This is a genomic window from Neorhizobium huautlense, from assembly GCF_030811685.1.
GTDB classification, from domain to species: Bacteria; Pseudomonadota; Alphaproteobacteria; order Rhizobiales; family Rhizobiaceae; genus Neorhizobium; species Neorhizobium huautlense_A.
In genome coordinates this window covers 56,992-114,662 of the sequence record NZ_JAUSRF010000002.1, presented here as the reverse complement: position 1 = coordinate 114,662, position 57,671 = coordinate 56,992, and the positions used below count along the sequence as shown (strand labels likewise).

Genomic DNA, 57,671 nt, shown 5'->3' with positions numbered 1-57,671 from the left:
GTGTCGTCATTTTCAAAAACTCCTCACTGTCTGCTTTGGGCCCGCTTGGCGGTCAACACGATAGGTTCGAAAAATTCCGTATTGCCAGCCCGATCATTATGTATATACATTATAGCCAACTTGGGAAGGTGAAAATGACGGACGCAACCGCAACCAACGTCGATTTCAACGCTAGCGCGGCAGCTACCGCAGCCGCGCCAACCCTGTGGCGCAATGCCCGTATCGCCACGCTCGATGAAAACCTGCCCGGCCTCGGCATCATCGAAAACGGCGTGATCGCCACGCAAGGTGGCCGCATCGCCTATGTCGGTCCCGAGGCCGACCTGCCCGCCTCCCTGAAAACCATCAAAACCGTGGTGGATTTGGAAAACCGCTGGGTCACCCCGGCGCTGGTCGATTGCCACACCCACCTCGTTTACGGCGGCAACCGCGCCCGTGAATTCGAGATGCGACTGGAGGGCGCGACCTATGAGGAAGTCGCCCGCGCCGGTGGCGGCATCGTCTCTTCGGTGAAGGCTACCAATGCGCTGACCGTCGAAGGCCTCGTGGCCGCCGCCCTGCCCCGGCTCGATACGCTGCTGTCGGAAGGTGTTTGCACCATCGAGATCAAGTCCGGTTACGGGCTGAATATCGAGGGCGAACTCAACATGCTGCGCGCCGCCCGTGCGCTCGAAAAAATCCGGCATGTCCGTATCGTCACGTCCTATCTGGCTGCCCACGCAACACCGGTGGACTACAAGGGCCGCAACGGCGACTACATTACCGATATCGTGTTGCCGGGCATGGACAAGGCACATGTGGAAGGCCTGATCGATGCCGTCGATGGTTTTTGCGAGGGCATCGCCTTTTCCGTCGAAGAGATGGCCCAAGTCTTCGATCACGCCCAAAAGCTTGGACTTCCCGTCAAACTGCATGCCGAACAATTGTCCGACCTCGGCGGCGCCAAGATGGCCGCCTCCTATGGCGCTCTTTCTGCCGACCATCTCGAATATCTCGATGCCGAGGGTGCCGCCGAGATGGCCGCCGCCGGCACGGTGGCGGTTCTCCTGCCCGGCGCCTTCTACGCCATCAACGAAACGCAAAAACCGCCGGTGCAGGCCCTGCGCGATGCCGGCACAAAAATCGCCATCGCCACCGACAGCAATCCCGGCACCTCTCCGCTGACATCGCTACTTTTGACCATGAACATGTCCGCCACCCTTTTTCGCCTAACCGTGGAAGAATGCCTTGCCGGAGCCACCCGCGAAGCTTCTCGCGCCCTCGGTCTTCTCCATGAAACCGGCACGCTGGAGGTCGGCAAGTCCGCCGACTTTGCCGTCTGGAACATCGATAGCCCCGCCGAGCTGGTTTACCGCATCGGCTTCAACCCCATCCACGCCCGCATTTTCAAAGGCGCTCACCTATGACCATCACGCTCCATCCCGGCTCCGTCTCGCTCTCCCAACTCGAAACCATTTACTGGACCGGCGAACCGGCCAAACTCGACGCATCCTTTGACGCAGGCATCCAGCGTGCAGCCACTCGCATTGCCGAAATCGCCGCCGGCAATGCGCCGGTCTACGGCATCAATACCGGGTTTGGAAAACTCGCCTCGATCAAGATCGATGCCGCCGATGTCGCCACCCTGCAGCGCAATCTCATCCTGTCGCATTGCTGCGGCATCGGTAACCCGCTGCCGGAAAATGTCGTGCGGCTAATCATGGCGCTGAAACTGGTATCGCTCGGGCGCGGCGCTTCCGGCGTGCGGCTGGAACTGGTGCGGCTGATCGAAGCGATGCTGGATAAGGGCGTCATCCCGGTCATTCCGGAAAAGGGTTCTGTCGGCGCATCGGGTGATCTGGCACCGCTCGCTCATATGGCGGCGGTGATGATGGGCGAGGCCGAAGCATTTTTTGACGGCGAACGCCTCTCCGGCGCGGATGCACTCAAAAAAGCCGGGCTGACGCCGGTCGTGCTGGCAGCAAAAGAAGGTCTGGCGCTGATCAACGGCACCCAGACCTCCACCGCCCTTGCCCTCGCCGGCCTGTTCCGCGCCCACCGGGCGGCGCAGGCAGCACTCATCACCGGCGCCATGTCCACCGATGCCGCCATGGGCTCGTCCGCTCCCTTCCACCCGGATATCCACACGCTGCGCGGCCACAAGGGCCAGATCGATACTGCCGCCGCCCTTCGCGCACTGCTCGCTAACTCGGTCATCCGCGAAAGCCATATCGAAGGTGATGAGCGTGTGCAGGACCCCTATTGCATCCGCTGCCAGCCGCAGGTGGATGGCGCCTGCCTCGACCTTTTGCGCTCCGTTGCCCGCACGCTGGAAATCGAGGCCAATGCCGTCACCGACAATCCGCTCGTGCTCTCCGACAATTCCGTCGTCTCCGGTGGCAATTTCCACGCCGAACCGGTCGCCTTTGCCGCCGACCAGATCGCCTTGGCCGTCTGCGAGATCGGCGCCATCGCCCAGCGCCGTATCGCGCTTCTGGTCGATCCGGCCTTGTCCTACGGCCTGCCTGCCTTCCTCGCCAAAAAGCCAGGCCTCAACTCCGGCCTGATGATCGCCGAAGTCACCTCCGCTGCGCTGATGAGCGAAAACAAGCAGATGTCGCACCCGGCTTCCGTGGATTCCACCCCGACCTCCGCCAATCAGGAGGACCATGTGTCGATGGCCTGCCACGGCGCCCGCCGCCTGCTGCAGATGACCGACAACCTGTTCGCCATCATCGGCATCGAGGCGCTGACGGCGGCGCAGGGCATCGAGTTTCGCGCGCCGCTTGCCACAAGCCCACAATTGCAGGCCGCGATCACCGCGATCCGCAACGTCGTGCCATCGCTGGAGGAGGATCGCTACATGGCGACCGACCTGCAGGCAGCCAGCGTTCTGGTGGCGACCGGAGCACTGAATGCATCGGTTTCGGCCGGACTTTTGCCGGTGCTGGAGGGGTGATGTCGGCGAGCGTGGCTCCCCCTCACCCGGCGCTTTGCGCCACCCTCTCCCCGTCGGGGAGAGGAGGGAAATTGCCGCACGCACAACGACCTGGCCACAATGTTTTTAGACACAGGAACGCCACATCCCCTCTTCTCCCCAGCGGGGAGAAGGTGGCCGAAGGCCGGATGAGGGGGCCTTTGCGACAAACGAAAACTATCAAGAGGGAAACACGATGACCAATCCGCGCCACAATATCCGCGATGTCCGCTCCCCGAGAGGCAGCGAACTCAACGCCAAAAGCTGGACCACCGAAGCGCCCCTGCGCATGCTGATGAACAACCTCGACCCCGACGTCGCGGAAAATCCGCATGAACTGGTCGTGTATGGCGGCATCGGCCGCGCCGCCCGCACCTGGGACGATTTTGACAAAATCGCCGCGACGCTGAAGACGCTGACGGAAGAAGAAACCCTGCTCGTCCAGTCCGGCAAGCCGGTCGGCGTGTTTCGCACCCACAAGGATGCACCGCGCGTGTTGATCGCCAACTCGAACCTCGTGCCGCACTGGGCCACTTGGGACCATTTCAACGAACTGGATAAGAAGGGTCTGGCCATGTACGGCCAGATGACCGCCGGTTCGTGGATCTATATCGGCACGCAGGGCATCGTTCAGGGCACATACGAAACCTTCGTCGAGGCCGGTCGCCAGCATTATAATGGCAGCCTCAAGGGCAAGTGGATTTTGACGGGCGGCCTCGGTGGCATGGGCGGCGCCCAGCCGCTGGCCGCCGTCATGGCCGGCGCCTGCTGCCTTGCGGTGGAATGCGACGAAACCCGCATCGACTTTCGCCTGCGCACCCGTTATGTCGATGCCAAGGCAAAAACGCTCGATGAAGCGCTGGCGATGATCGCCGAGTGGACCGCCAAGGGCGAAGCAAAATCCGTCGGCCTGCTCGGCAATGCCGCCGAAATCTTTCCCGAACTGGTCAAGCGCATGCAGGCTGGTGGCCCGCGCCCTGACATCGTCACCGACCAGACTTCGGCGCATGACCCGCGCAACGGTTATCTGCCGCTCGGCTGGACCGTCGAGGAAGCCAAGGCCAAACGCGAAAGCGATCCGAAATCGGTCGAGACCGCCGCCCGCGCCTCGATGAAAGCCCATGTCGAGGCCATGGTCGCCTTCTGGGATGCCGGTGTGCCGACGCTGGACTATGGCAACAATATCCGCCAGGTCGCCAAGGACGAAGGTTTTGAAAACGCCTTCGCCTTCCCCGGTTTCGTGCCGGCCTATATCCGCCCGCTGTTTTGCCGCGGCATCGGCCCGTTCCGCTGGGCAGCCCTCTCGGGCGACCCGGAGGACATCTACAAGACCGACGCCAAGGTGAAGGAACTGCTGCCGGACAACAAGCACCTGCACAACTGGCTGGACATGGCCCGCGAACGCATCGCCTTTCAGGGCCTGCCGGCACGCATTTGCTGGGTGGGTCTGGGCGATCGCCACAAGCTCGGCCTCGCCTTCAATGAAATGGTGCGCAACGGCGAGCTTTCCGCCCCGATCGTCATCGGCCGCGACCATCTCGACAGTGGTTCCGTCGCCTCGCCGAACCGCGAGACGGAGGCCATGCAGGACGGTTCGGATGCCGTCTCCGACTGGCCGCTTCTGAACGCGCTGCTCAACACCGCATCGGGCGCCACATGGGTGTCGCTGCATCACGGCGGCGGCGTCGGCATGGGTTATTCGCAGCATTCCGGCATGGTCATCTGCGCTGATGGCTCGGAAGATGCCGACCGTCGTCTGGAACGCGTGCTTTGGAACGACCCGGCCACCGGCGTCATGCGCCATGCCGATGCGGGTTATGACATCGCCGTCGATTACGCGAAGGAAAAAGGCCTGCGGCTGCCCGGCATTCTGGGCAACTGACATGCGCATCCTGCGGGCGGCTGAACACAGACGCATGCCATGGAAAAACGGGCGCGGCGAGACGGTGGAAATCGCCGTCTTCCCGCCCGATGCAACGGTCGATACGTTCGAATGGCGCATCAGCATGGCCACGGTGTCGGACGATGGTCCGTTTTCCATCTTTCCGGGCATAGACCGCACGCTGTCGATCCTCGAAGGTGCCGGTCTGGAATTGTTCGTCGAAAACCGCCCGCCGGTGATCCTGACGCAAGATTCCGCACCCTACCCGTTCCCCGCCGATGCGCAGACAACGGTGACACTGGTCGATGGCACGATCACCGATCTCAACGTGATGACCCGGCGTGGCCGGTTTTCGCATGGGGTGAAAACGGTGACGGCCGCAGCAGCGCTGGAGCCGACAGTCGGGCTGCTATTGATGCTGTGCCATCGCGGCGAAATGGAGGTCACGCATGGCGGAAACAGCGGGACATTGAAACAGCTCGATTGCGCCATGCTTGAAGGCGACCGGGCCATCTCGCTTTCCGGCAGTGGCACGGGTTTTATGGTTCGCCTGTCGTCGGATACGAAGATGTAGCCCGCACCATCAACGAAACGAGCGGGAACACCATCACCTGCGACGGGTCTCAGCTCTCGGCCACCAGATGGCCGGGAGAGACTTCGCGATATTCCATCGGCATGATCTTGTAATCCACCGGACGGATAGGGCTTTTCAATTCCTCCACCACGGCGGAATTCTTGATGCGCCGACGCTCCGGGTCCGGCACCGGCACCGCCGACATCAGCCGTTTCGTATAGGCATGCTGCGGATTGCCGAACACCGAGGCACGCGGCCCGATCTCGACAATTTCGCCAAGATACATCACCGCCACCCGGTGGCTGACCCGTTCGACCACCGCCATGTCGTGGGAAATGAACAGGAAGGCGAGATCGAGTTCCTGCTGCAGGTCGAGCATCAGGTTGATCACCTGCGCCTTGATCGACACGTCGAGTGCCGACACGCTTTCATCCGCGACAATCACCTTTGGCCGAAGCGCAAGCGCGCGTGCAATACAGACACGCTGGCGCTGGCCGCCGGAAAACTCGTGCGGGTAACGTTTGGCCATGTCAGGCGTCAGCCCGACCTTGACCAGCATGTCGGCCACGACCTCTTTCGCCTGTTTGGCATCGCCCATCTTGTGCTCGAGGAAAGGCTCGGCAATCGCCGCCCCCACCGTCATGCGCGGGTTGAGCGAGGCAAACGGATCCTGAAAGATCATCTGCACGCGCTTGCGCATCTCGCGCATATCCTTTTTGTCGAGCGCCAGCACCTCGCGGCCTTCGACCAGAACCGAACCGCTTTCCGGCTCGATCAGCCGCATGATGGCACGGCCGGTGGTGGATTTGCCGCAACCGCTTTCGCCCACCAGCGACAGGGTCTCGCCGGCCGCCAGATCGAAGGAGACGTTTTCGACCGCATGCACGCGGCCCGTCAGTTTTCCGAACAGGCCGGAATGGATGTCGAAGCGTTTGGTGAGGTTCTTGACCTGCAACACCGGCTCGCCCTTGGCCACCGTATCGGCGACTTCGACCGGCACATCGCTTTCACCGGTCGATGTGTTGACCACCGGAAACCGCAGCGGCCGCTGATAGGCCTGCATTGAGCCCAGCACCGGCACCGCCGAAAGCAGCGCCCGCGTATAAGGATGTTTTCCGCGGTGAAAGATGTCGGCCGTATCGCCGGTTTCCACCTGTTCGCCGCGATACATCACCACGGTACGATCGGCGATTTCCGCGACCACGCCCATGTCGTGGGTAATGAAGAGAACGGACGTCCCCTCCTCCTCCTGCAGCATTTTGATGAGATCGAGGATCTGGCCCTGAATGGTGACGTCCAGCGCCGTGGTCGGCTCATCCGCAATCAAAAGTTTCGGTTTGGTAGCAAGCGCCATGGCGATCATCACGCGCTGGCGCATGCCGCCGGAAAAGCGGTGCGGATATTCATCGAACCGCGAGGCGGCGGATGGAATGCGTACCTTTTCGAGAATGCGGATCGTCTCGGCTTTCGCCTCTGCCTTGCTCATCGACGAATGCGCCAGCAGCGCCTCGGAAATCTGGTCGCCGATGGTGAAGAGCGGATTGAGGCTCGTCATCGGCTCCTGAAAGATCATCGCCACGTCATTGCCGCGCACCTTGCGCATTTCGTTTTCCGGCAGGGCCAGCAGGTCGCGGCCACCAAGAAACACCTTGCCTTCGATACGGCTGCTATCGGCTTGCAACAGGCGCATGATCGACAGCGAGGTGACGGATTTCCCCGAACCTGATTCACCGACGATCGCAACGGTTTCGCCCGGCGCGACGGTGAAGGAAATATCGCGAACGACCGGCTTCCATTCCCCCTCGACCATGAAGGATGTCCGCAGCTTTTCGACGGACAGGACCGGATCGGCGGAGGGCATGATTTTTGCTGCGGTGTTCATCGGCGTTCCCTTGTTTAGTCTAAGCGGCATTTTTTTGAAGTGCCGTGTAGGTGCCCCTCACCCTAACCCTCTCCCCGCAAGCGGGGAGAGGGGACGTGCCCCGATTGGGACAAAGAGAGAGCGGCTTGCGCCCTTCTCCCCGTCAGAACGGGGAGAAGGTGCCGGCAGGCGGATGAGGGGCAAGCCCCATTCGCCAACCGCTCAATCCGGCCACTTCAAAGCACCATCGAAACGATGGCGAGACAGATCCTCGAACGGCGTGGCGATGATCTCATTGGAGGCGCGCGCCTTGTCGAGTTCCTCGGCCAGACGCGAGGCGACCACCGTCTCTTGGCCCGGATGCAGGTTGCACGGGTCGAGGTAGAAATAATTATGCTCGACCTCATGATCGCGCACGATGATCGGCTGCGCGCCGGTGCGAAGTGCTGCCGCCAGATCCCAGGCGGTAATATGCGCTTCCTCGGCCTTGATGATCACGCGCAGGCGGTCGAGCGGGTTGTTGGTCGGGTCCGGCTCGATCAGCGCGGTGACGCCCGGACGATCGTCCAGCGTCTGTTTCCAGAGGTTGAGATACCCCGTCTCGCGCTCGCGGATGCCGGCGTGATCGCGCTTCTCCCAGGCTTCCAGCGCCGCCATGACGCCGAAAATGCTTTCCTTGCCGACCTTCATGCCGCGGCCGATGCCCATGTTCTGCAGAAAGGCGTTGCGCACGAGGTCCTTGCGGCCGGCCACGATGCCCGAGGTCGGGCCGCCCAGAAACTTGTGGCCGGAATAGAGCGCGATATCCGCCCCCTGCTCCAGGAAGATGCGAAGGTCGTATTCAGAGGCAGCGTCCACGATGACCGGCACGCCCTTGGCATGGGCGATCTCGACAAATTCCTTGAGGTTCAGCAGGCCGTAATCGACCACATGATGCGACACGACATAAACGGCGGCGGCCGTCTTGTCGGTGATGGCGTTTTCCATGTGGTAGCGATGCGTCGAGGTGGACTGACCGATCATCACTACCTTGCCGCCAGCCAGACGAATAGCCTGATCGACCGGTGCGCCGTAAGACACGACATGGCCCATCTGCACGAGAACCTCGTTTTTGTCGGTCGTGGCTTCCGGCAGCTTTTCGATGGCCAGCAGGTCCGGCCCGGTGATGGCACCGGCAACGGCAAGGCTGATACCGGCCGAGCAGGAGGCGGTGACGAGGCCGGCCTCGCCGCCGGTCAGCCGCGCGATGATGGTGCTCGCCTTGCGTTGCAGGTCGTTGATCTCGACAAACTGCGGCAGGATCTGCGTCATCGCCGTGATCGCTTCCGGCACCACGATGGAGGCGCCGAGGCTGGTCATCGTGCCGGATACGTTGATGACCGGGCGAAGGCCGATCTGCGGACGGATATCTTCGGACATTGTCATTCTCCAGGTTGTATGCTGCGCATGGTGATGCGAATTTCGGTTGCTCTGCGCGCGCCTATGCCATAGTAATGAAATAGGTTCTTTAAGGCGCAGGAGCGTGGTTTTGGATAATAAGACATCAGCGGACACGCTTTCTGACGCCACGTCTGTTGACGGTGAAGCCAAGGCGAAACGTTCGCGCGTCAGCGGTATCGACCGTGCCTTGCAGGTGATCGATTATTTGTACGAGACCGGCGCGCCGGCCGGTGCTTACGCGATTGCCAAGGCCGTGAAGGCGCCGCTGTCGACGGTCTACGTGATCATCGACGATCTGGTGGACAAGAACATGCTGGCCCGCAATGCGGACGGCACCTTGTGGCTCGGGGCGCGGCTTTACCATTACGGTCTGGCTTACGCCCGCTCGCTGGATTTCATGAGCGTCGCCACCCACGAAATGCACGATCTCTGCCGCGAGGCCGGTGAAACCGTTCAGGTCTGCGGCCGTGATGCCGAGCACATGCTGGTTCTCGCCATGGCGGATGGCCCGAGCCATTTTCAGGTGGCGTCGCGAGTCGGCACCCGCGTGCCGCTCAACTGGACGGCATCCGGTCGCCTTCTGGTCGGCCATATGCCGGAAGCCGAACGTGTCGACCTGTTCAAGCGTGGCGCCCGCATTTCGCCGACCGGCCGTGCCACCATCGACCCGACCGAGTTGGCGCGCGCCGCCAAGGTTGCGTTTGACGAACGCCTGTCGATCCAGGCCGGTGAATCCGACTATTCGGTCGCCTGCATCGCCTCGCCGATCGTTGACAGCAGGGGCGATTGCGTGGCGACGATTTCCATCGTGCTTCCCGAACAGAAGGCCTTTGCCGACAAGGCCGGTTACGCCGACCGTGTGAAGGAATCGGCGGCCCGTATCGAGAAGGTGATGGGCTGGCGCAACCACTGACCGTCTCCCGCCCTTAATCGTGCAAGGCCACGATGGCTTCGATCTCGACCGTGATATTGCCCGGCAGGGAGCCGAAACCGACGGCGGAACGGGCATGTGCACCCGCTTCGCCGAACACGGCATTGAAAAGATCCGAACAGCCATTGATGACCTGCGGATGGTCTGCGAAATCCGGCGACGCATTGACCATGCCGAGCAGCTTGACCACGCGACGAACGCGCGACAGATCGCCCAGCGCGTCATGCATGACGGCCAGCAGATTGACACCGGTCAGGCGGGCATCGGAATAGGCCTTCTCCGCCGTCACTTCGGTGCCGACCTTTCCGACATGCATAAAGCCGTCCGCCTCGCGAGGCCCCTGCCCCGAGAGATAGAGCATGTTGCCTTCGATCACATGCGTGACGAAATTGGCGATCGGCGGCGGTGCCGGCGGCAGGTCTATGCCAAGCGCTGCCAACCGGTCATAAGGCGTGGTCGCCGTCGCGTCGATTTTGATCGGGGACTGTGTCACGCGAACTCCTGTGTCATGCAATTTCGTCTGCCTCAGTGGCAGGGTTGAAAAAGACCCCTCCCCACCCTCCCCACAAGGGGGAGGGCTTAACCCAGCCGATCCGCAGCGCCCCAATCGAGGCAGGCGTTTGCGGCGTGTCTTCTCCCCCCTTGTGGGGGAGATGGCCGGCAGGCCAGAGGGGGACTTGCTTTATCTGCAATTCCCACCGCCTTAGCGGTAGGAATAACCATGGCTGTGGCGCACCAGTTTGCGGGCGCGCGGAATGTAGCGGCTGGCCTTGATCGCTTCCGATCCGATCACCGAATAACGCGGCTCAAACAGCTGGCGCAGTTGCGAAACGTCGCCGTTGGAATCGGTGGCTTCCAGATCGCTGTCGACCAGATCGAACACGGTGAAATCGGCGCGCTGGCCAACCGACAGGCGGTTTTCCATATCGAGCTTGATGACTTCGGCCGGCCCATGCGTGACGGCGTTGACCACCTTGTCGAACGGCATGCCGACCGACAGAAGTTTCGACATCGTCGTTGCAAGATCCCAGACCGGAAAATTCATCGAATGGCCGTGCAGGTCGGTCGAGATCGAATGCGGTAGCAGGCCACGCGCAATCGCCGCTTCAGCGACCTTGAACGAGAAGGACGCACCGCCATGGCCGATATCGAGGCGCACGCCTTCCGAGGCGCAGCGCTCAGCCAGGTTGAACAGGTCCTCGTCTTCCATGATCGACGAACCGGCCTTGCCGTTGAAGCAATGGGTGACGACGTCGCCGGGGCCGAGGATTTCCAGCACTTCGTCATAAAGCGCCGGCGGTTCACCGACATGCACCATCATCGGGATTTTCAAAATCTTGGCGATTTTCTTGCCGAGCTTGACGGGCGTCACGCCCCACGACCCGGTGATGACGTGGCTGGCGCGCACTTTCAGGCCGACGATATGCTCGCTGTTTTCTGCGTAACATTCTATGATGCGGTCGAGATCGATGTCACGGATATCGCGCAATTCGGCGACCCGGTTACAGGCCACGAGACCGATCGAACCGAGATTGAGGAAGGCTTTGACGCGTTCCTTCGACGGCTCGATGATGTATTCGCGAAAACCGTGGAAATTGGCTTCACCGGCGGAACCGGCATCGACCAGCGTGGTGACGCCACGCTCGGCGCCGCATTCCGACGGGCGGATCGAGATATCGGTGCCGCCATGCCAGATATGCACGTGCAGATCGATCCAGCCCGGCGAGACCCAGGCACCCTTTCCATCGACGCGGCGGGCATCGGCAGGAGCCGCGATCGACTGGCCGATGGCGGCAATCTTGCCATCACCGCCGACGAGAATGTCGGTCGTGCCTGTCTGTGCGGTCGCGCCAAAAGCCATCGGCTTGACGTTGGTGAGGAGGAGCGGTGTGTTGTTTTCACCGGTCATATCAAAGGTCCCTTCGCAGTCTTGGATCGAGCATGTCCCGCAAACCGTCGCCGACCATCTGCAGCGAGAGCACGGAAAGAATGATGGCAAAGCCGGGAAAATAGGTCATCCAGTCGGCCTGCCCGATATATTGGCGGCCGGCTGCGATCATGGTTCCCCAGGTCGGAATTTCAGGGCTGACGCCAAGCCCCAGGAAGGACAGGCCGGCTTCCGCCAGCATGGCGCTGGCAAACAGAAAAGTGGCCTGAACGAGGATGGGCGACAGAAGATTGCGCAACACATGCCGCGTCATGATGTGGAAGGTGGAAATGCCGAGCGCCTGCGCCGCCTCCACATAAGGCAGTTCACGGATCACCAGCGTCGAGGCACGCACGATGCGGGCAAGACGCGGTGAGTAGACAATCGACAGCGCCACGATGACGGTCGTCAGCGACGGGCCGAGTGCGGCCACGAGCGCGATGGCGAGCAGGATGTCCGGGAAGGCCATCATGGCATCGATCAGGCGGGCAATCGGCGTATCGAGTTTCTGGAAGAAACCGGCCAGCAGGCCGAGTGTCACACCGATGGCAGCCGACAGGCACACCACGGATGCACCGATCAGCAGCGACAGCCGCGCCGAATAGATCGTGCGCGAAAACACGTCGCGGCCGAATTCATCGGTGCCGAACCAGAACATTTCGCCCGGCGGTTTCAGCCGGTTGACGATCGACAGTTTCGATGGCGAATAAGGTGCGATCCACGGCGCCAGCACGGCCAGCGTCACGAAGATGATCAGCACGATCAAACCGAAGGCAACTGTCTTGCGTTTGATGAACCGCTTGAAAAATTTCGAGCCTTCGCTCTCGACGGGTTTGGTTTCGGTAACAGCGATATCCGTCATCCGTCGCCCCCTTAATAACGCACGCGGGGATCGATCAGCAGGTAGAGCATGTCGATCGCGAAGTTGATGAGAACATAGAGCGCGGCAATCACAAGAAGCGCCCCCTGAATGACCGGATAATCACGCCGCAGCACCGCCGAGACGACAAGGCTGCCGACACCCGGAAGCCCGAAAACTGTTTCGGTAACGACCGCGCCCGAGATCAGCACGGCCGCTGTCAAGCCGATAACGGTGAGGATCGGGATCAGCGCGTTTTTCAGCGCATGTTTCATGATCACCCGGCGCTCGACCAGACCTTTGGCACGGGCGGTGCGGATATAATCGTCACCCAACACGTCGAGCATTGAGGCGCGGGTAAAACGCAGGATCAACGCCGAGGAAACGATGCCGAGGGCAAAGGCGGGCAGCGTCAGATGATACATGCGGTCCATGAAGCTGGAGCCCGGGCCGCCATAACCGGAGACAGGAAAGATGTTCAGCCGCACAGCAAAAAACTGCATCAGGATGAGGCCGAGCCAGAAGCTTGGAATGCTGGCCGCCAGCATGGCGATGGTGGTGGCCGCCTGATCCACAAACGAGCCACGGCGATAGGCGGCATAGATGCCGATCGGCAGCGCGATGATCGTGGCGATCGCCAGCGAGAACAGTGTCAGGAAGAAGGTCGGTTCGGCGCGATCCAGCAAGGCCGATGTCACCGGCATGTTGAGAAAGATCGACTGGCCGAGATCACCCTTCAGCATCTGGCCGATATAATAGAAATATTGAACCGCCAGAGACTGATCGAGGCCCAATCGTGTGCGCAGGTCGGCAATGTCGGCGGCCGATGCATCCGGCCCGAGCATAACGGCGGCCGGATCACCCGGCGTGACGCGCACGATGACAAAAACGATGGTCACGACGAGAAACATCACGACGATCATGCCGGCTAGGCGCTGGAGAATATAACGGATCATGGAATTCTCTTCTCATGCCTCTCGCGAGGGCACATTTTCGAACCCGGAGCCGCCGTGAAGCGGCCACCGGGCTCCTCGAAAAGGATCACTTCTTGATCGAAGCATTCCAGAAGTAAGGCCACGGAGCAGCCTCGACGCCTTCAATCGTCGTCTTCTTAGCGGCGACGGCGTTGAAATCGCCGATCTTCATGTAGGGGATTTCCTCATACATGGCCTTCTGCACATCGGCCCACAGCGCAAGGCGCTTGTCCGGATCGGACTCGGCCGAGAAGGCTTCGACCGTCTGCTTGCGCAAAGGCGTATCCCACCAGCCCGGCGAGCTTGGCGCCAATGAGCCGATCAGCGCAGGTTCCGGCAGGAACGGGCTGTGGGTGATGTAGATATCCCAAAGACCCTTGTCGGCGCGGCGCTGGGTGAGCGTTGCCCAGTCCACCACCTGCATGTCGACCTTGAAGCCGGCAAGTTTCAGGTACTCGGCCGCCACCTGCGCCATCTTGTAATGGAATTCGTACTGACGGCTGGTGAGGATGCGGATCGGCTTTTCGCCGTCGTAACCGGCAGCCTTGGCCGCTTCCGCAGCGCCTTCCGGATCGGCAACATTGTAATTGCCCTCGACACCGGCATCGGTGCTCCAGACAAAATTCTTCGGGTAGATATTGCCGTCGAGCGCGTAGAAATCGGTGCTGCCGAAAGCGGCCGCCAGCATGTCTTCCATGCTCAGCGCCTGACGGATCGCCTTGCGCATGGCGACATCCTTGGCGACACCTTCCGCCGTGTTGAACACGAAGACCGGATAACCGAACGGTTTCAGCACGACCGGCTCGGTGGTCGAAGACCCTTCCACTTTGGCAAAGGATTCGACCGGCAGCTGGTCGACATAATCATACTGGCCGGACACGGCGGCTTCGACGCGGGTATTGGCGTCCGGCACCGGCACGAAACGGATTTCATCGAGATATTGATGACGCGCACCGCCATAACCATCGGCCTCGCCGCCGCGAGACTTGTAACCGTCGAAACGGGCCAGCTGGATATACTGGTCGGCCTTGCGTTCCTTCAGCATGTAGGGGCCGGTGCCGATATATTCCTTCATCGGCTCGTCCTGCTTTTCAGCCGGAAGAATGATCGCCGCCGAATTGTTGAAGGCGAGCAGCGACACGAGCGGCGCATAGGGCTGTTTCAGCGTGATCGTCACGGTCGAGGCATCGGTCGCCTCGATCTTGTCGAGGAAAGACGCCGCCTGTTTGCCGCGCGATGCCACCTTCACCCAGCGGTTCAGCGATGCAACCACATCGTCCGACGCCATGTCGGAACCGTCATGGAATTTTATCCCCGAACGCAGCTTGATAACGTAGGTTTTGCCGTCGGCGCTGATCTCCGGCAGGCTTTCGGCCAGAAGCGGCACGGTCTTCCAGCCCTTGTCGAACGTATAGAGCGTTTCAAACATGTGCTGGGTGACGATGCCGACCAGATCGGCGGTCGAGGCCATCGGGTCGAGCGTCGGCGGTTCACCGATCGTCGCGACGTTGATGACACCACCCTTTTCCTGGGCGGCTGCGAAAGCAGGTGCAGCGATAAGCGCCGTGGCAACAAGGAATGCGAGCTTCAGTCTCATGATAGGCTCCCGGTTTTTGATATTCCATTATTATGTTATGTGCATTTTTATAACAGAATAACTCAAGCGACCGGGCTGTCAATCCTCCGTTTCCATGCGAAGGCGTGATCGCAACGTGATGAATGAGGCATCACATTTGCGGCGGAAACGGTCGCGGCCTCATCGGGCTGTTGATCTTTCGCCGCATTTGACTGCTTTGTGGGGTGGCCACGGGCTTGAAAATGGCGTTTATCGCCTAAGTCCTGCCTTATCCCGTCGCCGCATATCCTTATTCGCATCCAATGGGCCTAGCCCCAGGTTACCGTAATGACGCCGCCGCCCCAGCAGCCACAGGTAAAGTCGCAAGTTCAGGAACAGGTTCTTCCTCGAAACACAGGCATTTCGGACAAGGCGTCTCTACGGTTGCGAATAGTGTGGCGCACTCTGGCAGGGCTGGATCTGCGCATTCTCGTGCGCCGCAACGAATGGGGCATCATCTTCATTGCCGCTGCGATCGGCGTCATTTCCGGCCTTGTCGTCACCGCGATGAACCTCGCTGCCACCGCCATGCACCAGAGCATATTTGGCGTCGAGGATGGCGAAAGACTGAGTTCGTCCGAGATCGGCAATACGATCCTGCTTCTCTCCGCCCCCATCGTCGGCGGCATCATTCTGGGTATCACCATTCTGGTGCTCGCCCGTTTTCGCAAGCGCCCTATGGTCGACCCGATCGAGGCCAACGCGCTGCATGGCGGCAAGCTCTCGCTCACCGACAGTTTTATCATCGTCTACCAGAACCTCGTCTCCAATGGTTTTGGCGCCTCGGTCGGGCTGGAAGCCGGTTACACCCAGCTTGCCGCGGGTTTTGCCTCCAAGATCGGCACAAAACTGTCGCTGCGCCGCGCCGATATGCGCATCCTTGTCGGCTGTGGAGCCGCCGGGGCCATTTCCGCGGCCTTCAACGCACCGCTGACCGGCGCGTTTTATGCGTTCGAGCTGGTGATCGGCTCCTACACCACAGCATCGCTCGCCCCTGTCGTCGTTTCGGCACTTGTCGCGACTTTGGTCGCTCGCCAGTTCATCGACATCAGTTTCATCGTCGAAATGGGCATGCTGCAGAGCGTTTCGCCCGGTGATTTCGTCCCCGCCATCATTCTCGGCGCCTGCTGCGCCGGCGTCGGCATCGTCCTCATGAAGGGCGTCGCCACCATCGAGGAGCTTTCCCGCAAAAGCTCCATTCCCGCATGGTTGCGCCCCACGCTCGGCGGCATCGTTGTCGGCCTGTTCGCGATGATTAGCCCACAGGTCATGTCCGGCGGCCATGGCGCGCTGCATCTCAATCTCGCGCATGACGTCGCCCTGCCTGCCCTTATCGCGATCTTCCTGATGAAGGCGGCAACATCGGCCATCTCCATCGGCGCCGGTTTCCGTGGTGGCCTGTTTTTCGCCTCGCTGTTTCTTGGTGCCCTGCTCGGAAAGATCTTTGCCTTCTCCACCGCAGCCATCGGCCTCGTTCTGCTGGCCCCGGTCGTGCTCGCCATTGTCGGCATGAGCGCGCTTGCCGTCGCCATTATCGGCGGGCCTCTGACCATGACCTTTCTGGCGCTGGAACTGACCGGCGACTTTCCGATCACCGCGCTGGTGCTTGCCGCCGTCATCACCTCGTCGCTGATCGTGCGCACCACCTTCGGTTACTCGTTCGCCACATGGCGTTTCCATCTGCGCGGCGAAAGCATCCGCAGCGCCCACGATGTCGGCTGGATCCGCAACCTCACCGTTGGCCGGATGATGCGCTCGGACGTGAAGACGGCGCGGGCAGATATGTCGCTCGGCGATTTCCGCCGCGACTTTCCGCTCGGCGCAACGCAACGTGTCATCCTCACCGACGACAGCGGCAAATATGCCGGCATGATCCTCGTGCCCGAAGTCCACGGCCTGCTGACGGATGCCGGCGATCAGGAAGAGAGCCTCGAAAAATACATCCGCTTCAAGAATGACGTGCTGCAAACGCAGATGAATGCCAAACAGGCAGCCGCCATTTTCGAAAAGACCCAGAGCGAAGCGCTCGCCGTCATAGACAACATGATCGAACGCAAGGTCGTCGGCCAGTTGAGCGAAAGCCATACGCTGCGCCGCTACAGTGAAGAACTGGAACTGCGCCGTCGTGAAATGGTGGGCGACAGTATCTGATTTTCGAGCCTTGCTCGGTTTGCAACCGATGCCCTTCTCTCCGCGTTTTCCCGCCAAACGAAAGGGAAGCGCATGAAGCGGATCGATGAAAACGGCGGCCGGGCCGATGCAGCGGAAACGGCCCGGAAATCGAAACATACGGAAGACATTCCGCGCCCGATTTCGCAGCATGGCGTGATCGGCAACCTGAAAACCACCGCACTGGTTGCCACCGACGGCACGATCGATTTCCTCTGCTGGCCCGATCTCGACAGCGCAAGCGTTTTCTGCGCCCTGCTCGACCCGGAAAACGGCGGCGGTTTTGACCTTACCCCGGTCATTCCCGGTGCCCGCCCGATCCAGATGTATATCCCCGATACCAATGTCCTTCTGACGCGCTGGCTGGGTGAAACCGGCAGTGCCGAAATCGTCGACCTGATGCCGCTTCTGGCCCCGGATGGCGCGCTCAAGTGCCGCCTGATCCGTCGCCTGCGGGTCACGCGCGGCAAGGCGAAACTGAAGCTGAGATGCTGGCCTCGCACCGATTATGCCCGCAACGTGCCGACCGTCGAACAGGGAGACGGCTATGTCCTTTTCACTGACGGCAACGGTTTTGCCATGCGGCTGCAGACGGATATCGCGCTCGATATCGGCGATGGCGAAGTCACAGCGGAACTGGACCTCAAGTCCGGCGACCAGATCGATTTCGTGCTGGACGACATCACCGCAGACTATGCGAAGGACAAGCGCCTCTCAACCGACGACATCACAGCGCAGATCAAGGACACGATCAAATATTGGCAGCAATGGGCCGGCCATTCCAGCTATCGCGGTCGCTGGCGCGAGGCGGTCAACCGCTCGGCGCTGGCCCTGAAACTGCTGACCTCAAAGCAACACGGCTCGATCGCCGCCGCCGCAACCTTTGGCCTGCCGGAAGCGCCGGGCGGCAACCGCAACTGGGATTATCGCGCCAGCTGGATCCGCGACGCCTCCTTCACGGTCTATGCTCTGATGCGGCTCGGTTATCAGGAAGAGGCGACCGCCTTCACCAAATGGGTATCAGACCGCGCCGATATCTCCCACTGTGGCCGGCTGGAAATCATGTACAAGCTCGATGGCAGCCGCCAAGTGCAGGAGGCTGACCTCGAACATCTGGCCGGTTACGGCGGCGCCCAGCCGGTGCGCGCCGGCAACAGCGCCGCCACGCAATTGCAGCTCGATATCTACGGCGAACTGCTGGACTCGATCTATATCGCCAACAAATACGGCGAGGCCATTTCACATCGAGACTGGCTGGGCATCTGCGATGTCGTCGACCATGTCTGCGAGATCTGGCAGCAGCCGGATGCCGGCATATGGGAAATCCGCCGCGAGGACCGCGAGCACCTGCATTCGCGACTGATGTGCTGGGTGGCGGTGGATCGTGCCATCCGGTTGGCACAAAAACGTTCGCTTGCCGCCCCCTTCGGCCGCTGGATCGAGGCGCGCAACGCCATCAATGAAGATATCTGGCAGAATTTCTGGAATGACGAAAAAAAGCACTTTGTGAAGGCCAAGGGTTCGACGGAAGTGGACGGCGCCATATTGATGATGCCACTGGTGCGTTTCATCAGCGCCACCGATCCGGCATGGCTATCGACGCTCGACGTGATCGGCGAACAGCTGGCGGATGACAGCATGGTGATGCGCTACAAGGATGCCGACGGGCTGGACGGTGATGAAGGCGCGTTCGCCACCTGCTCCTTCTGGTATGTCGAATGCCTGGCCCGCGCCGGCCGCCTGCCGGAAGCCCGTTTCAATTTCGAAAAGCTGCTTCTGCTCGGCAATCATCTCGGGCTTTACGCGGAGGAGTTCGACTGCAAGGGCAATTTTCTGGGCAATTTCCCGCAAGCCTTTACCCATCTCGCGCTGATCAGCGCGGCGTTTTATCTCGATCGGGCGCTGGACGGGCGGTATGGGCAGTGGCGGGCGTGAGAAGCGCCGAAACGAAAACGGGGCGGGATGAAAACCCCGCCCTGCTGAAATCGAGATCGTCCGAACTTACCAAGTGAAGGTCAGCTTGCCCATGAAGGTTCTGCCGTCGCCATAAGCGCAACCGAAGGAGCCGCAGCTGGCGACATAGTTCTTGTCGGCAATGTTTTCGATATTGAGCGACGCCTTCATATTGTCCTTTTGGTAGTGAATGGACGCATCGAACAGGGCAAGGCTCGGCAGATCGAATGTGTTGGCCACATCGCTGTAGCGCTGGCCGAGATAACGGACACCACCGCCGAAGCCGAAGCCTTCCAGCGCTGTATCCGGCTGGAATGTATAATCCAGCCAAAGACTTGCCGAATGTTCCGGAAGGCGGGCCGGACGATTGCCGGCATTGATATCGCCGACGACTTCGCCGTCCGAGTAGGTGTAGGCAGCGCGCATGTCGAGGCCTTCGGCGAGGCTTGCCACACCTTCGACTTCAATTCCGCGCACCTTGACGCCACCGACCTGCTCATAAACCGTGATGCCGCCCACCGTGCTGGCAACGGCCACGTTTTTCTGGCGCAGATCAAAGGCGGCAATGCTGAAGAAGCCGTCGAAGCCGACCGGCTGATATTTGACGCCGACCTCGAACTGTTCGCCCGTTGTCGGCTTGAGCGGATTGCCGCCGACGTCGGTGACAGCCACTGGTTCGAACGACGTCGCGTAGCTTGCGTAAGGCGAAATGCCATTGTCGAACAGGTAGCTGAGGCCGGCACGGCCCGTCAGCTTGTGGTCATTCTGGTCAAGAGACGTGACACCGGGATTTTTCTGTTCGCCACTGACGCCGGACCAGTCCTGACGCAGACCCAAAGTCGCACGCCAGTTTTCGTACTTCAGTTCATCCTGGATGTAGAGACCGGCCTGCCACAGCTTTGAATCGACGTCGGAGCGATACCAGATGCTCTTCGGGAACGAGGTTCCGTAGACAGGATTCTGTGTGTTCAGCGGCGGCGCTGTTCCGAATTCCGTCAGCGTGTTGTTATCGAAATAACGCAGATCCAGCCCCATGACGACATCATGCGAAACACCACCGGTATCGAATTCGGCCTGGACGCGCGTGTCGAGATTATAGGTATTGAGATTTTCATCCTGATAGAGCGCGTTGCGGTTGAGCGTGATGCCATCGGCGTCGAGGCTGGAGTAGCTCAACGACTGATATTCCCAGCTCAGATTGGAATAGCGCATGTTCTGGTGGAACGACCACACCTCATCGAAGCGATGCTCGATCTCGTAACCGATGTTTACGACGGTTCGATCGGAATCGTCGAAGCTCGGATCGCCGACGGAAAAGTCACGCGGAAGCTTGTTTCCATAAAGCGACATCGATGCCGGCAGGTTGGACGGGGCATCCGGATTGTCATGCTGGATGCTGGTCAGCAATGTGATGCTGGTATCTTCATCCGGCTTCCAGGTGAATGCCGGTGCCAGGAAATAACGATCGTTCTGAAGATCATCGATCTGCTGTCCGCCGATGCGGCCAAAACCGGTAAGACGATAGGCAACATCTGACTCACCGATCCGGTCGCTGAAATCGAAGAAAGAACCAAAGGTGTCGTAGCTGCCACCCTGGATACCGACTTCGCGGAGCGGTTCGAACTGCGGACGCTTGGACACCATGTTGATCAGGCCGCCCGGATTTCCCTGACCGTAAAGCACGGAAGCCGGACCGCGCAGAACTTCAACACGCTCCATGCCGTAGATTTCGGTCGACGTCGCACCAAACGTGCGCATGATCTTCAGGCCATTCAGATATTGGCTTTGCCCGGCTTCAAAACCACGGATCAGCGGATTGTCGAAGCGACCATCGGCTCCGAACGCCTCTCCGACAACACCCGGCGTATATTCCAGTACTTCACCCAGTGTATCGGCACCCTGAGCTTCCACCTGGTCCTTCGTCACCACGGAGATCGACTGCTGCGTCTCGACGATCGGCGTGCCGGTCTTTGTCGCCGTCGCGCTGCTCTTGGCAACATAACCCTTTACCGGGCCCTTCGGGTTTTCCTGGCCATCAGCCTGCACGACGATCGGTGCAAGATTGGTCGTCGCGTCCTGCGCGGCAGCCGGCCAGGCTGCCATGATCGCGATCGCGGCGGCCGACGCCTTCATACCCGTGTTCAAAATTTTCGAATGCTTGCGCATTTGCACCCCTCAATGCCCTCACTGGCCTACTTTATAAGTTGAGCTGTTAACTCAAATTAGGGTTTGCGGATTGCCGCGATCGTTGAAAATTGAAGCTTCTTGGGCAAATTTGAACGGTATGAGCAAATGCCTGTGAAGGTGTTGCCAAAAGGGCAAACCAAACCGGATCACGCCGTCTGCGCCCGCTTCCAGCGCGCCGGCGTCGTGCCGATATGCTGTCGGAAAACCCGGGTGAAATGCGCCTGATCGGCAAAACCTGTCTCGGCGGCAATCGTTGTCAAAGCGTGGTCGGAACCGGTCAGCAGCGCCTTTGCCTTGTCCAGCCGCGCCTTCATCTGCCACTGGTGCGGCGCCATGCCGGTCGAAACCTTGAAGGAATGGCTGAAATGCGACTGCGACAGGCCGGTCAGCTCCGCCAGTTCCTCCAGCCGGATGCCGCGCAGGCAGTTGGCATCGATAAATTCCGTGGCACGGCGCAACTGCCATGGAGCAAGGGCGCTGCGTTTGCGGGTATTGGTCTTTTCGATCTTCAGCGCCGAGATGATCAGCGCCAGGCACAGGCTGTCGCCATAAAGATCATGCAGCGGCGTCGGATTGGAAATCTCGGCGGCGATGAGTTCCGCCAGCGACATGATGCCGGCATCCGCAAACAGCAGGTTGGCATGATTGAGCCGATCGGGATCGATCTCGTCCATCAATCGGCGACCGATGCTGTTTGCATCGAAATGCAGATCGAGATGGCGCAGCCGCTCGACACCCTGGATATCGACCCACAACTCCATCTCGGCGGGCACATATGAAATCGGACTGACCCGTCTGTCCTGCTGTCCACCGCCATCATTGGGTGAGCGTTTGATCATGGGGCGGCCGCTGCCGCTGTGATCGAGCAGAATGAAGAGACGCGGATCGCGGGCAACGTAATGACCGCCGGCATAGGCGCCGCATTCTACATCCCAGAGGTCGGCGACAATGCCGTTCCAGGCGCGACGATGCAGACTGCCGACGGCAAAGCCTTCGATCCTGTTCTGCATCCGTGGCTGGAATGTCATCGGCCTCTCGGGTGCCTCTTATTAAAAACCTTCATTTCTTTATCAAGTATTTGTCAGACTGGCAATCCGCGACGCCCGTACCATCACTTTCAAGGTCAGCAAGACCTGGTAAGTTGACATTTGCGGAAAGGTTTTGCAGGAAGCCTGGGCGGAAGGGAAATCACCCTTCCGCCCTTTCCGTATCCGCCCGGAGTTTTTGCGTGACCCAGAATTTTCTGTCCCTTTCCGGCATCAACTATTCGGCTACCGGCAAGGATATTTTGCACGATATCGATCTGTCGCTGGAGCCGGGCCATGTCTATGGCCTCGTGGGGCCGAACGGATCGGGCAAAAGCACGCTTCTTAAAATCATCGCCCGCCAGATCGGCGCCACCGCCGGCAATATCCTGTGGGACGGCAAGGCGACCGATGAATGGGGCAATCGTGAATTTGCCCGCCATCTCGCCTATATGCCGCAATTCACGCCGCAGACCGATGGCATGACGGTGCGCGAACTGGTGGCGCTCGGGCGTTTTCCCTGGCATGGCGCGCTCGGGCGTTTTTCCGATGCCGATCGCGCCAAGGTGGATGAAGCGCTGGAGCGCACCGATCTCATTCGTTTCGAGGACCGGCTGGTGGACAGCATGTCGGGTGGCGAACGCCAGCGTGCCTGGATCGCAATGATGCTGGCGCAGGATGCCCGTTGCATTCTGCTCGACGAGCCGACATCGGCGCTCGACCTTTCGCATCAGGCAAGCGTGCTCTCGCTGGTGCATGACCTCTGCCACGAGCGGAACCTGACCGTCATCGTCGTTCTGCACGATATCAACCTCGCCGCCCGTTATTGCGACCACATGGTGGCGCTCGGCAACGGCCGCGTCATTGCGCGTGGAAAACCGTCCGAGATCGTCCGCTCCGACATGCTGCAGGACATCTTTGGTATCGGCATGGGCGTGTTCATGCATCCGGTTCGCCAGGAACCGGTCAGCTATCTTCTTTAAGGTGCCGGCCATGCCCACCTCACCTGTTTCAACTCCGAAGGATGCGCGCCCATGACCATGATGCCCATGGCTGAACGTTTTACCCTCTCCGGCACCGCCATCCCTGCCGATCCGCAGCGCATGCTGGAGGAGATCTGCGAACATTTTGTCGAGCATGCCGATGTGCATCGCCGCGAGAACGGCGCGAAACTGATTACCATCATCGGCAATGCCGATATCGATATCGTCGACAACAAGCTCGCCATCGAAATCGATTGCCCGGCCCAGAAATTCATCGTGTCGGCCCGCAGCATGATTGCCGAACATCTGTTTGAATTTGCCGGCGATGAACCGCTGGAACTGATCTGGGCGGAAGAACCGAACCCGGATGCGCTGCCGAGTTTTCGCGAGGCAACCGTGGTCGAGACGACGGAGATCACGCCGCATATGCGCCGCGTGACGGTCTCCTGCCGCAATGTCGAGCAGTTCATCGGTGTCGGCCTGCATGTGCGCCTGCTGATCCCGCAGCATAATGGCCCTGTGGTCTGGCCCAGCATGCGCCCGGATGGCCGCGTGGCATGGCCGGATGAAAAGGATATCGCCGTGCGCATCTATACGATCCGCAGCGTCGATCGCGAGCGCGGCCAGCTGGATATCGATTTCGTGCTGCATGAGGGCGATGGCGAACCGATGCCGGGTGCTGAGTTTGCCGTTTCGGCCAAGCCGGGCGATGTGATCGGCATCATGGGTCCGGGTGGCGATGGCGTGGCGCATGCCCGCTCGATCATTCTGGCCGGTGACGAAGCCGCCCTGCCCGCGATTGCCCGCATGGTGGCGGAAGCGCCAAAAACCTCGACGATCCGCGTTTTTATCGAGATCGACAATGCTGCGGAAGAACAGCAGCTTGCCTCCCCGGCGACGCTCGAAATCAACTGGCTGCACCGCAATGGCGGCAAGGCCGGCACGATGCGTCTATTGGAAGCCCGCGTGAAGGAAGCCGCCGAGGCAGCACCCGAAGGCACCTATATCTGGGGCGGCTGCGAAAAGACCGAGGCCCGCGCCATCCGTGATTTTCTGAAAAATCGCGGTCACGACCGCAAGCGGATGAGCATCAGCGCCTATTGGCAGAAGCCGAAGGTGAGGGCCTGACGGTCGTCAGGGCAGGCTAAACACGCCTGCCCTGCCACTGCCGGACCCGAAATCCGGCACATCATAAGAAGCAACAAGCCGCAAACTATCCTGTGGCAGATGGGCACGAAAAGGATCGCCGATCAGGACGGTTTTGCCCGCCGCCCGGCAAGCCTGTAGCCACGGCAACATCTTTTCAGCCGTCTCACGATCATAAAACAGATCGCCGACCAGAACGATATCGGCCTGTGGCAGCGGACCGCCGATCAGATCACCTTCCGCAAGATCGATATCGACCTCGTTCAACGCCGCATTGAGCCGGGTCGCGGCAAGCGCGTTGGCATCGATATCCGACGCCGTGACACGCACGGCACCGGCCTTTGCCGCCGCGATGCCGACCACACCCGAACCGCAACCGAGATCGAGCACCCGCCTGCCCCGCACCGTCTCGGGAAAATCCAGCACATGCCGCGCCAGAACCGTGCCGCCGGCCCAGCCATAAGCCCAGTAAGGCGGCTCGCCCTCATCCCCGATCAGCAGACTCAAACGACTGCCGGGATGCGCCGCATAAAGAGAGATTTCCGGCAAGAACCGCGCCGGTTCGACGCGCAGGTTTGTGCGAATGAAATCCTCGGCAAAAGCACTCATGTCAGTGCCGGCCTGACCTCGCTCTCAAAGGACTTGAGTGCCGCCGCAATCGCCTGATGCATGTCGAGATAACGATAGGTGCCGAGCCGTCCACCGAAGATCACACCCTTTTCCTGTTCGGCCAGCGTCTTGTAGGCAAGGTAGGTGCGTTTGTCTTCGACTGTGTCGATCGGGTAATAGGGCTCGTCGGCGCGCGTCGCAAAGCGCGAAAACTCTTTCACGATCACCGTCTTTTCGCTCTGGTAATTGCGCTCGGGATTGAAATGGCGGAATTCGAGGATGCGGGTATAAGGCACGTCCTCGTCGGCATAGTTCATCACCGCCGTGCCCTGGAAATCGCCGACGGATAACACTTCCTGCGCAAAATCGACCGTGCGCCATTTCAATTCGCCGGCGCGATAATCGAAATAACGGTCGATCGGGCCGGTATAAACGACGGGAACGCCTTCGGGGATCTGCGCCTTCACATCGAAATAATCGGTGCCGAGCCGGGTTTCGATCAGCGGATTGCCCAGCATGCGCTCGAAAATCGCGGTGTAACCATCGACAGGCAGGCCCTCGTAAGGGTCGTTGAAATAACGGTTGTCGAATGTGTAGCGCACCGGCAGGCGAGTGATGATGCTTTCCGGCAGTTCACGCGGATCGGTCTGCCACTGTTTTGCCGTGTAACCCCGAATAAAAGCTTCGTAGAGCGGACGGCCGATCAGCGAGATCGCCTTTTCCTCGAGGTTTTGCGGCTCTCGGCCGTTCAGTTCGGCCGCCTGTTCCGCCACCAGCGCCCGCGCCTCATCAGGGCTGAAATGCCTGCCGAAAAACTGGCAGATCGTGCCGAGATTGATCGGCATCGCATAAACCTGTCCCTTGTGGGCGGAGAAGACCCGGTGGCGATAATCGGTGAACTGAGTGAAACGGTTGAGATAATCCCACACGACACGGTTCGGCGTGTGGAACAGGTGGGCACCGTATTTGTGCACCTCGATGCCGGTTTCGCGGTCGTTCTCGCTATAGGCATTGCCGCCGATATGGTGGCGGCGATCGATCAGCAAAACGCGCTTGCCAAGCTCGTTCGCCACCCGCTCGGCAATGGTGGCACCGAAAAAACCGGCACCGACGATGATGATGTCGTGGTTCGAAAAACTCATATACCCGCCCGCCTTTATCGGCATCGACCATAAGGGCGGACAGGCGCATGGCAAAGCCACTCTTGTCGCTTCCAAGAATCCATGAACAGAAAACCCGCCGCCACATGAGGTGGCGACGGGTCCGGATGTCGGCGGTTCAGCAATGATCAGCTGAAGACAAAATAGTCGTGATGCTGCTGCAGGGCGGATATCGTCGACTGCTTGATCAGGATCGAGTTCTGGTCGTTGAAGGTGATCAGAACGTCATTGCCCTGTTGGCTCATGTTCAGGTCATCGAAGCTCGCTGCCCAGCTGCTGTCGATATCGATGTAATCAGGACCGCTGGCATCGTTGTTGAAGTTGAACACCGTGTCCTTGCCACCTTCATAGAGCATCTTTCCGTCGCTGGTGGTGCGGAAGTAGAAGGTGTCGTTGCCCGCACCACCATCCAGCGTCTGGCCGTTGGCATAGGCATAGAGATCGTGGCGGCCGTCGGTATGGGTAATGTCCCGCGACAGGATCGTACCGCTGGCGCTCATATGGTCGCTCCAGATCTGGCCCGTGCCATCCTGCTTGTAGGCATGCACGACACGCGAGCCATCGGCCTCGATCTCCGAATTGTAGAGAAGCGTGCCCTTGGCATCATAGGTGCTGACGTCCTTCGATCCGTCGGCAAAACGCTGCTCCTTGTAATCGTAGGAGCCATCCTCATGGAAACGCGCGATCAGCAGGATCTTGCCGCTCGCATCGGTGGACTGATGCTCGGTGACATAGGTCTTGCCGGTGACGTTATAGGCCCAGTTGTCCATCGTGCCGTCAGCATTCAGAATGTTCTGCTTCATCAACTCGCCGCCGACATAGGTTTTGTTCGTCGCGCTGCCGTCGGTGTTGAGCACGTAATCGGTCAGCATCACGCCGGCCTTGTCATAGGTCGTCGTCTGCTTGTCGCCGAGGTGGCCAACATAGGTGTAACCGGTGCGGATACCGTCCGTGTAGGTGGTCGTGAACAGGTCGCCATCCGGCTCCTTGACCATTTTCGAGACCATGTCACCGCTGGCCACATCGTATTTCAGCGTCGTGTTGGTGCCGTCGGGCGCCACCGTCACGTCGTTCTGAAGTCTGCCGGCGGTGTCGTAATACATGTATTCGCGCGTACCATCGGTCGAGCGCACCTCGCGGTAATCATAGGTGCCGTCGGTGTGTAGCCGTTCGATCAGCAGGATATTGCCGGCCGCATCGTTCTTCTGGTGCACGGTCACATAGGTCTGGCCGGTGATGTTATAGGTCCAGTTGTCCAGCGTGCCGTCGACATTCTGGGTGTTCACCTTGGTCAGCACACCGCCGACATAGGTCTTGTTCGTCGCGCTGCCATCGGCATTGGCGATGTAGTCCGTCAGCATGGTGCCGGTTTTGGCATCATAGGTGATGGTCTGCTTCCAGCCCTCATGGCTGGTGGCGACGTAAAGCGTGCGCACACCGTTGACATAGGTGCTGGTGAACAGGTCGCCATCTGGCTCCTTGACCATTTTCGAAATCACGGCTCCGCTGGACGGATCGTATTTGAACGTGGTGTTGGTGCCGTCGGCCGCCACCTGCACATCGTTCAGCACACGGCCGGCCGTATCGTAATAGAGATACTGCTTGGCGCCATCGGCGCTACGGATTTCGCGGTAATCATAGGTGCCATCCGCATGCAGGCGCTCGATCAGCGTGACATTTCCATTGGCATCACTCTTCTGGTGGATGGTCACATAGGTCTGGCCGGTGATGTTGTAGTTCCAGCTGTCATAGGTGCCATCGGCATTCTGGGTGTTTTCCTTGGTCAGCACGCCGCCGACATAGGTCTTGTTGACGGCACTGCCATCGGCATTGAGCTTGTAATCGACTAGAATGACACCGGTCTTGGCATCATAGGTGATCTGCTGCTTCCAGCCTTCATGGCTGGTGACGGCATAAAGCGTGCGCACGCCATTGACATATTGCGAGGTGAAGATGTCGCCGTCGGTTTCCTTGACGACCTTGGAAATCACCTGCTCGGTGGCCGGATCATAGGTAAAGGTCGTACTGGTGCCATCTGACGCCACCTGCACATCGGTCACCAGCTTGCCGGCGGTATTGTAATAGAAAAACTCCTTCGAACCGTCAGGCGCGCGAACCTCGCGGTATTCATAGGTACCATCGGCACGCAGACGCTCGATCAGCGTGATATTGCCGGCCGCATCATTCTTCTGGTGAATGGTCTCATAGGCCTGGCCCTTGATGTTGTATGACCAGTTGTCAAAGGTGCCATCGGCGTTCTTGGTGTTCAGCTTGGTCAGCACGCCATCGACATAGGTCTTGTTGGAGGCACTGCCATTGGCCTGCAAGACATAATCGGTCAGCATCTCGCCGGTCGTGGGGTCATAGGTGATCTGCTGTTTCCAGCCTTCATGACTGGTGACGGCGTAAACCGTGCGCACGCCGTTGGTATATTGGGTGGTAAAAATATCGCCATCGGCCTCCTTCACCATCTTGGTGAGGAGATTGCCGGTTACAGGATCATAGATCAGCGTCGTGTTGGTGCCATCAGGCGTCACTGTCACATCGTTCACCAGCTTGCCGGCGGCATCGTAATACATGTACTCCCTGGTACCGTCGGCGGAACGGATTTCGCGGTAATTGAACGAGCCGTCCTCATGAAGACGCTCTAGCAGGGTGAGATTACCGTTCACATCGAACTTCTGATGGATCGTGGCAAAGTCCTGACCCTTGATGTAATAATTCCAGGTCTCGTGCGAACCGTCAGTGTAATACATCACCTTGCTGACCGGGATGCCGCCATCGATGCCATAATCCGTCGTCAGCGTCAGTTTGCCGGCTGAATCGAACTCCTGCACTTTCGTCCACTGCGCTTCGCCGTAAGTCACGGAGAAGGAGAAACCGCTCTGCACCTTGGAAAGCAGCGCGCCGTAATTGGCGATCATGTAGGCCATGGTCTCGACAGAAGAGACGGCAAGCACATTGCCATCCGTCAGCGTCACGGTTTCGAGGCCCTGCGCATCATCGAGCTTGTGCATCTGCGAGACGAAATCGGCAGCCGTCATGGTGAGATCGGCATCGACCGTGGTGACCGGTTCATGCACGGCCTCGGGCGCGCCGACCTCGATGATGAGAGGGCTGTCGCTGAGCGGGATCGTGAACTCGCTGACATTCTGATAGACGGCAATCGGCGTCAGGCCCTGCATCGGATCATAAACGCGGATGATGCTTTCGACACGGCCGAGATTGACGGTAACGGTCTGGGGTGGATTGACGATATCCGTATCGGTGATGTCGTTGAAGACCAGTGCATCCCGCCAGACGACCAGATCATAGACGTCACCCGACTTTTCCATCAGCATCGTGTGAGTGTCGGCAGGCTGGCCGGTCAGCGTGAAATCGACATCGAGCACGCCATCAGCCGTGCCGTCATCGCCAAAGCCGAGAATGGTCGTGAGATTGTGCAGCGCAATCGCTGCCTCCTTCGGTGTGCCATCCTGCTCGAACAGGCCGAAATAGACTTCCTTTTCGCCACGCGGCCGGCTCGCCTCGTTGTCGAACAGTTCGTAGATATAGGTTTCCGACGCACCGTTTTCGTAAGACAGCAGCAGGTCCGACAGCAGCAGCTTTGCCTGGGCGGTTTGGGTCGTGCCGATGCCGGGCTCGGTCTTAAGCGTCGTGTGGCCCGTTTCGGTGACGATCAGGCGGTCACCGATAGAGGCGCCCTGGGCGAGACCCAGCGTATATTCCACCTGCCCGTCGGCCACCTTGCCGGTATGGGTGTAGGTGTGGGCGTTGGCCGCATCGGAATAGTCACCGAGATCACCAAGCTTGGCGTAATCGGCGAGATTGTCGTAGGCGAGGCTGAGATTGATAACGGTCACGCCATCCAGTTCCGGTTCGGCGCGGATTGCCGTGTAAAGCGCTTTCTGGAAGGCGATGGCCGCATCGAGACCGACCTCGCCGTTGAACGTGACGCTGTTGACATTGGCCTCGTTGACACCCTCAACCGCAATGACGGAGCCGGGATGTTTTGCCATGAATGCCTTGAGGCCGGCGATATGGCCCTCGATGCCCTCGTCGCCCTTGGCCGGCAGCGTGTAGGTCACCCGGAAATCGAACTGTATGCCGGCATCCGCCAGGGCATCGATGATTGGCGAGGCCTTGCCATGTTCGGCAAAGGAATCGCGCACCTTGCCGATCCCGAGATATTCGAGGCTCTCGACGATCAGGCTCGAATTCTTGTAGCCGTCGCTATAGGTGGATCCCTTGGTGTTGATACCAATGGAGTTCACGAAAGTGGAAGCACTGACCACTGTATGATTTTCCGACATCATTCATCCCCGTTCGATAAATTAGTGAAACATCAACTGCTGAATTGCCCCTTTTGGGATTGGGTTGCATCTTAACGACCGGACCCTGATCGCTTTTCGGACACTTGCGCGCCGCGAAAACGGAAAACGTACCGCATGGGTACGCGGCAGCAGCCGGGGACACGACCATGCGGTCCCGCGCAGCTTTTGCCCAAATCTGCCGGCCCAAAGCCGGGACGCGATGCACCCTTGGATGCGGATCGCGGTCGCCCTCCCCGGTAAATCTGCCGGCAGCACGGAACTCTTTAATGGTCCGCTTGTTCTGCTCCGGCTCGGCCGGCCTTGCGCCGCCGAAATCATCACCACCCGATTGAAAATCGGGAGTAAAAAGTCTTACTTAATTGAAATATCTACTGAAAAATCTGTACTATTATGTTTTGCGAGCTCCACCAGAACCGGTGTCGCCCCTATTTCGAAACTCTTGTCACCGGCGAGAGGCTCGGAGGCGCACAAGGCCTGCGCCTTTGCCACCTCGCCCGCCGGTATCGACATATCGGCCCGGATTTCCGCCCGCGTCGTCCATGCCGCCAGTCGTGTCGCCTTGCCGTCATCCATGGCCAGTACAAAAACGTCCGGCATCGGACGGCTCAGGTGAAAAGCCTTGGCCTGTTTCACCAGACGGATGACCTCGCGCACGGCGCAGGCTGCCGGCTTCGGTTTGTAATCGTAATCGAAGAGACCGAAATTGGCCTCCAGATCGTTTGCGTCGCGGCCCTGATCCTTCAACTGGTAGACCCAGGCACCCTTCATCCAGGGTGTCGCGGCCGACCACAACAGAAACTGCGCGATATTGTCGGCCTGCGCCCGTGTGCTGATCACGCAGGGCTTCTTGGCCGTCGGCCATCCGAATTCCGTGACCGAGATCGGAACCTGTTTGCCGTCTTTCTCAGACAGCATTTTCTGCAGGTCTTCCAGCCGATCGACCAGTTCGGTCGCATTGCGTTTGGTCTCGTCCGGCTCGCAGTGGTTATACATGTGCACCGACAGACCGGCGGGGGTCATTACGGCACCATCATCGACCACGGCCTTCGTCCACTGCCAGCCTTCATCGACACCCACGGCACCGACCAGAAGCGGCGCGCCGGGTGCTGCCTCGGCAACCGCCGGAATGGTGGCTTTCGCCAGTGCCGAATAGAACTTTGCTGCGCGCGGATCATCCGGTTTTCCGGGCCCGACCAGAAACGGCAACGAAAAACGCGCCGTCAGGTTCCATTCGTTCCAGATTTCGTAGATCGGATCGAACGGTTCGGCGGCGGCGGCGGCCCGCGCGGCAAAATCGGCAAAGGCCTTGCGCCCTGCCTCGGTGAGCGGTGGATCGCCTTCCTTGACCTGCGGATTGCCATGGCCGAGGATCAGCAGCGGTCGCGCCGGCCGCAATTTCATGAAATCGAAAAGCTGTTTTGGTTCTGGCCTGCCCTGTTTCGCACCCGGCTGATCGAAGGCCGGCCAAGCCAGATCATCACGATAGGAGCCAAAGCCCATATCCCTGATGAGTGCGGCGGTTTTTCCCGCCACGTAATTATACTCGCCACCAATGCCGAAATGCACGCCAACGCCGATGGTGAGAGGCTCCGGCCGGGCAACAAGATCGGCCCGGTCGAAGGAAACGGAAGCGCTGTCGGCAGAGAATACGACACCCGACTGAAGCATCAGCATGGCTGTTACCGCTATGCAGGCTTTCGCCACTGTCTTCCGCATCCAGCGCTCCTTAAAGCCGTCAGATCAGCGTCAGGCGAGAGCCTGCTACACCGATCTTCCGGCAAAAGTGTGACGGTATCACGAATTTTTAGCTGTAAAATTCCTTATACCATTCCGCAAACCGGCGCACCCCGTAATCGAGATCAATTTCCGGTTTGAATTTCGTGAGCGCCACCAGCAGATCCGGCGAAGCAAAGGTGCGTGGCACATCGCCCTTCTGCATCGGCAGCATGTTGCGGATCGCCGGCTTGCCCATGGCTTCCTCGATCGTCTCGACAAAGCGCATCAGCTCGACCGGTTGGCCACCGCCGATATTGACGACGCGGAACGGCGCATGCGCAGATAGCGTGTCGGTGACGCCATCGGAAACGACGCGGTTTTCTTCGCAAGGCGGCACCGCCATAAGCCGGACGATACCCTCGACGAGGTCATCGATATAGGTGAAGTCGCGGCTCATCTTGCCTTCGCCGTAGATATCGATCGGGCGATCGTTGCGGATGGCATCGACGAACTTGAACAGCGCCATGTCCGGACGGCCCCATGGACCATAGACCGTGAAGAAGCGGAAGGCGGTGGTGGGCACCTTGAACAGATGCGCATAGCTGTGCGCCATCAGCTCCATCGACTTCTTGGTCGCGGCATAGATGGTCATCTGCTCGTCGGCCTTGTCGCTTTCGGCAAACGGGATCTTTTCGTTGGCGCCGTAGACGGAGGAAGTCGATGCCAGAAGCAGATGCTTCGGCTGGATCTGGCGGGCAAGCTCGATGATGTTGAACGAGCCGACAAGGTTGGAATCCACGTAGGAACGCGGGTTTTCAAGGCTGTAACGCACGCCGGCCTGGGCGGCGAGGTGAACGATCACGTCCGGTTCGGCAAGCTCGGCGGCCTTGTCCAGCGCATCCTTGTCTTCCAGCTGCGCGACAACCGCCTTGAAGCCGTTGGAACGGGCAAGGATCTCGTGGCGCTTTTCCTTGAGCTTGGTGTCGTAATATTGCGTCATGCCGTCGAAACCGACGACAAAATGGCCCTCGTCGAGCAGCCGCTTGGCCAGGTGGAAACCGATAAAGCCCGCAGTGCCGGTAATGAGATAGCGCATGTTTACCCTTTCGCGCGATGTGGGGCCAAAACGACCCCCACCAGGTTGATCTGGCTGCCGCCGCAATGGGTCGTCTGACGGACAGCTAAAACGTACATCAATGATTCAAGCCCTGTCTACCGCAATGCAGCAAAATATGCGCAATTGTCATCTTTCGAGGAGGCGATCATGGCGCCACCCCGATGGTTTTGGAGAACTTGAAGAGGAAGATGGCACGGGCGATGGCGACAAGGATCGCCGTTGCGAGTGCCGCAATGCCGGTGCCGGCAAACCCGAAAATCTCGATCATGGCAAAGGCCATCGCCACCGACAGGATGACGCCGAGAAGGTTGATCGTGGCGTAATGATTGTCCTTTTTCATGCTGGTCAGGCCGACATTCAAGAGATCCGAGCAGGAGCGGATGACGGCGGCGAGCAGCAGCATGATGAAGATCGAGCGATATTCGGTGACATCCTTCATATCGAGAAAATGGATGAGGATTTCGCTGGCGACAAAGACGCCCGCCCCCAGCACCACCGAAAGCGCCGCCACCTTGATGAACTGGTTCTTCATGATGTGCTTCCACTCGGAAGCCGAGCCGGCATTATAGGCCTTGAACAGGACAGGCAGCGCCAGTTGCACCACGGCGGTGGTCATCAGCGTCTGCAGCGCATTGGTGAGCGACCAGTAGAACGTATAGACACCCGTCAGCGTCAGGCCGAGCATGAAGGATACGATGTAACGGTCGGCATAAACCAGACCGACAAGTCCGAGATCGCTGAAATAGATGAACCAGGATTTTTTCAGTCGGCCCCTGATCCACTCGCCTTCGAACGGCGCCTTGGCAATCTCGCCCAGCGGCCATTTGCGGATCAGCCAGTAAAGCACGGCGAACACCACGACATAGCTCAAAATCCAGCTGGCAAACACGGCTTCGAGACTGCGCAGCTCCGGCAACCACAGGCCCAATCCGACAATGACCGGCACCCACAAGGCGGAACGGATGAACACCAGAATATTGGCCTGCAAAGCCATTTCCATGGCGATCATCGGCACATGCAGGTCGAGCGCATAGGTTTCCAGCCAGACCAAAGCGATGATGAGAATGTAGATGGCAGTGAGCGGATAACCGGTGGCAAAGGCCAGTCCGATGGCCAGTAGCGTCGCCAGCGTCAGCGAAATGGTCGTCACCACCAACCGCGTCTTGATTTTTGCCGCAGCCGTCACGACCGGCACGCCGACCGCGTCGCGGGCGACGAAATAGTTCAGCCCCCAGCCGATGAGGGCCGGCATGATGCCGACGGCGCCGAGCGTCAGGCCATAGATACCGGCCGCCTCGTATCCTAAATATTTGACGATGTAGAAGGTGAGCAGGAAGCGAAAGACCAGCGTCGAGGCGCGCAGGCCAAGGTTCGCAAAACTGTTCAGCTTCTTCAGAATTCGCATCGATGGTTCATGTCCTAAAGCGCGACCGCGCAGTCGCTGTTTCCTGTCAGCGAATGCCGACGCTGGTGGGGTCTGAAATCCTGTTGTCGTGCTCGACGTCACCGATCATGGCCAGCAGCCGTTCGGCACTCTTCTTCCAGGAAAAATCGGCGGTCCGCGCCAATCCCCTCTCCCGCACGGCGGCGATATCGACCACGCCATCGACAACATCGCGCATGGCGGAGGTAATCGACGCCACATGATGCGGATCGAAATAGATGACGGCATCGCGGCAGACTTCGCGCACCGGCGGGATATCGCTGGCGATCACCGGGCAACCGACCGCCATCGCCTCAAGCGGCGGAATGCCAAAACCTTCGTATATGCTCGGAAACACCAAGGCCGCCGCCTTACGGTACAGCGCCTGTATCTCCTCATCGGTCAGACGACCGGTGCTGACGACATTTTCCGGCAATTCGCCGAGCAGCGATTTCGCAAACGTGTTCGCCGCCCCGCCGACCATGACAAAAGCCACATCTGGCTTGTCGAGCGCGATGAAAGCGCGGATGGCACCGGCGAGATTTTTGTTGTTGGCAGGAGAACCGACGAACAGGAAAAACGGCCGCGTTTCGAGATCGAATTTTTGCAGCACCGAAACATCCGGCTCGACGCTGAAGACGTGATCGATGGCGTTCGGCACCAGCCCGATCCCATCCGCCGCCACGCCGAGAAGTTTCGACAATTCCTGCCGGGAAAAATCAGACACGGTGGCCAGATTGGCGCGCTTCGCCAGCAACCGCCCGAGCAGACGGTGAAACGTACCGTAGCTACGGGAAAAGTTTTCGGGATGACGATAGACCAGCGCATCATGCAGCACGGTCAGTTGCCGCCCATGCAGAACGGGGCCGGAATTGCACAGGTTGACCAGCACGCCATCACGGCTGGCGCGCCAAAGGTCCGTCTGTTCCCAGGCATGGCCGGTGCGGCTGCCGGTATTTTCGAAGCCGAGATTTTTCAGCCAGGCTGGCCGCGCAACACCCTGCGGTGCCAGCACGGTGAACCGCGAAATATGCGTTGACGCGAGTGCCGCATCGATCTCGCCGAGAATGGAACCGGCAAAACGTTCGACCCCGGTCACCGGGCGGCCGAGAAAGCGCCCGTTGATAAAAATCCTGGCGGAAGAAGCCGACCTCAATTCAACGGGCATTGGCACCCTGTCCGATCGGGGCGCGCACGCCGGTCATGCGGTTCGAAAGCCGGTTGAAGAATTTGCGACCCGGTTCCTCGACGAAATAATAGGTGAAGCAGGCGCAGATGATAATCGCCGCCAGATATCCCAGCGCCATAAGGTCCATCAGCCCGGCCGGGCCAAAGGCAAGCCTGTCATGCACGCCATCGGACGCAATCAGCGTCATGCCGATCTTGCCTTCGATAATTTTGGCACCGGCAAAAATGACCGCGAAAACGATGAAATGGACGAGATAGATCGAATAAGAGAGTTTTCCGAGAAACAGCAGCGGCCGTGCGCGCAGCAGCTTTGCGACTGTGCCGCCCTCATAGGAAAACAGCAGAATAGCCGCTGAAAAACCGATTATGTTGAAACTCGTGTAATGCGGTTTGAACCAGAACAGCAGCAGCATGATCGCCGTTGCCAGCAGTTCAGGCGCGGTGCCCTGCACGGCACTGTTTTCCCGCAGCTTCAGATAAAGCTCATAGGTCAGGTTGCCGGCGAAAAAGCCGAATATGCATTGCACGAGGCCGAGGCCGGAGGCGAGGTTGAGATCCGGATGATAGGTATCGAGCCAGACCAGCAGCAGGCCCGAAGCGATAAAGACCGCGACCGCCCCCCACATGCGATATCGCCCGAGGCCGAGAAACACCGCGACGAAAACGAGATAGGTGTAAAACTCCGTGCTGATCGACCAGCTCGATGCATTCCATGTCAGTTCCGGAAAGGGAATGACCGCCTGCAGCAGAAAGACGTTGGCGATCAGTGACGGAATATCGTTGGTGCCGGCGAACGCTCCCTCACTACTGTGAAGGCCCGCGCGCGCCGCCATGAACAATTTTGCCAATTCCAGAAGAACGAAAATGCCGAGCGTAAAAATGTGCAGCGGATACAGCCGGCCGAACCGGCGGGTCACGAAACGCCAGCCGTCACTGCCGCTCGAAAGCGACGTCCGATAGGCATGGGTGATGACAAAACCGCTCAGCACGAAAAAGAAGGGAACGGCCAGATTGCCGTTCCGGATCAGCGGGAAATCGTAAAAAAATCCGGCTGCCTGAAAATGGAACAGCGCGACCAGAAGGGCGGCAATACCCCTCCAGGAATCGAGGGCGTCGAACCTGATCTGCCCCTGTTTCATGCGCCATACTCCCCGGATCCGGTGTATTTGCAGCGCCAGTCTTGGTTCATGCGTGAGAACCCGTCAAGCGGAATGCTGCGTTGCATATAATTCCCGATCAGATATCGTCCAGAGCAATCGGCGACCTATATCGAAACAAAATTCGAGCGACACATCCCAGTGTTAACCAATGTTGTTACGTGCCGGACCGGGCGAAATTGCGGTCTGGTACACAAGTTTGCGGAGACAGGATCGACATGACGGAAACGCCGTTCCAGAAGGTGAAGGCCGATCTCAAGCGTTATGCCCTGCGGGAAAACCGGACATCCGCCGGCCTTGGCTTCACGCTGCGCATGTTCCTGCTCACCCCCGGCTTTCAGTTCGTGTTTTCCCGCCGCCTGCAGGAAATGGTGGTGAAAATTCCGCTGGTCGGCCGTCTTCTGCGGCGTATTCTCTGGTGGTGGAGCTGCGTGTTTTTCGGCTCGGAACTGGCCATGGCCGCAAAGATCGGCGGCGGTTTTTATGTGCCGCATCCGTTCGGCATCGTTGTCGGTGCCGCCACGCTCGGCCGCAATGTGTCCATCCTGCAGAACGTCACCATCGGCCGCAAGGCGGCGGAAGATCCGCGTGATCCTGTCATCGAGGATGGCGTGTCGATCTCGGCCGGTGCCGTTGTGGTCGGAGCCATCACGGTCGGCGAAGGTGCCACGATCGGCGCCAATGCGGTCGTCACCAAGGATGTGCCGCCCCATTCGGTCGCCATGGGCATTCCGGCAAAAATCCTCGGCCCCAAACCGGTCGCAGACCAGCCTGTCGTCGCTGCCGATCCTGCGGCTTAAGGAAACCGGCCGATGCGGATCGCCCTGTTCAGCGCCCTTTATCCGACACCAAAACATCCGAAAATCGTCGGTGGCGCGGAAGTGTTTGCCCGCCAGTTTGCCGAGGCGCTGGTCGCCGGTGGTGACGAGGTGATGGTTGTTTGCAATTCGCTGGAAGGCAAACGCGAGAGCGAATTCGTCAACGGCGTGCGCGTGGAATTCATCCCCGTGCGAAATCTGTTTCCACCGTTTCAGGACCAGAAAAACCCCGCCGCGCGGGTGCTCTGGCATGTCATCGATGACTGGCAAAGCGCCCATCCCGATATCGGCAGTTTGCTCGATGATTTTCGCCCGGACGTGATCAATTCCAACACGATCAACGGCCTGACCGCCGACATCTGGCGCGTGGCGCGAAAGCGAAAAATCCCCACCGTGCACACACTGCACGATTATTACCTCACCTGTCCGCGCTGCTCCCGCTTCCATGGCGAAAACTCCTGCGGCATAGCCTGCACCGCCCTCACCACCGGTCGACGCCGCCGTGCAAAAAGGGTCGATGCCGTGGTCAGCGTCAGCCAGCGCACGCTGGACATCCATCTGCAGGACGGGCTGTTTTCCGGCGCGGAACAGCATGTCGTGCGCAATGTGCCCAATCCCGCGATAAGCTTCTCTCCCCGTCCGCTGCCGGAAAAACCGCTGCGCATCGGTTATCTCGGTCGTTTTTCGCCGGAAAAGGGCGTCGGCCTGCTGGTGGATGCCGTCGCACGGCAAAAACCGGGCACGGTGACGCTGGCGCTGGCCGGCAACGTGCCAGAGGATGAAAAGGCGCGACTGCGGGCGCTCGCACCGGATGCCGATCTCGATTTTGTCGGTTTTGTCTCGCCGTCGGAGTTTTACGCGACCGTCGATGTCATCGCCATTCCATCCATCTGGGAAGAACCCGGCGCGCTGGCGCTGGTGGATGCGCTGGCGGCGGGCCGCCCGGTCATCGGCACCCGTTTCGGCGGCATTCCGGAAGTGATCGAACATGGTGTGACGGGCTGGATCGTACCGCCGGGGGCGGATGGTTTTGCCAAGGCGATCACCGCTTTGGTCGATGATCCATCACGCGTTCTCGCTGCGCATGAAAACCTGCGGAACCGTCCGGGCCGCGTCTTCGATGACGTCGTTCGCGAATATCGCGCGATCTACCGCTCGCTGATACCGGCCGTGGCTGAAGCCACCTGAATTGGAGCTTTCGGCTTCGTTAGACGCGATAGCCATGCGCCCATCGGCTTTTCCAGAAGCAGATGCACGACGATCGATCCGATGATCGAAGCGACCAGTCCACTGACAAAAATGCCGATCAGCGGCAGGCCGATTTTCGCGCCCACAACGCCAAAAATTTTCAGCGCAAACGGATGCGACAGATAAAGCGCATAGGACGCATCGCCACCCAGCGCGAAAGCCCGCGTCACCCGGCCATCCGGCGCGGATGGTCCAAGCACGACGGCTGCGGTGATCAGGATCGCCGGAATGCCGCCGGTGATCAGCCGCGTGACATGTTCATAAGCCGAAATCTGGTACAGCCAGATCGCCAGAACCAGACCGGCCACGATCATCGCCACCATCACACTGAGCGGCAATCGAAAACCCTTGAGGTAAAGCGCCGCCAGAGCGATGCCGAGCAGGAATTCGCCGATAATGCCATTGCCCCAGAATTTTATCAGCCACACCTGATCGGGCACCAGCACCGCCGCCGTACACAGAACGGCGAACAGAACCAGCATGACCGCAATACCCACCGCACGCCGCAGGCACAGCGCCAGCGCGAAGATGGCGTAAAACAACATCTCGTAATTCAGCGTCCAGCCGAGCGAGAGCAGCGGAAACAGTTCGCCATCGGCGCGCGGCCATGGGATGAACGCGTAGGAGGCGATGATGTGGCGGATATCCAGCCCGTTATTGTTGATCAGGCTGCCGGCAGCGAGGATCGACACCAGCATCAGCGTCGAAAAAATCCAGTAGAGCGGCACGATGCGCACCAGCCGTCTGCGCAAAAAATCGACCGGCGCACCTGCGCGGCCAAAGCGGTCATGCATCATAAAATACATGATGAAACCGCTGATCACGAAAAAGATGTCGACGCCCAAACCCCAGTCGAGAAGGCCGATGCCACCGAACGTGCCGCCGCTACGTGCCGCAACATTCAGCACCTCCACATGCGCATGCGCGAAAACCACGAGGAAGGCCGCGAAGAACCGCAGGATCTGCACGTTGACGACGTAGTTTCCGATTCCACGGACTTTTGTCTGCGACATGGTTTTTCCCATTCATCGCGCTATCTGACAGCGCTGCCGATCAAAATCTTTTCGCAATGCAAAGCTAACATGACGATGACATAGATTCGAGCGATTATGCCTTTTATCGGGCGACAGAATGCGATTTTCGACAGATATCCTCGAGAAATCAACGGTTTCGCCAGTCAACGAAGCCCGCAGCCATCTGTCCCGAAACGGATCAAACCGTTGACATTCACGGTCAGACGGCTACGAAACATAACAGTCCTTCGCAATTGCGAGATGGAAACAGACGAACAGGAAGCCTCATGAAATTCTGGGATGTCGTCAAGGCGGATCTGCACATCAATGCCGGCCACCGCAGCATGAAAAAGATGCCTTTCACGTTTCTCTTCAATCCCGGTTTCGCCACTGTTTTCCTGCATCGCGTGGCCACGCATTTTAACAAGGGCCGGCTGAAACGCCTCGGCATCATCGTCTGGCGCTGGAATGTCACGCGCAGCGGCTGCCACATCAATCTCGGCAGCCATATCGCGCCCGGCCTGTTCCTGCCGCATCCTGTCGGTATCGTCATCGGCGAAGGTGTCGAGATCGGTGAAGGTGCTGCGATCTACCAGACGGTGACGATCGGCAAGACCGCCTCGCCAAAATATCCGGTGATCGGCGCGGGCGCGACGCTTTATCCGAATGCCATCGTCATCGGCCCGATCACGGTGGGTGAAAAGGCCGTGGTCGGCGCCGGTTCGGTGGTCGTGAAGGATGTGCCGGCCCACGGCATCGTTGCCGGCAATCCGGCAAAACTCATCCGCGTCGGCAGCGGAGACTAATGCGGGCCTACCAAGCCCGATCGAATGAAGCCTTGAGCTTTCACGCGAACAACCGAACACGGGGGTGTTTTTGGCCATGGATCAGGTGAAATCGCGCAGCCAGCTCTACCAGCTGAACTGGGTTCGTGCCATCGCAGCGCTGATGGTCGTCGGTTACCATCTGGAAATCACCATGGCGCTGTCGAAATATTTCGACCGTGCCGTGTTTCCGGTCTTCAAGGCAGGCTCCGCCGGTGTCGAACTGTTCTTCGTGCTGAGCGGCTTCGTCATCTATTACGCCCACCATCGTGACCGGCAGGGCGATGCCGAAGCGGTGAAAAAATTCATCTTCAAGCGGTTTCGCCGGCTTTATCCGCCGCTGTGGATCGTGCTGATCGCCACAACGGCGATGGCCCTCGCCGCCGGCGCGGACGTGTCCGCATGGGATGTGATCGCCGCCTATCTGATCCTGCCGGTGGAAAAGGAAGTGCTGCTCGGCGTCGAATGGACGCTGCGCCACGAAATGCTGTTTTACGCGACCTTCCTCGTCTATCTCTGGAACCGCAAGATCGGCCTTGCGGCTCTGATCGGCTGGGGCGTGATCGGCTCGATTGCCGGCGTGTTTTTCGATGAACCGTGGCTGCTGAAATTCCTGCTCAGCCCTTACCACCTGCTGTTCATGACCGGCATGGGCATCGGCTGGCTGTTTGTCCGCGAGGACATGACCTATGGTTTGCCGACCTTCATTGCCGGCGTGATCGTGTTCGCCGGCACATGGTGGCAGGTCAGTTATGGCGGTGGAGCGGACCCGGATTACCTGATCCTGCTGTTCGGCCTTGGCGCCACCGGCATCATCTACGGGCTCTGTGCGCTGCCCTCCTGGAACCGGCCGTGCAAGCCGCTGGATATGATGGGTGCTGCCTCCTATAGCCTCTATCTCATCCACTATCCGCTTCTGTCGCTGCTGTTGAAGATCACCATGATCGTGCATGCCTATGTGCCGCTGCCGCTGGAGCTTTATTTCATCGGCATCGTTTTCGCCTGCCAGGTCGCGGGGCTGCTGTTCCATTATTACGTGGAGAAGCCGGCGCTGAACCTGACGGGTAGGCTGATGCAGAGACGTCAGCCGCAGCCAGCGGAGTGAGGCTTTAAGGATTTGCGAGGGTGCGCCCAGCCGATCTCCGCCGTAAACGGTAGGGCTATCGCATATGGATTTGAGGTGGTGCGGCTTGCTCCCAATGATCTCCCCCCTTGAGGGGGAGATGTCACCGAGAGGTGACAGAGGGGGGTAAAGCACGGTGCGGCAAGTGGGTTGAAATCTGCATTTGCGCAGCAACACCCCCCTCTGTCCTGCCGGACATCTCCCCCTCAAGGGGGGAGATCGGCTGAACGGCACCCTCCAAATTCGATCGAAAGCGCCCTACCCCTGAGGCCGCGGCACCATATCTGCCTGACCACTCGCCAGTCCCGGTTCCGCGCCGCCCTGCCCCATCGGTTTCAGCTTCGGCTGCTTCGGCACACGCGACTTGTTTCTCACGTGATAACCGAACATTTCGGAGAAGATGTAACCGAACATCAGCGTCGCATAGGACGGACCGTAACACTGGATGGTGATGCTGTAGAAGTTGAACATCGTCATCAGCGACAGTTTCACCGGATCACGCGCATGCCGCACCATCAGGAACTGCATGGCGATGAACAGGATGAAGGGCATGCCCATCATGATCAGCGTCGACATGTAGAAATTGTCGAGCGGCAGGTTGTAGTCGGCAAGCGCCGTGTAATCCATCGGATAACTGAAACAGCCGAGCCCGCAGCCGAACACCACGCCGGCCGGGAAGATTTCCGCAACCGTGCGGAAGGGGCCGGGCCATGTGTTGTCGATACGGTCCTGCAGGCTGAACAGCGTCGATGACACCTTGCCGAGATCGGCGCCATAAAACATCAGCATCAGCAATGGCGGCACCAGCAGGCACACGAAGGACCATTTGGCGACAAGCCGCAGGAAGGCGATGTTCAGCGCCCGGTCGCGCAGGAAATAGACGGTGAAATAGATGCCGACATAAAGGAAATAGACACCAAGCGCCGTCTTGCTGGTCGAAACCTGGATCGCCCAGAGAATGATCGGCAGGCAGATGACATTGGTCAGAAAGCTGTAATGCGGTGACAGCAGGATGAAGATGAAGATGACCATATAGGCGGCCATGGTGCTGTCGCCGGCAAGCCCGCCGTAACGAATGCCGCCCTCCTGCCACCACAGTTTGGTCGCCTCGCGCTCCATGCCAAAGCTGCTGATCGTCTGGCCGACCCAGGGATATTCGACATAGGGATTGGCGAGAAGACCGAGGACGGAGGCGCCGCAGATGACGATCAGCACCACCCGCACCCATTGCCTTTCCGTGACCGAGCGTTGGTAGAAGCAGAAACCGACGAACATCGGAATGAACATCTTGATCGACGAAAACAGCGAAAACGCCGAATTGTTCATGAAGAAGATGCTGGTGATCGTCGACAGGATGAAGATGTAGCAGAGATACATCCCGATCGCGTTCTTCTTGACGAAGAACTGCTGGTAGAAAAACAGGCCCATGGCCACGAACGACATCAGGTCCGGCACGAACCACAGGAAGGAAACGTGCAGAAGCTGGAACAGATAACGAATACTACCGGTCAGGCCGTCGCGGATGGCGAAGAGGATGAAGGTGATCAGCAGGAAATTGTAGATCACCTCATCCCAGTCGATCCTGGGCGTATCGCTTTGATACCGTCTTGTCGTCATACGGGCTGTGGCTCCGGAAGCCGGCTGGGGAGGATCGAGACATAGACGTCGTCGATCTGCCTGACCATCCGGTCTGATGTGTAACATGCGAGGAACCGCTTGCGCCCGATCTCGCCAAATTCCTCAAGCGTTTCGCGCGTCAGGCCGGCAAGGCAATCGCGCAGCGCATCGGGATCTTCGGATGGCACCAGCATACCGTATTTGCCGTTGCCGAGAATTTCGACCAGCCCGCCGACGGCGGCGGCCACGACCGGCTTCTGCATGCGCATCGCCTCGATCGCCACCAGCCCAAAACCTTCCCAGCGCGATGGCACGACCAGCACGTCGCAGGCCTTCATCTGCGCATAAACGCCGTCGCGATCCATCCAGCCGAGCTGGGCGATATGGGCGGGCAGCGTTTCCGGCATGTTTTCCTCGCTGACGGCAAACCCGCCGACCAAACGAACGCTCAAGTGATCGCCCAGTCCCTCGACGGCTTTCAGCAGAATATCCACGCCCTTCTGGTAATCGAACCGTCCGGCATAAAGAAGGCGGATGCGATCATCCTTCCACTCGGCTGCCGGCACCGGCGGCACATTGCGGTCTATGCCGCTTTCCACCAGCGTCACCTTGTCCGGTGAAAGGCCAAGCTCCATGGCCCGCCGGTATTCGTGTTTGGAGATGACGATGATGCTGTCGGCGGCATTGCCGAGCTTGCGTTCCATCATCTCGGCGATGCCGCGCACATACCGTGCGCCCTGCATATCCACCGACCAGCCATGCGGGCAAAAGACGATGCGGTAGTTCCGGCGCAGGCCAAGCACGCGAACGATAATGCCGGCGACGGAAGAATGCGCATGCACCACATCGGGTTCGAATGTGCTCACCGCCTGCAGATAACGCTGCACCAGCAGGAAGGAGCCGAACAGACGAGTCGGACGCTTGAAGGTGACGATCTGCGCGCCGCTTTCGCGGATGGCCGGATCGATGAAATCGAAATGGGTCTCGGGCACCAGAAGCTGCACGTTCTCGCGCCCATAGGCTGCGACCTGATGCGGGATCAGTTCGGCCAGATAGGAGCCGGTACCACCGATAATGCTTTCGCAGACGTGAAGTATCTTCATGGTCTAGTTGCGCCAAACAAAACGAACGGGTTCCACGGCATGTGTGACCAGTGCCGATCGCCTGATTGGTCGCGTTTGTCGGTGCATCGCGACGCTGTTGGCTGCGTTGACGTGTTCCGACAAACGAAATCCCCCCAAGGTTGATAGGTGTCTTACGATCGCATGATCTTTTTAAGGCCGGGCGAGCGGATAAGAGGCAGCGAGAACCGCCGGCCGAACATGACAAGGCTTCTCAGGTGAGCACGACCGGCAAAACTGAAGGGGCTGGCAGCACTGGACCGCTGGTGATCATGCACCAGCTGCGCACCCGGATAGCAGATCACCTTCTTGCCGGCGCGCCACACACGGGCGCAGAGATCGACGTCTTCCATATAAAGGAAATAGGCCTCGTCCATGCCGTTCAACTGCGCGTAAAGGTCGCTGCGGATGACGAAACCGGTGCCCATCACCCATTCGGCCTCGAAGGGTTTTCCGTCACGCCAGGCTTCGCGCATGAGATGGCGATCGATCCGGCCGGCAAACATCTTTCCCAGCATGTTGACGCGGCGCGCGCCGATATCGAGGATCGAATAAAAGCGCCGCGCCGAATACTGGCGGCTGCGATCCGGATTGACGAGATCGAGACCCACGAGACCGACGCTCGGATCACGGTTCATCAGATCCATCACCCGCGCAACGCTGTCGAACTCGAAATAGGTATCCGGGTTCAGCACCAGCAGATAATCCGCATTGGTGTGTTTGTAACCTTCGTTGATGCCCGCGCCGAAACCGGCATTGCGGTCGGAGGCGATCAGCCTGACCCCGATCGGCAGCTTGGCGCGCAGCACGGGCACGCTGTCATCGCCGGAAAGATTGTCAACGACGATGATCTCCTCCGGCTTGGCGACGGCTTGCGCGATCATCGATTCCACGCAGCGGATGGTAAGACCGGCAGTGCGGAAGTTGACGACAATGACGTTGAGAGGCGATTTGTTTGTCATCTGTGACCCATGTGTTCGTGATGGGATGAAGTGCGCTGCCGCAACGTTTGCAGGGTTGGCAGCTGAAGCATTCGGCGAAGATTTTTTTGTTGTAAATTCATGATCATGCCTTCCCCGCTGCGCCCGGCAGAAAGCCGGTTGAGGTGGTGAAGGCCGCGTCGGCATCGGCGGGCGTATCGATATCCAGCGCGCCGAAGAAGATGTTGGCCTGCGCCACGGAACGGCGATGCATGGCCGCGATATGCGCGCGTCCGGCCTCCGCAATCGCCTGTCGGTTGGCGGCGAGATCGGTGATGGCGCTGTCGAGCAGTGCCGTATCCCGGTCGAGATCGAAGGACATGAGGCGGTCGCTCGTGCGCAGACGCTCGGGGATGCAGCCGGTCGAGGAAGCGAGGATATCGCAGCCGTAACCATAGGCTTCCAGAATGACCAGTGGATCAGCCTCGTCGATCAGCCGCGACGGCAGCGCGAACATGTCGAGCCGCTGGTAGAATGCATCCTTGGCATCGTCATAAACGGGACCGAGATATTCGGCACGGTCGGGATATTTTTGGCAGAAGGCCAGGATTTCTTCCCTGAGGCTTTCATCGCGCACCGGACCTGCCAGCACGAAACGAAAGTCGTCGCGTTTGGCAAAGATGCGCTCGGCCAGCGCGATCAGGTAATCCACGCCCTTTTCGCGGGTGAGAACGCTCAGGTGCCCCATGGTAATCGGGCCTGAGCGCACCGCACCTGCCGGCTTTTCCTCGAAAAACAGATAGGCATTCGGCAGCACAAAGCTGCGCGCCTTCAGTTCCGGGGAAAAATAAAGATCGGCATAACGATCCCGCATCTTTTCCGACAGAAAGACGTGACGCTGATAAGGACCGCTGACGGCCACCAGCGCACGCGCGGAACGGGTGGGCCCAAGATTGATCGGCCGGAATGAATGGTGGTGGATAAAATGATCCAGCCGCTTGAGACGCAAAGCCGCCAGGCACCCCATGAACAGCCACAGACCGTTCTGGCCGGGCGGCGAGGTATAGACATGGTCGGTGCGCGGGATGGAAAACAGCACGATTAACGGCAGCACGAAGGCAGCCGCGATCTTTTCCGCACCCGAGCCGCCAGTCGGCAGCACGGTCACCGGCGCATGTTTTTCGAACTCGGCGACGATGTGGCGATTGTAATTCGTCTGGCCATTGAGCGGCTGCGGCATCGGGCCGATCACCCAGATACGGCTGCGCCCGCCGGATGTGGTCTTGGCCGCACCGGCTGCCGAAAACAGCGATCGAACGAAGGAAAGAATCGACATTATTTCTGCACCTCGCTCAGCTCGCCCACCTTGATTGTGACCGGATCCTGCGTGGAAAAATCGAGAACGACAGGCGCCGGGCCGATGCGGCCGGGCTCTGCCTTGGCGAGACCTTGAGCCTCGCACATGGCCTCAGCCTTCACCGGCTGCGTCGAAGACGAGTAACCCGCCTTCACCCAGTCGCCTTTCGTCCACATGACGATTTTCTGGCCTTCGCCGGTGCCAAGCCGTGCGACAAACACATCCGGTCTCGGTTCGCGGATTTCGACGCTGTCGGCCGACTTCACCAGTTCGGCAGCGGCCCCCATGAAGCAGGCAGCGGGCTTGGGCTCGTCCTCATAGGAAAAGAGGCCGTAATTGCTTTCACGATCCACCGGGTCCGGTGAAATGTTCTTCAATTCGTGCATCCACACACCCTTGATGTAAGGGATGCTCGCAGAATGCAGGATGAACTGGGCAAAATTATAGGCCGATATATCAAGCGGCATGCCGCAATTGCCCTTCGAGGTCGGCCAGCCGAACTCGGTGATATAAAGCGGCGTCTCGGTGCCATCGCGCACCTGTTTCAAATCCGCCTGCAGTTTCTCGACCCGCTCGATCATCTCTTCCGCCGTGCGGTCATGCGGATTGGCGGAGCACTGATTGTAGAGATGCACGGAGAGGCCATCGGCGCCTTCCATCACGCCATCACGCACGATCGCCTTGGCCCAACCCCAATCCTCATCGTCGCCAACGGCGCCGACAACGATCCTGGCTTTCGGGTTCACCTGCCGGATTTTGTTCACGGCCACCTTGGCAACGCGCACATAATGGCTGGCCGAACGCGGATCATCGACCGGCCCCTCTCCCATGATGCGCGGCTGCGGCTTGCCGGTGCCGATATACATGTTCCATTCGTTCCAGATCTCGTAGATCGGATCGTATTTTTCGGTCAGCTCCACGGCCTTGCCGACATAGTCCTCGAAGACCTCGAGCGCTGAATCGCTGATCGGCGGCACGCCGCCTTTGACGCCGGAATTGGCAAGGCCGAGATTGATCATCGGCGTGATGCCGGCCTGCGGCAGAAAGTTCATCAACCGACCGGACTTGGCCAGAACCGGGCCGGAGGGCGGGAAATTAAACGACTGCCACGGCATGTAATCGCGATAGGAGGTCGCGCCGATCTGATTGAGCTGATCGCGCACCTTGTGGGCATCCTTGTAACCAAGAATGCGGACCGTGCCGAAATGCGTGTTGGCGCCGATGATCGGGGCGACAAAGCCCTTCTCCGCCGGCTTTTCGAACGTCACCGACTGGGCCAGAGCCGACGACGCGAACACACCAAAGCAGGCGCTGAAAAACGCGGTGCGAAAAGCCGTCTGTCCAATCGTCTTCATGTCGTTTTTCCTGCCTTTGCGCATGTCACCCGGCTGTTTTTCCGAAACCGCATGCGACGCATGGAATCTTGGGATTGGCCTCAAACGGCCACCCGCCCGTCGAAATTTTTGATCTGGTCGATGAACTCGAGATAACGCCCGCCGAGATAGTCCTGATCGAACTCACCGGCCTTGGATGCGGCATTCGCCTTGTATCTCTCCAGCTTTTGCCGGTCGGCCAGCACCTCTTCCAGCGCATCACGCCAGGCGTTTTTATCGCCCGGCGGCACCAGAATGCCGTTCTCGTCATGCTGCACCAGTTCCGGAATGCCGCCGACGCGGCTGCCGATCACCGGCACGCTCATGCCCAGCGCCTGAATGACGACACCCGGCGAGTTTTCCATCCAGATCGATGGGATGCAGAGCACGTCGCTGGCACCGATATTGTCGATCGCCGTCTGCAACGGCACATGGCCGGTGAATTCGAGCCATTTGTGATGGCCGAACCGGGCCTTTAGCGCGTCGGCATCCTGACCGGAGCCGACCACCTTGAAGGTGAACGGCCATTTGTCCGCAAGTTCTTCCGCCGCTTCCAGCAGGACATCGACACCCTTGGCGGATTCCAGACGACCGGCATACACGAAACGCACGATATCGCTCGGTTCACGCGCGGCCGTCGGCGGCGGATATTTGTTGGCGTTCAGGATATGCGCCATCGGGTAATCGGCCAGCGGTTGAAACATCGCATTACGCTCCAGGTTCGCCCTTGAGGGGGAACAGAAGCCGATGCGGCGCATGGCGCGGATGCCGCGACGCTTGTAACCGGCCGACATCTTGCACGGCCCGCATTGCGTTTCGCAGGTCTTGCCGTCCACGAACATCGTCAGCTTGACGCAGGAGAGCGCCATGTCGGGCATCACATACATGACCGGGATATCGCGCTTGCCCAGTTCCGGCAGCACGTTATGGCCGATGCCGGTGATGTAATGCACGTTGCAGAAATCCGGCTTGAACTCGTCCAGAACCTTGGCAACCATTTTGGGATTGCGCGGATCGAGATGGTCCTGCAGATGCCAAAGCGGCTTCTTGAATTTCGAGACGCCACGGCCCTGCTTGAAGATCGGGTAAGGCCTCGGCATGTAGAGCGCCCAGATCTTCATGCCGTCGACCATCTCGCCGTATTTCACCTCCTCCGGTGATTTGGCAGCCGTCAGCACGCCGATCTCGTGGCCCTGTTTCTGCAGCCAGGTCGTGAGGTTGAACGCCGAAATTTCCGCGCCGCCGAGAATGTTGGGCGGGAACATCGCCGAGATCACCAGAATACGCATTCACACCTCAAATTGTTGCCGGATTGCTTTGTGCCGGTCGTGTCGCCCTCCTCCCAAAGGGCGTTATTCTCGACGTTTCGGGTCTCAGAAACCCAGGTCGTATTTGGTCTTGGCAAGCTTCATCAGGTACTGGCCATAGGCGCTCTTGCCGAGCTTGACGGCCAGCTTTTCGAGCTGTGCTTCATCGATATGGCCCATGCGGTAAGCGACTTCTTCCGGGCAGGCGATCTTGAAGCCCTGACGTTTTTCCAGCGTGCCGACAAAATCGGCGGCATCGAGCAGGCTGTCCGGCGTGCCGGTATCGAGCCAGGCATAACCACGGCCCATCAGTTCCACCGAAAGCTGGCCACGCTCGAGATAGATGCGGTTGACATCGGTGATCTCGAGCTCGCCGCGTGGCGAAGGCTTCAGGTTGGCGGCGATGTCGATGACCTGTTCGTCGTAGAAATAAAGACCGGTGACCGCCCAGTTGCTCTTGGGGATTTCCGGCTTTTCCTCGATCGACAGCGCCTTCATGTTGCCGTCGAATTCGACAACGCCGTAACGCTCGGGATCGGTGACGTGATAGGCGAACACGCGCGCACCTTTTGCCGTATCGCCCTTCGGACGCATCAGTTGCGGCAGGCCGTGACCGTAATAGATATTGTCGCCGAGGATCAGCGCCGACGGGTTGGAGCCGACAAAATCCGCCCCGATGATGAAGGCCTGCGCCAGACCATCCGGGCTCGGCTGCACCGCATATTCGATCGAGATGCCCCACTGGCTGCCATCGCCCAGAAGACGCTTGAACGCCTCGTTGTCATGCGGCGTGGTGATGATCAGGATTTCCTTGATCCCGGCCAGCATCAGCGTGGTCAGCGGGTAATAGATCATCGGTTTGTCATAGACCGGCATCAGCTGCTTGGAGACGGCCATGGTGATCGGATAAAGGCGTGTGCCGGAGCCGCCGGCGAGAATGATACCCTTCATGCGTTTTCCCTTACTGTCAGGCCCGCTTGGTTCGGGCACAAATGCGTCAGGCGCGAACCGCGTTCGCACCGATCGTTAGAGAAGGCGGTCGAGCACGACCTTGGTGGACTGTTTCCAGTCCGGCAGCACGATGCCGTAGGTGTTTGCCAGCTTGTCGTTCGACAACCGCGAATTGGCCGGCCGCTTGGCCGGTGTCGGATACTGATCGGTGGTGATGCGGCCGACGGAAATTTGCCTGCCGCTTTTCGCCTTCAGACCGGCAAAGATTTCATCGGCGAAATCCGCCCATGTCGCCTCACCGCTGCCGGTGAGATGGAAAACGCCACGCAGTTTCGGATCGGCATCGGATGCCAGACGTTTGGCGATGGCGATCACCGCATCGGCGATATCGAGCGCGCTGGTCGGCGTGCCGTGCTGATCGGCCACGACATTCAAGGCATCGCGGGTTTCCGCCAGCCGCAACATCGTTTTTACGAAATTGGCGCCGAAGGGTGAATAAACCCAGGCGGTGCGCAGGATGGCATGATTGGGTGTGGCTGCCGCAATGGCTTCCTCGCCCGCCAGTTTCGACTTGCCGTAAACCGAAACCGGACCAGTCGCGTCGGTTTCGACATAAATGCCCTGGCTATCGCCCGGAAAAACGTAATCGGTCGACAGATGCACGACGGGAATGCCCAGCTCATCCGCCACTTCGGCCAGCGCCTGCGGACCCTTGGCATTGACGGCAAAGGCCAGCTCCTGTTCGCTTTCCGCCTTGTCGACCGCCGTATAGGCGGCGGCCGAGACGATGGCATCCGGCTTCAGTTCGGAAAGAACACGACGGATCGAAGAGGGATCGGCAAGATCCAGCTCAGGCCGGCCGACGGCGACGATTTCGACGCCGGCTTCAGCGCCGCGCTCGATCAGCGCGGTCACCACCTGCCCCTGTTTTCCCGTGACGGCAATCCGCATGGCGGTCAACCCTTCTTCAGAACGCCGAGACGCTCGCCGGAATAGACGCCTTCGCGCAGCGGCTGCCACCACCATTCATTGTCGAGATACCAGCGCACGGTGCGCTCGATGCCGCTGTCAAAGTTCTCCTCAGCCTTCCAGCCCAGTTCCGTTTCCAGCTTGGTGGCATCGATGGCGTAACGCGCATCATGGCCCGGACGGTCGGTGACATAGGTGATCAGGTCGGCATGCGGCGTCGCCTTCGGACGCAGCTCGTCCATCAAAGAGCAGATACGCTTGACGACATCGATATTTTTGCGCTCGTTGCGGCCGCCGACATTATACTTCTCGCCGAGACGGCCACGCGAGGCGATCAGGTCGAGCGCGCGTGCGTGATCCTCGACATAAAGCCAGTCGCGGATGTTGACGCCTTCGCCGTAGACCGGCAGCGGCTTGCCATCCATGGCGTTCAGAATGATCAGTGGGATCAGCTTTTCCGGGAAATGATAAGGCCCGTAATTGTTGGAGCAGTTCGACACCACGACCGGCAGGCCGTAGGTGCGGTGCCAGGCGATCGCCAGATGGTCACTCGCGGCTTTCGAAGCGGAGTAAGGCGACGACGGATCGTAAGGCGTGACTTCCTCAAACAGGCCTTCGTCACCGAGAGAACCGTAAACCTCGTCTGTCGAGACATGCAGGAAGCGGAAAGCCTCCTTACGGGCCGGCGACAGGTCGTTCCAGTAATGGCGGGCGGCCTCCAGCAGGGAAAACGTGCCCATGACATTGGTCTGCACGAAATCGGCAGCGCCGCTGATCGAGCGGTCGACATGGCTTTCCGCCGCCAGATGCATGATCCGGTCCGGTTTGAACGAGGTCATCGCCTCGGACATCTTTTGCAGATCGCAGATATCGGCCTGCAGGAACTGGTAGTTCGAAGCGCCCTCGATCTCCTTGAGCGATGCCAGATTGCCGGCATAGGTCAGCTTGTCGACATTGAGCACTTCGGCACCGACATTTTTGACCAGATGCCGGACGAGTGCTGAACCGATGAAACCTGCTCCGCCGGTAACGAGAATACGCATGGATTTTGTCTCCTGTCTCATCAATGACTGGGGTTTATCGATACTGGAAGGAAGGCGGCAGATCCGCCAGTTTCGGCTGTTTGGTATCCTTGTCGGACAGGATCGCATTGTCGAGCGGCAACGGCCATTCGATGCCGATTTCCGGATCGTTCCACAAAAGGCCGCGATCGTTTTCCGCGCTATAGGGCGCCGTCACCTTATAGAAGATGACACTGTCCGGCTCGAGAGTGGCAAAACCATGGGCAAAACCGGCCGGCACCCAAAGCTGCTCGCCGTTTTCCTTGGAAAGCTCCGCGCCATACCATTGCCCATAGGTCGGCGAACCGACGCGGATATCGACGGCGACATCGAAAATCCTGCCCGCGAGACACCGCACAAGCTTGCCCTGCGCGAACGGTTCCAGCTGGAAATGCAGGCCGCGCACCGTGCCGACAGCCGCCGACAGGGACTCGTTTTCCTGCACGAAATCCACATCCGCGACATTTTCGCGGAACCAGCCATCCTTGAAAACCTCCGCAAAATACCCGCGGTGATCGCCCAGTCTTGTCGGAATAATCTTGGCCAGTCCGGCCAGCGGCAATCGTTCGATTTTCATCACGCACCCGTCAGTTTCATGAGGTCCCTTTTTGGCAGAAAAAGGCATTCAGGACAGAGGCATTCGACATAAAGAAACGCTTGCCTCTTGAGAATTGTCAGTTTCCGAAAACCCTCTGCTCAAGGGCGTTCCGGCAGCTTGAATTCGTTGCATTCAGCAATTGCCATAACGGCAGGTTTGCACTTTTCATGCTGCATGGCAACATTTTCTGTCTGCCTGTCAACTTTCGGTCTTCACCCTTTCTTCACCACCCCGCCGGCCGGAATTAGGCGTCGAAAAGCAGATGGCAAGGGTCACTCAGATATTTAAAAACCGACCATAATTGGAAACAAAGGTGAATTTCTGTTCACCGGTCCGGATTGCCTTTCGCTTCATCACGTGACCCGGCCGGGATCATAGGACGCAAATAAAACATTTTTGTATCAAAGACATAAAAGGCGGCACGAACATGAGCCTCATTCAGCTCGCTCATTTTGCGGCAGAAAAGTCACGCCGCAAGGGTTAATTTGGCCTGACGGGAAAACTCGTTTAGAAGAGCGGATTGAAAGAATGGACTTACGCCCCAGCTATGGTGGCGCCAACAATCGAATTCTCTGTCAGAAAGTGGCTTTTTGTCGTTGTCCTGAAACACAATATGACACAATAATGCCGCGCTGCAGCATCAACCTAGTCCTAACACGCGAGGGAATATGCGTATCACCATGATCGGTTCCGGCTATGTCGGTCTCGTCTCCGGCGTCTGCTTTGCCGACTTCGGCCATGATGTCATCTGCGTCGACAAGGACAAGTCCAAGATCGACGCACTCGAAAAGGGCGTCATGCCGATCTACGAGCCGGGTCTCGACCAGATCGTCGCTGAAAACGTGAAGTCCGGCCGCCTGACCTTCTCCACCGATGTGCAGAACAGCGTCAAGGATGCGGACGTGGTGTTTATCGCCGTCGGCACGCCGTCGCGTCGTGGCGATGGTCACGCAGACCTCTCCTATGTCTATGCCGCCGCGAAGGAAATTGCCGAGCATTGCACCGGCTTCACCGTCGTCGTCACCAAGTCCACCGTGCCGGTCGGCACCGGTGACGAGGTCGAGCGCATCGTCAAGGAAGCCAATCCGAACGCCGATATCGCCGTCGTCTCCAACCCGGAATTCCTGCGCGAGGGTGCGGCCATCGAGGACTTCAAGCGTCCCGACCGTATCGTCATCGGCCTTGACGACGACCGCGCCCGTGGCGTGATGACCGAAGTCTACCGCCCGCTTTATCTAAACCAGGCACCGCTGCTGTTTACCGCACGCCGCACGTCCGAGCTGATCAAATACGCCGCCAACGGTTTCCTCGCCATGAAGATCACCTTCATCAACGAGATCGCCGACCTGTGCGAAAAGGTCGGCGCCAATGTTCAGGATGTTTCGCGTGGCATCGGCCTCGATGGCCGTATCGGCGCAAAATTCCTGCATGCCGGCCCAGGTTACGGCGGTTCGTGCTTCCCAAAGGACACGCTGGCGCTCGCCAAGACCGCGCAGGACCATGAAAGCCCGATGCGCCTGATCGAGACCACCATCTCGATCAACGACAACCGCAAGCGCGCCATGGGCCGCAAGGTCATCTCGGCGCTGGAAGGCGACGTGCGCGGCAAGAAGATCGCCGTGCTCGGCCTCACCTTCAAGCCGAACACCGACGACATGCGTGATAGTCCGGCGATTGCCGTCATCCAGACCCTGCAGGATAGCGGCGCCACGGTTGCCGCCTACGATCCGGAAGGCATGGAAAACGCCAAAAAGCTGATCGAAGGCATCGAATATGTCGCCGGTCCGTATGAAGCGATCGCCGATGCCGATGCCATCGTCATCGTGACGGAATGGAACCAGTTCCGTGCACTCGACCTGCCGCGCGCCAAGGGCATGATGAAGAGCCCGGTCCTTGTCGACCTGCGCAACATCTACCGCCCGGCGGAAGTCGCCAAGCACGGTTTTGCCTATCACGGCATCGGCCTGAACTGAGCCGAACCCGAGCCGGGTCGGGCAGGCTTCAAAACCTGCCCGGCAGAACGGCAAAAACCGCAGAAAAATGGCTCCGGCATGTTTCCTTTAGGCTTGCCGGGGCCATTTCCTTATTTTCGTCAGAGATGGCATGATGATTGCCTCTCTTATGGAAGACCGGACAGACGTGGCCGGCCAACACGGCACCACGCGAAACCCAGATCCCTGATCCGCATGTGTTGCGGAGAAAGCGCCTAAAGCGTTCCGGGGACCATGAGGAGCACTTGATGAGGGTACCAGACCAGCTCTCCTTCCAGCAGGCCCAGGGTCCATTCGGCCAGGCAGGGGATGATCCGGAAATTACTCTGATCGATTTCGACGCGATCCTGGCGATGATCCGCCGCCAGTGGCTGATCATGGCGGCGATGATCGTCGTTTTCGCGGCGCTCGGTTTTGCCTATCTATCGACCACCGTGCCGCAGTTCACCGCCTATACCAGCCTGATCATGGATCGCGGCAATAGCGGCGTCATCTCCGACATGACCGAAAACCAGTCGCGGGTGACGGTCGATGACGAGGCGACCATTCTCAGCCAGCTGGAAATCATCAAGTCCGACAGCGTGGCCGATGCCGTCATCGACAAGCTGAACCTGACCCAAAACGAAGCCTTCATGGGCGTCTCCGGCTTTTCGATCGGCAAACTGCTCGGCCCGCTCAATATCGCGAACTGGTTCCGCTCCGAAGAGGACGTGGCCGAAGACAACAAGACCATCGCCCGCACCATTCTCCTCAGCAACATGGCGGTGGCCCGCAGCGGCCAGTCCTATGTCATCAATCTCGGCTACACGTCACCTTCAGCGCAACTCTCCTCCGATATCGCCAACGCCTATGCCAGCACCTATCTGCTGGACAAGTTCAACGCCCGTTTCGAATCCACCCGCCGCGCCAGCGAATGGCTGGAACAGCGCCTTGCCGAGCTGAAGCAGCAGGTGATGGATTCCGATCTGGCGGTGCAGAAATTCCGCCGCGACAACGGTCTGATCGCCGCCAAGGACGGGCTTCTCGTCAACGAACAACAGCTTTCCGAACTCAACAGTTCGCTGATCGTGGCGCAGGCCGATACCGCCCGCGCCCAGGCGAAATACAATCGCATCCAGACCATCGTCAACGAACGCCGTTCCGACGCTCTCGTCACCGATGCGCTGGTCAACTCGATCTCCGCCAACCTGCGCGACAAATACCTGACGGCATCGCGCAAACAGGCCGAGATTTCCCAGAAATTCGGTGAAAACCACGTTCAGGCGGCGCGCCTGCGCGGCGAGATGGAGCAATACGAACAGCAGATGTTCGATGAACTCGGCCGCATCGCCGAGAGCTACCAGAGCGAACTCGACGTTGCCCGGGCCAAGCAGAAATCGCTGGAAGAGAATGTCGCCAGCCTCACCTCGGTCTCGGCCATGGCCGGTGAAACACAGGTACAGCTGCGCGAACTCGAACGTTCCGCCGACAGCTATAAGAACCTCTACCAGACGTTTCTCGCGCGGTATCAGGAAGCGATGCAACAGCAGTCCTTCCCGGTAACCGAAGCCCGCGTGATCACGCAAGCCACGCCGCCATTGAAGCCGAGCAAGCCCAACAAGCCGATGCTGATGGTACTGTTTGCCTTTTTCGGCCTGATGGTCGGCGCCTCGATCGGTGGTTTCCGTGAATTCCGCGACCGCTTCTTCCGCACCGGCGATCAGGTGCGCGACCAGCTGGGTCTCGAATATCTCGGCCTTGCCCCGCTCATCACCGATGTGCGCGCACCGGCCAACAGCAGCGAACCGGCACACCCCAACGTCATCCGACCACTCAACAATGCCTATCGTTATTGCGTCGACCACCCCTTGTCGCAATTTGCCGAGACGCTGCGCAGCGCAAAGATCGCCGCCGATCTGTCTTTTTCCGGCGAAGGCGCCAAGGTGATCGGCGTCGTCTCCGCGCTTCCCGGCGAAGGCAAGACAACGGTTTCCGCAAACCTCGCCGGCCTGCTCGCCATGCAGGGTGCCCGCACGCTGCTGCTCGATGCCGACCTGCGCAATCCCGGCGCCACGCGGGCGCTTGGCCAGCATGCCGAACGCGGCATTCTGGAAACGCTCACCAATAACGAGCCACTCGACCAGACATTGATGTTCGACCCGCAGACCCGCCTCGCCTTCCTGCCCGCTGTGGTGCGCCGCCGCGTGCCGCATTC

At 59.4% G+C, this 57,671-nt stretch carries 44 protein-coding genes (2 of these 44 only partly in view); 15 read left to right on the top strand and 29 right to left on the bottom strand.

Translation table 11 applies throughout. The features are described from left to right. On the bottom strand, positions 1 to 10 hold the beginning of the coding sequence (locus J2T09_RS03135; protein WP_306830999.1) for a formimidoylglutamate deiminase. Its footprint begins 1,337 nt before the window's first position; the window shows 10 of its 1,347 coding nt (coding positions 1-10); it begins with the start codon at positions 8 to 10; its stop codon lies off the left edge, out of view. Between the two features lie 124 nt (positions 11 to 134). Here J2T09_RS03135 and hutI point away from each other — a divergent pair, with 124 nt between their 5' ends. The 4 genes from hutI (at position 135) to J2T09_RS03115 (ending at position 5,412) form a co-directional block, all read left to right on the top strand. Continuing rightward, positions 135 to 1,406 (top strand): imidazolonepropionase, encoded by a 1,272-nt coding sequence (hutI, locus tag J2T09_RS03130; RefSeq protein ID WP_306830998.1) that lies wholly within the window; start codon positions 135 to 137, stop codon positions 1,404 to 1,406. Continuing rightward, a complete protein-coding gene (hutH, locus tag J2T09_RS03125) occupies positions 1,403 to 2,938 on the top strand; it encodes a histidine ammonia-lyase (RefSeq protein ID WP_306830996.1) in 1,536 nt (511 codons plus the stop codon). The genes hutI and hutH overlap by 4 nt, the downstream gene beginning before the upstream one ends. 214 nt (positions 2,939 to 3,152) lie before the next feature. Further along, positions 3,153 to 4,838, top strand: a complete 1,686-nt coding sequence (gene hutU, locus J2T09_RS03120; protein ID WP_306830994.1) for a urocanate hydratase — start codon at positions 3,153 to 3,155, stop codon at positions 4,836 to 4,838. A 1-nt stretch (position 4,839) separates the two neighbouring features. Beyond that, positions 4,840 to 5,412: a HutD/Ves family protein gene (locus J2T09_RS03115; protein WP_306830992.1), complete on the top strand. Its 573-nt coding sequence runs from the start codon at positions 4,840 to 4,842 to the stop codon at positions 5,410 to 5,412. A gap of 49 nt (positions 5,413 to 5,461) precedes the next feature. Here the strand turns inward: J2T09_RS03115 and J2T09_RS03110 are convergent, their stop codons facing one another. Both J2T09_RS03110 and J2T09_RS03105 read right to left on the bottom strand, forming a co-directional pair. Further along, the gene (locus J2T09_RS03110; RefSeq protein WP_306830990.1) at positions 5,462 to 7,294 is read right to left on the bottom strand and encodes an ABC transporter ATP-binding protein; all 1,833 of its coding nucleotides are present in this window, start codon (positions 7,292 to 7,294) and stop codon (positions 5,462 to 5,464) included. Positions 7,295 to 7,495: 201 nt separating this feature from the next. Further along, positions 7,496 to 8,692, bottom strand: coding sequence for an aminotransferase class V-fold PLP-dependent enzyme (locus tag J2T09_RS03105; protein WP_306830988.1), 1,197 nt, complete (start codon positions 8,690 to 8,692; stop codon positions 7,496 to 7,498). Between the two features lie 103 nt (positions 8,693 to 8,795). Between J2T09_RS03105 and J2T09_RS03100 the strand changes: the two genes are divergently transcribed. After that, on the top strand, positions 8,796 to 9,626 hold the full coding sequence (locus J2T09_RS03100) for an IclR family transcriptional regulator (protein WP_306830984.1): 831 nt from the start codon (positions 8,796 to 8,798) through the stop codon (positions 9,624 to 9,626). A 13-nt stretch (positions 9,627 to 9,639) separates the two neighbouring features. Here the strand turns inward: J2T09_RS03100 and J2T09_RS03095 are convergent, their stop codons facing one another. From J2T09_RS03095 to J2T09_RS03075, 5 genes are all read right to left on the bottom strand, one after another. Beyond that, a complete protein-coding gene (locus tag J2T09_RS03095) occupies positions 9,640 to 10,137 on the bottom strand; it encodes a RidA family protein (protein ID WP_306830982.1) in 498 nt (165 codons plus the stop codon). A 210-nt stretch (positions 10,138 to 10,347) separates the two neighbouring features. Then, positions 10,348 to 11,553, bottom strand: a complete 1,206-nt coding sequence (locus J2T09_RS03090) for an amidohydrolase/deacetylase family metallohydrolase (RefSeq protein WP_306830980.1) — start codon at positions 11,551 to 11,553, stop codon at positions 10,348 to 10,350. Between the two features lies 1 nt (position 11,554). Then, on the bottom strand, positions 11,555 to 12,433 hold the full coding sequence (locus tag J2T09_RS03085) for an ABC transporter permease (protein ID WP_306830978.1): 879 nt from the start codon (positions 12,431 to 12,433) through the stop codon (positions 11,555 to 11,557). Positions 12,434 to 12,444: 11 nt separating this feature from the next. Next, on the bottom strand, positions 12,445 to 13,386 hold the full coding sequence (locus J2T09_RS03080) for an ABC transporter permease (RefSeq protein WP_306830975.1): 942 nt from the start codon (positions 13,384 to 13,386) through the stop codon (positions 12,445 to 12,447). 85 nt (positions 13,387 to 13,471) lie between these two features. Beyond that, on the bottom strand, positions 13,472 to 15,001 hold the full coding sequence (locus tag J2T09_RS03075; protein WP_306830973.1) for an ABC transporter substrate-binding protein: 1,530 nt from the start codon (positions 14,999 to 15,001) through the stop codon (positions 13,472 to 13,474). A 411-nt stretch (positions 15,002 to 15,412) separates the two neighbouring features. On the opposite strand from J2T09_RS03075, the gene J2T09_RS03070 reads away from it, so the two are divergent. Next, positions 15,413 to 17,170: a chloride channel protein gene (locus tag J2T09_RS03070; protein ID WP_306830971.1), complete on the top strand. Its 1,758-nt coding sequence runs from the start codon at positions 15,413 to 15,415 to the stop codon at positions 17,168 to 17,170. Positions 17,171 to 17,242: 72 nt separating this feature from the next. Further along, entirely contained in the window at positions 17,243 to 19,123 is a 1,881-nt protein-coding gene (locus J2T09_RS03065) for a glycoside hydrolase family 15 protein (RefSeq protein WP_306830969.1), read from the top strand. Positions 19,124 to 19,189: 66 nt separating this feature from the next. Here the strand turns inward: J2T09_RS03065 and J2T09_RS03060 are convergent, their stop codons facing one another. Next, positions 19,190 to 21,307, bottom strand: coding sequence for a TonB-dependent siderophore receptor (locus J2T09_RS03060; protein ID WP_306830966.1), 2,118 nt, complete (start codon positions 21,305 to 21,307; stop codon positions 19,190 to 19,192). A gap of 167 nt (positions 21,308 to 21,474) precedes the next feature. Further along, the gene (locus tag J2T09_RS03055) at positions 21,475 to 22,356 is read right to left on the bottom strand and encodes a helix-turn-helix domain-containing protein (RefSeq protein WP_306830964.1); all 882 of its coding nucleotides are present in this window, start codon (positions 22,354 to 22,356) and stop codon (positions 21,475 to 21,477) included. 200 nt (positions 22,357 to 22,556) lie between these two features. On the opposite strand from J2T09_RS03055, the gene J2T09_RS03050 reads away from it, so the two are divergent. Further along, the gene (locus tag J2T09_RS03050; RefSeq protein ID WP_306830963.1) at positions 22,557 to 23,336 is read left to right on the top strand and encodes an ABC transporter ATP-binding protein; all 780 of its coding nucleotides are present in this window, start codon (positions 22,557 to 22,559) and stop codon (positions 23,334 to 23,336) included. A gap of 51 nt (positions 23,337 to 23,387) precedes the next feature. Continuing rightward, positions 23,388 to 24,464, top strand: coding sequence for a siderophore-interacting protein (locus J2T09_RS03045; protein ID WP_306830961.1), 1,077 nt, complete (start codon positions 23,388 to 23,390; stop codon positions 24,462 to 24,464). A 6-nt stretch (positions 24,465 to 24,470) separates the two neighbouring features. Here the strand turns inward: J2T09_RS03045 and J2T09_RS03040 are convergent, their stop codons facing one another. From J2T09_RS03040 to J2T09_RS03005, 8 genes are all read right to left on the bottom strand, one after another. Continuing rightward, entirely contained in the window at positions 24,471 to 25,091 is a 621-nt protein-coding gene (locus J2T09_RS03040) for a class I SAM-dependent methyltransferase (protein WP_306830958.1), read from the bottom strand. Continuing rightward, complete coding sequence (gene glf, locus J2T09_RS03035) at positions 25,088 to 26,233, bottom strand: UDP-galactopyranose mutase (RefSeq protein WP_306830955.1); 1,146 nt, start codon at positions 26,231 to 26,233, stop codon at positions 25,088 to 25,090. Before glf ends, J2T09_RS03040 begins: the two co-directional genes overlap by 4 nt. Before the next feature lie 146 nt (positions 26,234 to 26,379). Continuing rightward, a complete protein-coding gene (locus tag J2T09_RS03030; RefSeq protein WP_306830953.1) occupies positions 26,380 to 30,564 on the bottom strand; it encodes a hypothetical protein in 4,185 nt (1,394 codons plus the stop codon). A gap of 372 nt (positions 30,565 to 30,936) precedes the next feature. Continuing rightward, entirely contained in the window at positions 30,937 to 32,301 is a 1,365-nt protein-coding gene (locus tag J2T09_RS03025; protein ID WP_306830952.1) for a hypothetical protein, read from the bottom strand. 88 nt (positions 32,302 to 32,389) lie between these two features. Next, positions 32,390 to 33,397 carry an NAD-dependent epimerase gene (locus J2T09_RS03020; protein WP_306830950.1) on the bottom strand — a complete coding sequence of 336 codons (1,008 nt, stop codon included), beginning with the start codon at positions 33,395 to 33,397 and terminating at the stop codon, positions 32,390 to 32,392. A gap of 166 nt (positions 33,398 to 33,563) precedes the next feature. Beyond that, positions 33,564 to 34,823 carry a hypothetical protein gene (locus tag J2T09_RS03015; protein ID WP_306830948.1) on the bottom strand — a complete coding sequence of 420 codons (1,260 nt, stop codon included), beginning with the start codon at positions 34,821 to 34,823 and terminating at the stop codon, positions 33,564 to 33,566. Positions 34,824 to 34,869: 46 nt separating this feature from the next. After that, positions 34,870 to 36,009 (bottom strand): glycosyltransferase family 4 protein, encoded by a 1,140-nt coding sequence (locus tag J2T09_RS03010; protein WP_306830946.1) that lies wholly within the window; start codon positions 36,007 to 36,009, stop codon positions 34,870 to 34,872. Next, positions 35,999 to 37,168 carry an acyltransferase family protein gene (locus tag J2T09_RS03005; protein ID WP_306830944.1) on the bottom strand — a complete coding sequence of 390 codons (1,170 nt, stop codon included), beginning with the start codon at positions 37,166 to 37,168 and terminating at the stop codon, positions 35,999 to 36,001. The genes J2T09_RS03010 and J2T09_RS03005 overlap by 11 nt, the downstream gene beginning before the upstream one ends. Before the next feature lie 236 nt (positions 37,169 to 37,404). On the opposite strand from J2T09_RS03005, the gene epsC reads away from it, so the two are divergent. Next, on the top strand, positions 37,405 to 37,986 hold the full coding sequence (gene epsC / locus J2T09_RS03000) for a serine O-acetyltransferase EpsC (protein WP_306830942.1): 582 nt from the start codon (positions 37,405 to 37,407) through the stop codon (positions 37,984 to 37,986). A gap of 12 nt (positions 37,987 to 37,998) precedes the next feature. Next, entirely contained in the window at positions 37,999 to 39,192 is a 1,194-nt protein-coding gene (locus tag J2T09_RS02995; protein ID WP_306830939.1) for a glycosyltransferase family 4 protein, read from the top strand. On the opposite strand, the gene J2T09_RS02990 is transcribed toward J2T09_RS02995, so the two are convergent. Beyond that, positions 39,153 to 40,265 (bottom strand): acyltransferase family protein, encoded by a 1,113-nt coding sequence (locus tag J2T09_RS02990; protein WP_306830937.1) that lies wholly within the window; start codon positions 40,263 to 40,265, stop codon positions 39,153 to 39,155. The genes J2T09_RS02995 and J2T09_RS02990 overlap by 40 nt on opposite strands. Positions 40,266 to 40,552: 287 nt before the next feature. Between J2T09_RS02990 and J2T09_RS02985 the strand changes: the two genes are divergently transcribed. Together J2T09_RS02985 and J2T09_RS02980 are read left to right on the top strand one after the other, a co-directional pair. Further along, positions 40,553 to 41,071: a serine O-acetyltransferase gene (locus tag J2T09_RS02985; RefSeq protein ID WP_306830935.1), complete on the top strand. Its 519-nt coding sequence runs from the start codon at positions 40,553 to 40,555 to the stop codon at positions 41,069 to 41,071. 76 nt (positions 41,072 to 41,147) lie between these two features. Continuing rightward, positions 41,148 to 42,194 carry an acyltransferase family protein gene (locus J2T09_RS02980; RefSeq protein WP_306830933.1) on the top strand — a complete coding sequence of 349 codons (1,047 nt, stop codon included), beginning with the start codon at positions 41,148 to 41,150 and terminating at the stop codon, positions 42,192 to 42,194. A gap of 276 nt (positions 42,195 to 42,470) precedes the next feature. On the opposite strand, the gene J2T09_RS02975 is transcribed toward J2T09_RS02980, so the two are convergent. The 10 genes from J2T09_RS02975 to rfbC form a co-directional block, all read right to left on the bottom strand. Next, on the bottom strand, positions 42,471 to 43,829 hold the full coding sequence (locus tag J2T09_RS02975; protein WP_306830931.1) for a hypothetical protein: 1,359 nt from the start codon (positions 43,827 to 43,829) through the stop codon (positions 42,471 to 42,473). Beyond that, positions 43,826 to 44,932: a glycosyltransferase family 4 protein gene (locus J2T09_RS02970; RefSeq protein ID WP_306830929.1), complete on the bottom strand. Its 1,107-nt coding sequence runs from the start codon at positions 44,930 to 44,932 to the stop codon at positions 43,826 to 43,828. The genes J2T09_RS02975 and J2T09_RS02970 overlap by 4 nt, the downstream gene beginning before the upstream one ends. Before the next feature lie 152 nt (positions 44,933 to 45,084). Continuing rightward, positions 45,085 to 45,912, bottom strand: a complete 828-nt coding sequence (locus tag J2T09_RS02965; protein WP_306830927.1) for a glycosyltransferase family 2 protein — start codon at positions 45,910 to 45,912, stop codon at positions 45,085 to 45,087. Between the two features lie 103 nt (positions 45,913 to 46,015). Continuing rightward, positions 46,016 to 47,206: a glycosyltransferase family 4 protein gene (locus J2T09_RS02960; protein WP_306830925.1), complete on the bottom strand. Its 1,191-nt coding sequence runs from the start codon at positions 47,204 to 47,206 to the stop codon at positions 46,016 to 46,018. After that, complete coding sequence (locus J2T09_RS02955; RefSeq protein WP_306830922.1) at positions 47,206 to 48,582, bottom strand: hypothetical protein; 1,377 nt, start codon at positions 48,580 to 48,582, stop codon at positions 47,206 to 47,208. The genes J2T09_RS02960 and J2T09_RS02955 overlap by 1 nt, the downstream gene beginning before the upstream one ends. Positions 48,583 to 48,662: 80 nt before the next feature. Then, positions 48,663 to 49,889 carry a glycosyltransferase gene (locus J2T09_RS02950; RefSeq protein ID WP_306830920.1) on the bottom strand — a complete coding sequence of 409 codons (1,227 nt, stop codon included), beginning with the start codon at positions 49,887 to 49,889 and terminating at the stop codon, positions 48,663 to 48,665. A gap of 84 nt (positions 49,890 to 49,973) precedes the next feature. Beyond that, positions 49,974 to 50,858, bottom strand: coding sequence for a glucose-1-phosphate thymidylyltransferase RfbA (rfbA, locus tag J2T09_RS02945; protein WP_306830918.1), 885 nt, complete (start codon positions 50,856 to 50,858; stop codon positions 49,974 to 49,976). 75 nt (positions 50,859 to 50,933) lie between these two features. Next, a complete protein-coding gene (rfbD, locus tag J2T09_RS02940; protein WP_306830916.1) occupies positions 50,934 to 51,809 on the bottom strand; it encodes a dTDP-4-dehydrorhamnose reductase in 876 nt (291 codons plus the stop codon). Between the two features lie 5 nt (positions 51,810 to 51,814). Beyond that, a complete protein-coding gene (rfbB, locus tag J2T09_RS02935; protein WP_306830914.1) occupies positions 51,815 to 52,870 on the bottom strand; it encodes a dTDP-glucose 4,6-dehydratase in 1,056 nt (351 codons plus the stop codon). Positions 52,871 to 52,904: 34 nt separating this feature from the next. Continuing rightward, positions 52,905 to 53,465 (bottom strand): dTDP-4-dehydrorhamnose 3,5-epimerase, encoded by a 561-nt coding sequence (gene rfbC / locus J2T09_RS02930; RefSeq protein ID WP_306830912.1) that lies wholly within the window; start codon positions 53,463 to 53,465, stop codon positions 52,905 to 52,907. A gap of 689 nt (positions 53,466 to 54,154) precedes the next feature. Between rfbC and J2T09_RS02925 the strand changes: the two genes are divergently transcribed. Both J2T09_RS02925 and J2T09_RS02920 read left to right on the top strand, forming a co-directional pair. Further along, the gene (locus tag J2T09_RS02925) at positions 54,155 to 55,459 is read left to right on the top strand and encodes a UDP-glucose dehydrogenase family protein (RefSeq protein WP_306830910.1); all 1,305 of its coding nucleotides are present in this window, start codon (positions 54,155 to 54,157) and stop codon (positions 55,457 to 55,459) included. 266 nt (positions 55,460 to 55,725) lie between these two features. Further along, positions 55,726 to 57,671: the 5' portion of a polysaccharide biosynthesis tyrosine autokinase gene (locus J2T09_RS02920; protein ID WP_306830908.1), read on the top strand. It continues 334 nt past the right edge of the window; only the first 1,946 of its 2,280 coding nucleotides appear in the window; the start codon lies at positions 55,726 to 55,728; the stop codon falls past the right edge of the window.

Coding starts and splice junctions, on each gene's coding strand:
- hutH (WP_306830996.1), top strand. CDS start 1,403: ATGACCATCACGCTCCATCCCGGCTCCGTCTCGCTCTCCCAACTCGAA.
- J2T09_RS03025 (WP_306830952.1), bottom strand. CDS start 32,301: ATGCGGAAGACAGTGGCGAAAGCCTGCATAGCGGTAACAGCCATGCTG.
- rfbC (WP_306830912.1), bottom strand. CDS start 53,465: ATGAAAATCGAACGATTGCCGCTGGCCGGACTGGCCAAGATTATTCCG.
- J2T09_RS02980 (WP_306830933.1), top strand. CDS start 41,148: ATGGATCAGGTGAAATCGCGCAGCCAGCTCTACCAGCTGAACTGGGTT.
- J2T09_RS03065 (WP_306830969.1), top strand. CDS start 17,243: ATGAAGCGGATCGATGAAAACGGCGGCCGGGCCGATGCAGCGGAAACG.
- rfbD (WP_306830916.1), bottom strand. CDS start 51,809: ATGCGGATTGCCGTCACGGGAAAACAGGGGCAGGTGGTGACCGCGCTG.
- hutI (WP_306830998.1), top strand. CDS start 135: ATGACGGACGCAACCGCAACCAACGTCGATTTCAACGCTAGCGCGGCA.
- J2T09_RS03060 (WP_306830966.1), bottom strand. CDS start 21,307: ATGCGCAAGCATTCGAAAATTTTGAACACGGGTATGAAGGCGTCGGCC.
- J2T09_RS03055 (WP_306830964.1), bottom strand. CDS start 22,356: ATGACATTCCAGCCACGGATGCAGAACAGGATCGAAGGCTTTGCCGTC.
- J2T09_RS03110 (WP_306830990.1), bottom strand. CDS start 7,294: ATGAACACCGCAGCAAAAATCATGCCCTCCGCCGATCCGGTCCTGTCC.
- J2T09_RS03075 (WP_306830973.1), bottom strand. CDS start 15,001: ATGAGACTGAAGCTCGCATTCCTTGTTGCCACGGCGCTTATCGCTGCA.
- J2T09_RS02955 (WP_306830922.1), bottom strand. CDS start 48,582: ATGAAGACGATTGGACAGACGGCTTTTCGCACCGCGTTTTTCAGCGCC.
- J2T09_RS02985 (WP_306830935.1), top strand. CDS start 40,553: ATGAAATTCTGGGATGTCGTCAAGGCGGATCTGCACATCAATGCCGGC.
- J2T09_RS02965 (WP_306830927.1), bottom strand. CDS start 45,912: ATGACAAACAAATCGCCTCTCAACGTCATTGTCGTCAACTTCCGCACT.
- J2T09_RS03115 (WP_306830992.1), top strand. CDS start 4,840: ATGCGCATCCTGCGGGCGGCTGAACACAGACGCATGCCATGGAAAAAC.
- hutU (WP_306830994.1), top strand. CDS start 3,153: ATGACCAATCCGCGCCACAATATCCGCGATGTCCGCTCCCCGAGAGGC.
- J2T09_RS03005 (WP_306830944.1), bottom strand. CDS start 37,168: ATGAAACAGGGGCAGATCAGGTTCGACGCCCTCGATTCCTGGAGGGGT.
- J2T09_RS03045 (WP_306830961.1), top strand. CDS start 23,388: ATGACCATGATGCCCATGGCTGAACGTTTTACCCTCTCCGGCACCGCC.
- rfbA (WP_306830918.1), bottom strand. CDS start 50,858: ATGAAGGGTATCATTCTCGCCGGCGGCTCCGGCACACGCCTTTATCCG.
- glf (WP_306830955.1), bottom strand. CDS start 26,233: ATGAGTTTTTCGAACCACGACATCATCATCGTCGGTGCCGGTTTTTTC.
- J2T09_RS03090 (WP_306830980.1), bottom strand. CDS start 11,553: ATGACCGGTGAAAACAACACACCGCTCCTCCTCACCAACGTCAAGCCG.
- J2T09_RS03030 (WP_306830953.1), bottom strand. CDS start 30,564: ATGTCGGAAAATCATACAGTGGTCAGTGCTTCCACTTTCGTGAACTCC.
- J2T09_RS03105 (WP_306830988.1), bottom strand. CDS start 8,692: ATGTCCGAAGATATCCGTCCGCAGATCGGCCTTCGCCCGGTCATCAAC.
- J2T09_RS03015 (WP_306830948.1), bottom strand. CDS start 34,823: ATGCGAATTCTGAAGAAGCTGAACAGTTTTGCGAACCTTGGCCTGCGC.
- J2T09_RS02960 (WP_306830925.1), bottom strand. CDS start 47,206: ATGTCGATTCTTTCCTTCGTTCGATCGCTGTTTTCGGCAGCCGGTGCG.
- J2T09_RS02950 (WP_306830920.1), bottom strand. CDS start 49,889: ATGCGTATTCTGGTGATCTCGGCGATGTTCCCGCCCAACATTCTCGGC.
- J2T09_RS03080 (WP_306830975.1), bottom strand. CDS start 13,386: ATGATCCGTTATATTCTCCAGCGCCTAGCCGGCATGATCGTCGTGATG.
- rfbB (WP_306830914.1), bottom strand. CDS start 52,870: ATGCGTATTCTCGTTACCGGCGGAGCAGGTTTCATCGGTTCAGCACTC.
- J2T09_RS02925 (WP_306830910.1), top strand. CDS start 54,155: ATGCGTATCACCATGATCGGTTCCGGCTATGTCGGTCTCGTCTCCGGC.
- J2T09_RS02995 (WP_306830939.1), top strand. CDS start 37,999: ATGCGGATCGCCCTGTTCAGCGCCCTTTATCCGACACCAAAACATCCG.
- J2T09_RS03020 (WP_306830950.1), bottom strand. CDS start 33,397: ATGCGCTATCTCATTACCGGCACTGCGGGCTTTATCGGTTTCCACCTG.
- J2T09_RS03040 (WP_306830958.1), bottom strand. CDS start 25,091: ATGAGTGCTTTTGCCGAGGATTTCATTCGCACAAACCTGCGCGTCGAA.
- J2T09_RS03085 (WP_306830978.1), bottom strand. CDS start 12,433: ATGACGGATATCGCTGTTACCGAAACCAAACCCGTCGAGAGCGAAGGC.
- J2T09_RS03010 (WP_306830946.1), bottom strand. CDS start 36,009: ATGCCCGTTGAATTGAGGTCGGCTTCTTCCGCCAGGATTTTTATCAAC.
- epsC (WP_306830942.1), top strand. CDS start 37,405: ATGACGGAAACGCCGTTCCAGAAGGTGAAGGCCGATCTCAAGCGTTAT.
- J2T09_RS02990 (WP_306830937.1), bottom strand. CDS start 40,265: ATGTCGCAGACAAAAGTCCGTGGAATCGGAAACTACGTCGTCAACGTG.
- J2T09_RS02975 (WP_306830931.1), bottom strand. CDS start 43,829: ATGACGACAAGACGGTATCAAAGCGATACGCCCAGGATCGACTGGGAT.
- J2T09_RS02970 (WP_306830929.1), bottom strand. CDS start 44,932: ATGAAGATACTTCACGTCTGCGAAAGCATTATCGGTGGTACCGGCTCC.